At 72.8% G+C, this 55,619-nt stretch carries 54 protein-coding genes and 3 tRNA genes (2 of these 57 cut by a window edge); 40 read left to right on the top strand and 17 right to left on the bottom strand.

From position 1 onward, the window contains the following. From rpmA to ACTVAJ_RS07140, 5 genes are all read left to right on the top strand, one after another. Positions 1–136, top strand: the 3' portion of a protein-coding gene (rpmA, locus tag ACTVAJ_RS07160) for a 50S ribosomal protein L27 (protein ID WP_017597786.1). 125 nt of this gene lie to the left of the window's left edge; only the last 136 of its 261 coding nucleotides appear in the window; the start codon falls outside the window, past its left edge; its stop codon occupies positions 134–136. A gap of 132 nt (positions 137–268) precedes the next feature. Continuing rightward, complete coding sequence (obgE, locus tag ACTVAJ_RS07155; RefSeq protein WP_470387268.1) at positions 269–1,633, top strand: GTPase ObgE; 1,365 nt, start codon at positions 269–271, stop codon at positions 1,631–1,633. A gap of 96 nt (positions 1,634–1,729) precedes the next feature. After that, a complete protein-coding gene (gene proB / locus ACTVAJ_RS07150) occupies positions 1,730–2,887 on the top strand; it encodes a glutamate 5-kinase (protein ID WP_470387267.1) in 1,158 nt (385 codons plus the stop codon). Positions 2,888–3,366: 479 nt separating this feature from the next. Then, entirely contained in the window at positions 3,367–4,236 is an 870-nt protein-coding gene (locus ACTVAJ_RS07145; RefSeq protein ID WP_470387266.1) for an endo alpha-1,4 polygalactosaminidase, read from the top strand. A gap of 25 nt (positions 4,237–4,261) precedes the next feature. Next, a complete protein-coding gene (locus tag ACTVAJ_RS07140) occupies positions 4,262–4,708 on the top strand; it encodes a type II toxin-antitoxin system PemK/MazF family toxin (RefSeq protein WP_470387265.1) in 447 nt (148 codons plus the stop codon). A gap of 97 nt (positions 4,709–4,805) precedes the next feature. Here ACTVAJ_RS07140 and ACTVAJ_RS07135 read toward each other — a convergent pair whose 3' ends face one another. Further along, the gene (locus tag ACTVAJ_RS07135; protein ID WP_470387264.1) at positions 4,806–6,437 is read right to left on the bottom strand and encodes an FAD-dependent monooxygenase; all 1,632 of its coding nucleotides are present in this window, start codon (positions 6,435–6,437) and stop codon (positions 4,806–4,808) included. Positions 6,438–6,793: 356 nt separating this feature from the next. Between ACTVAJ_RS07135 and ACTVAJ_RS07130 the strand changes: the two genes are divergently transcribed. The 6 genes from ACTVAJ_RS07130 (at position 6,794) to ACTVAJ_RS07105 (ending at position 12,789) form a co-directional block, all read left to right on the top strand. Then, positions 6,794–7,873, top strand: coding sequence for a ScbA/BarX family gamma-butyrolactone biosynthesis protein (locus tag ACTVAJ_RS07130; protein ID WP_470387263.1), 1,080 nt, complete (start codon positions 6,794–6,796; stop codon positions 7,871–7,873). Between the two features lie 45 nt (positions 7,874–7,918). Further along, positions 7,919–8,650, top strand: coding sequence for an HAD family hydrolase (locus ACTVAJ_RS07125; RefSeq protein WP_470387262.1), 732 nt, complete (start codon positions 7,919–7,921; stop codon positions 8,648–8,650). 161 nt (positions 8,651–8,811) lie between these two features. Next, entirely contained in the window at positions 8,812–9,870 is a 1,059-nt protein-coding gene (locus ACTVAJ_RS07120) for a cyclase family protein (RefSeq protein ID WP_470387261.1), read from the top strand. A 56-nt stretch (positions 9,871–9,926) separates the two neighbouring features. Beyond that, the gene (locus ACTVAJ_RS07115) at positions 9,927–10,976 is read left to right on the top strand and encodes a 3-oxoacyl-ACP synthase III family protein (protein ID WP_470387260.1); all 1,050 of its coding nucleotides are present in this window, start codon (positions 9,927–9,929) and stop codon (positions 10,974–10,976) included. Then, complete coding sequence (locus ACTVAJ_RS07110) at positions 10,976–12,535, top strand: acyl-CoA carboxylase subunit beta (RefSeq protein ID WP_470387259.1); 1,560 nt, start codon at positions 10,976–10,978, stop codon at positions 12,533–12,535. The genes ACTVAJ_RS07115 and ACTVAJ_RS07110 overlap by 1 nt, the downstream gene beginning before the upstream one ends. Before the next feature lie 17 nt (positions 12,536–12,552). Further along, the gene (locus ACTVAJ_RS07105; protein ID WP_470387258.1) at positions 12,553–12,789 is read left to right on the top strand and encodes a hypothetical protein; all 237 of its coding nucleotides are present in this window, start codon (positions 12,553–12,555) and stop codon (positions 12,787–12,789) included. Between the two features lie 223 nt (positions 12,790–13,012). Here ACTVAJ_RS07105 and ACTVAJ_RS07100 read toward each other — a convergent pair whose 3' ends face one another. The 3 genes from ACTVAJ_RS07100 to ACTVAJ_RS07090 all read right to left on the bottom strand — a co-directional run bounded on the left by ACTVAJ_RS07100 (position 13,013) and on the right by ACTVAJ_RS07090 (position 15,932). Then, complete coding sequence (locus ACTVAJ_RS07100) at positions 13,013–13,477, bottom strand: MarR family winged helix-turn-helix transcriptional regulator (protein ID WP_470387257.1); 465 nt, start codon at positions 13,475–13,477, stop codon at positions 13,013–13,015. A 113-nt stretch (positions 13,478–13,590) separates the two neighbouring features. Next, positions 13,591–14,556, bottom strand: a complete 966-nt coding sequence (locus ACTVAJ_RS07095) for an aldo/keto reductase (protein WP_470387256.1) — start codon at positions 14,554–14,556, stop codon at positions 13,591–13,593. A 107-nt stretch (positions 14,557–14,663) separates the two neighbouring features. Then, positions 14,664–15,932 carry a phenylacetate--CoA ligase family protein gene (locus ACTVAJ_RS07090; RefSeq protein WP_470387255.1) on the bottom strand — a complete coding sequence of 423 codons (1,269 nt, stop codon included), beginning with the start codon at positions 15,930–15,932 and terminating at the stop codon, positions 14,664–14,666. A 592-nt stretch (positions 15,933–16,524) separates the two neighbouring features. Between ACTVAJ_RS07090 and ACTVAJ_RS07085 the strand changes: the two genes are divergently transcribed. From ACTVAJ_RS07085 to ACTVAJ_RS07065, 5 genes are all read left to right on the top strand, one after another. After that, complete coding sequence (locus ACTVAJ_RS07085) at positions 16,525–17,799, top strand: glutamate-5-semialdehyde dehydrogenase (protein WP_470387254.1); 1,275 nt, start codon at positions 16,525–16,527, stop codon at positions 17,797–17,799. A 286-nt stretch (positions 17,800–18,085) separates the two neighbouring features. Next, a complete protein-coding gene (locus ACTVAJ_RS07080; RefSeq protein ID WP_470387253.1) occupies positions 18,086–19,057 on the top strand; it encodes a hypothetical protein in 972 nt (323 codons plus the stop codon). A 309-nt stretch (positions 19,058–19,366) separates the two neighbouring features. Then, positions 19,367–20,131: an SDR family NAD(P)-dependent oxidoreductase gene (locus ACTVAJ_RS07075; RefSeq protein ID WP_470387252.1), complete on the top strand. Its 765-nt coding sequence runs from the start codon at positions 19,367–19,369 to the stop codon at positions 20,129–20,131. Next, positions 20,128–20,955: an enoyl-CoA hydratase family protein gene (locus ACTVAJ_RS07070; RefSeq protein WP_470387251.1), complete on the top strand. Its 828-nt coding sequence runs from the start codon at positions 20,128–20,130 to the stop codon at positions 20,953–20,955. Before ACTVAJ_RS07075 ends, ACTVAJ_RS07070 begins: the two co-directional genes overlap by 4 nt. Beyond that, the gene (locus tag ACTVAJ_RS07065; protein ID WP_470387250.1) at positions 20,955–21,383 is read left to right on the top strand and encodes a RidA family protein; all 429 of its coding nucleotides are present in this window, start codon (positions 20,955–20,957) and stop codon (positions 21,381–21,383) included. Before ACTVAJ_RS07070 ends, ACTVAJ_RS07065 begins: the two co-directional genes overlap by 1 nt. A gap of 36 nt (positions 21,384–21,419) precedes the next feature. Here the strand turns inward: ACTVAJ_RS07065 and ACTVAJ_RS07060 are convergent, their stop codons facing one another. Further along, positions 21,420–22,304, bottom strand: a complete 885-nt coding sequence (locus ACTVAJ_RS07060; protein WP_470387249.1) for a PaaX family transcriptional regulator — start codon at positions 22,302–22,304, stop codon at positions 21,420–21,422. Positions 22,305–22,465: 161 nt separating this feature from the next. Between ACTVAJ_RS07060 and ACTVAJ_RS07055 the strand changes: the two genes are divergently transcribed. Further along, a complete protein-coding gene (locus ACTVAJ_RS07055; RefSeq protein WP_470387248.1) occupies positions 22,466–23,623 on the top strand; it encodes an acyl-CoA dehydrogenase family protein in 1,158 nt (385 codons plus the stop codon). A gap of 21 nt (positions 23,624–23,644) precedes the next feature. Then, positions 23,645–25,261 (top strand): AMP-binding protein, encoded by a 1,617-nt coding sequence (locus ACTVAJ_RS07050; protein ID WP_470387247.1) that lies wholly within the window; start codon positions 23,645–23,647, stop codon positions 25,259–25,261. Here ACTVAJ_RS07050 and ACTVAJ_RS07045 read toward each other — a convergent pair. After that, positions 25,258–25,386 (bottom strand): hypothetical protein, encoded by a 129-nt coding sequence (locus ACTVAJ_RS07045; RefSeq protein WP_470387246.1) that lies wholly within the window; start codon positions 25,384–25,386, stop codon positions 25,258–25,260. The genes ACTVAJ_RS07050 and ACTVAJ_RS07045 overlap by 4 nt on opposite strands. Between ACTVAJ_RS07045 and ACTVAJ_RS07040 the strand changes: the two genes are divergently transcribed. Both ACTVAJ_RS07040 and ACTVAJ_RS07035 read left to right on the top strand, forming a co-directional pair. Next, complete coding sequence (locus ACTVAJ_RS07040; protein WP_470387245.1) at positions 25,385–27,748, top strand: bifunctional salicylyl-CoA 5-hydroxylase/oxidoreductase; 2,364 nt, start codon at positions 25,385–25,387, stop codon at positions 27,746–27,748. The two genes, ACTVAJ_RS07045 and ACTVAJ_RS07040, sit on opposite strands and share 2 nt — an antisense overlap. A 27-nt stretch (positions 27,749–27,775) precedes the next feature. Beyond that, the gene (locus ACTVAJ_RS07035; RefSeq protein WP_470387244.1) at positions 27,776–28,507 is read left to right on the top strand and encodes an alpha/beta hydrolase family protein; all 732 of its coding nucleotides are present in this window, start codon (positions 27,776–27,778) and stop codon (positions 28,505–28,507) included. Here the strand turns inward: ACTVAJ_RS07035 and ACTVAJ_RS07030 are convergent. Then, positions 28,504–29,538 carry a M48 family metallopeptidase gene (locus ACTVAJ_RS07030; protein WP_470387243.1) on the bottom strand — a complete coding sequence of 345 codons (1,035 nt, stop codon included), beginning with the start codon at positions 29,536–29,538 and terminating at the stop codon, positions 28,504–28,506. The genes ACTVAJ_RS07035 and ACTVAJ_RS07030 overlap by 4 nt on opposite strands. A 291-nt stretch (positions 29,539–29,829) precedes the next feature. Here ACTVAJ_RS07030 and nadD point away from each other — a divergent pair, with 291 nt between their 5' ends. From nadD to ACTVAJ_RS07010, 4 genes are all read left to right on the top strand, one after another. Then, complete coding sequence (gene nadD / locus ACTVAJ_RS07025; RefSeq protein WP_470387292.1) at positions 29,830–30,399, top strand: nicotinate-nucleotide adenylyltransferase; 570 nt, start codon at positions 29,830–29,832, stop codon at positions 30,397–30,399. A gap of 17 nt (positions 30,400–30,416) precedes the next feature. Then, the gene (gene rsfS / locus ACTVAJ_RS07020; RefSeq protein ID WP_470387242.1) at positions 30,417–30,815 is read left to right on the top strand and encodes a ribosome silencing factor; all 399 of its coding nucleotides are present in this window, start codon (positions 30,417–30,419) and stop codon (positions 30,813–30,815) included. Positions 30,816–30,841: 26 nt separating this feature from the next. Continuing rightward, on the top strand, positions 30,842–31,468 hold the full coding sequence (locus ACTVAJ_RS07015; RefSeq protein ID WP_470387241.1) for a histidine phosphatase family protein: 627 nt from the start codon (positions 30,842–30,844) through the stop codon (positions 31,466–31,468). Between the two features lie 81 nt (positions 31,469–31,549). Next, a tRNA-Ala gene (locus ACTVAJ_RS07010) sits at positions 31,550–31,622 on the top strand. Positions 31,623–31,760: 138 nt separating this feature from the next. Here the strand turns inward: ACTVAJ_RS07010 and ACTVAJ_RS07005 are convergent. Continuing rightward, positions 31,761–32,990 (bottom strand): MFS transporter, encoded by a 1,230-nt coding sequence (locus ACTVAJ_RS07005; RefSeq protein WP_470387240.1) that lies wholly within the window; start codon positions 32,988–32,990, stop codon positions 31,761–31,763. 95 nt (positions 32,991–33,085) lie between these two features. Between ACTVAJ_RS07005 and ACTVAJ_RS07000 the strand changes: the two genes are divergently transcribed. Then, positions 33,086–33,466, top strand: coding sequence for an ArsR/SmtB family transcription factor (locus ACTVAJ_RS07000; protein ID WP_470387239.1), 381 nt, complete (start codon positions 33,086–33,088; stop codon positions 33,464–33,466). Positions 33,467–33,844: 378 nt separating this feature from the next. Here the strand turns inward: ACTVAJ_RS07000 and ACTVAJ_RS06995 are convergent, their stop codons facing one another. The 3 genes from ACTVAJ_RS06995 to ACTVAJ_RS06985 form a co-directional block, all read right to left on the bottom strand. Further along, on the bottom strand, positions 33,845–34,495 hold the full coding sequence (locus tag ACTVAJ_RS06995) for an ArsR/SmtB family transcription factor (protein WP_470387238.1): 651 nt from the start codon (positions 34,493–34,495) through the stop codon (positions 33,845–33,847). 4 nt (positions 34,496–34,499) lie between these two features. Next, complete coding sequence (locus tag ACTVAJ_RS06990; protein WP_470387237.1) at positions 34,500–35,357, bottom strand: MBL fold metallo-hydrolase; 858 nt, start codon at positions 35,355–35,357, stop codon at positions 34,500–34,502. A 109-nt stretch (positions 35,358–35,466) separates the two neighbouring features. Continuing rightward, on the bottom strand, positions 35,467–37,236 hold the full coding sequence (locus tag ACTVAJ_RS06985; RefSeq protein WP_470387291.1) for an ABC transporter ATP-binding protein: 1,770 nt from the start codon (positions 37,234–37,236) through the stop codon (positions 35,467–35,469). A gap of 163 nt (positions 37,237–37,399) precedes the next feature. On the opposite strand from ACTVAJ_RS06985, the gene ACTVAJ_RS06980 reads away from it, so the two are divergent. Then, complete coding sequence (locus ACTVAJ_RS06980; protein ID WP_470387236.1) at positions 37,400–37,969, top strand: TetR/AcrR family transcriptional regulator; 570 nt, start codon at positions 37,400–37,402, stop codon at positions 37,967–37,969. 48 nt (positions 37,970–38,017) lie between these two features. Here the strand turns inward: ACTVAJ_RS06980 and ACTVAJ_RS06975 are convergent, their stop codons facing one another. Beyond that, positions 38,018–38,311 carry a GroES family chaperonin gene (locus ACTVAJ_RS06975; protein WP_017597826.1) on the bottom strand — a complete coding sequence of 98 codons (294 nt, stop codon included), beginning with the start codon at positions 38,309–38,311 and terminating at the stop codon, positions 38,018–38,020. Between the two features lie 153 nt (positions 38,312–38,464). On the opposite strand from ACTVAJ_RS06975, the gene ACTVAJ_RS06970 reads away from it, so the two are divergent. Beyond that, positions 38,465–38,537, top strand: a tRNA-Ala gene (locus ACTVAJ_RS06970). Positions 38,538–38,655: 118 nt separating this feature from the next. Here the strand turns inward: ACTVAJ_RS06970 and ACTVAJ_RS06965 are convergent. Beyond that, a complete protein-coding gene (locus ACTVAJ_RS06965) occupies positions 38,656–39,690 on the bottom strand; it encodes a LacI family DNA-binding transcriptional regulator (protein ID WP_470387235.1) in 1,035 nt (344 codons plus the stop codon). Positions 39,691–39,844: 154 nt separating this feature from the next. Between ACTVAJ_RS06965 and ACTVAJ_RS06960 the strand changes: the two genes are divergently transcribed. The 6 genes from ACTVAJ_RS06960 to ACTVAJ_RS06935 all read left to right on the top strand — a co-directional run bounded on the left by ACTVAJ_RS06960 (position 39,845) and on the right by ACTVAJ_RS06935 (position 46,064). Further along, positions 39,845–41,476 (top strand): HAD family hydrolase, encoded by a 1,632-nt coding sequence (locus tag ACTVAJ_RS06960; RefSeq protein ID WP_470387234.1) that lies wholly within the window; start codon positions 39,845–39,847, stop codon positions 41,474–41,476. A gap of 10 nt (positions 41,477–41,486) precedes the next feature. After that, positions 41,487–42,419, top strand: coding sequence for a DUF8171 family membrane protein (locus ACTVAJ_RS06955; RefSeq protein ID WP_470387233.1), 933 nt, complete (start codon positions 41,487–41,489; stop codon positions 42,417–42,419). Further along, positions 42,416–44,173, top strand: a complete 1,758-nt coding sequence (locus ACTVAJ_RS06950) for an ABC transporter ATP-binding protein (protein WP_470387232.1) — start codon at positions 42,416–42,418, stop codon at positions 44,171–44,173. The genes ACTVAJ_RS06955 and ACTVAJ_RS06950 overlap by 4 nt, the downstream gene beginning before the upstream one ends. Then, positions 44,166–44,996, top strand: a complete 831-nt coding sequence (locus ACTVAJ_RS06945; protein WP_470387231.1) for an energy-coupling factor transporter transmembrane component T family protein — start codon at positions 44,166–44,168, stop codon at positions 44,994–44,996. The genes ACTVAJ_RS06950 and ACTVAJ_RS06945 overlap by 8 nt, the downstream gene beginning before the upstream one ends. 103 nt (positions 44,997–45,099) lie before the next feature. Beyond that, positions 45,100–45,172: transfer RNA gene (locus tag ACTVAJ_RS06940), tRNA-Ala, on the top strand. A gap of 451 nt (positions 45,173–45,623) precedes the next feature. Further along, positions 45,624–46,064 (top strand): hypothetical protein, encoded by a 441-nt coding sequence (locus ACTVAJ_RS06935; RefSeq protein ID WP_470387230.1) that lies wholly within the window; start codon positions 45,624–45,626, stop codon positions 46,062–46,064. Between the two features lie 24 nt (positions 46,065–46,088). On the opposite strand, the gene ACTVAJ_RS06930 is transcribed toward ACTVAJ_RS06935, so the two are convergent. Further along, on the bottom strand, positions 46,089–46,673 hold the full coding sequence (locus tag ACTVAJ_RS06930; RefSeq protein ID WP_470387229.1) for a TetR/AcrR family transcriptional regulator: 585 nt from the start codon (positions 46,671–46,673) through the stop codon (positions 46,089–46,091). Between the two features lie 73 nt (positions 46,674–46,746). Between ACTVAJ_RS06930 and ACTVAJ_RS06925 the strand changes: the two genes are divergently transcribed. From ACTVAJ_RS06925 to ACTVAJ_RS06905, 5 genes are all read left to right on the top strand, one after another. Then, positions 46,747–47,400 carry a hypothetical protein gene (locus ACTVAJ_RS06925; RefSeq protein ID WP_470387228.1) on the top strand — a complete coding sequence of 218 codons (654 nt, stop codon included), beginning with the start codon at positions 46,747–46,749 and terminating at the stop codon, positions 47,398–47,400. Positions 47,401–47,433: 33 nt separating this feature from the next. Continuing rightward, positions 47,434–48,246: an SGNH/GDSL hydrolase family protein gene (locus ACTVAJ_RS06920; protein WP_470387227.1), complete on the top strand. Its 813-nt coding sequence runs from the start codon at positions 47,434–47,436 to the stop codon at positions 48,244–48,246. Between the two features lie 187 nt (positions 48,247–48,433). Continuing rightward, positions 48,434–48,616 (top strand): SRPBCC domain-containing protein, encoded by a 183-nt coding sequence (locus tag ACTVAJ_RS06915; protein WP_470387226.1) that lies wholly within the window; start codon positions 48,434–48,436, stop codon positions 48,614–48,616. Between the two features lie 13 nt (positions 48,617–48,629). Then, entirely contained in the window at positions 48,630–48,797 is a 168-nt protein-coding gene (locus ACTVAJ_RS06910; protein ID WP_470387225.1) for an SRPBCC family protein, read from the top strand. Positions 48,798–48,884: 87 nt separating this feature from the next. Then, entirely contained in the window at positions 48,885–50,966 is a 2,082-nt protein-coding gene (locus ACTVAJ_RS06905; protein ID WP_470387224.1) for an ATP-dependent DNA helicase, read from the top strand. Between the two features lie 75 nt (positions 50,967–51,041). Here the strand turns inward: ACTVAJ_RS06905 and ACTVAJ_RS06900 are convergent, their stop codons facing one another. Then, positions 51,042–51,566 carry a DUF6315 family protein gene (locus ACTVAJ_RS06900; protein WP_470387223.1) on the bottom strand — a complete coding sequence of 175 codons (525 nt, stop codon included), beginning with the start codon at positions 51,564–51,566 and terminating at the stop codon, positions 51,042–51,044. A 155-nt stretch (positions 51,567–51,721) separates the two neighbouring features. After that, entirely contained in the window at positions 51,722–52,069 is a 348-nt protein-coding gene (locus ACTVAJ_RS06895; protein WP_470387222.1) for a hypothetical protein, read from the bottom strand. Between the two features lie 206 nt (positions 52,070–52,275). Between ACTVAJ_RS06895 and ACTVAJ_RS06890 the strand changes: the two genes are divergently transcribed. Beyond that, positions 52,276–53,811: a hypothetical protein gene (locus ACTVAJ_RS06890; RefSeq protein ID WP_470387290.1), complete on the top strand. Its 1,536-nt coding sequence runs from the start codon at positions 52,276–52,278 to the stop codon at positions 53,809–53,811. Here ACTVAJ_RS06890 and ACTVAJ_RS06885 read toward each other — a convergent pair. Next, a complete protein-coding gene (locus tag ACTVAJ_RS06885; protein ID WP_470387221.1) occupies positions 53,754–54,545 on the bottom strand; it encodes a glutamate racemase in 792 nt (263 codons plus the stop codon). The genes ACTVAJ_RS06890 and ACTVAJ_RS06885 overlap by 58 nt on opposite strands. 278 nt (positions 54,546–54,823) lie before the next feature. Between ACTVAJ_RS06885 and ACTVAJ_RS06880 the strand changes: the two genes are divergently transcribed. Beyond that, positions 54,824–55,619: the 5' portion of an FAD-binding oxidoreductase gene (locus tag ACTVAJ_RS06880; RefSeq protein ID WP_470387220.1), read on the top strand. Its footprint extends 650 nt past the window's final position; only the first 796 of its 1,446 coding nucleotides appear in the window; the start codon lies at positions 54,824–54,826; its stop codon lies beyond the right edge, outside the window.

Here is a 55,619-nt window from a genome sequence, read left to right as displayed (position 1 = left end):
CACCAAGTTCCACCCGGGTGCCAACGTCGGCCGTGGTGGCGACGACACGCTGTTCGCCCTGGTCGGCGGCGAGGTCAAGTTCGCCAACTACCGCGGCCGCAAGGCAGTGAACATCGTTCCCGCCGCCGCCGAGTAGGTCGCGCGCGGACGTTGTGGGTTTCGGGGCGGGCCAGGGAACACTGGCCCGCCCCTCGCGTTGTCACTGGTTGACGCGTGTGGTTCGCGGTCTCCGTCGAAGGACGGGACCGCACGAGTAACGGGGAGAGCTATGCCTGACTTCGTCGACGAGGCGGTCTTGCACGTCAAGGCCGGGAACGGCGGGCATGGCTGTGCCTCCGTGCACCGGGAGAAGTTCAAGCCGCTGGGCGGCCCGGACGGGGGCAACGGCGGGAACGGCGGCGACGTCGTCCTGGAGGTCGACGCCCAGACGGCCACGCTCCTGGACTACCAGCGCCGCCCCCATCGCAGCGCCCAGAACGGCACCCCCGGCCAGGGCGGCCACCGCGCCGGTGCCAACGGCGGCGACCTCGTGCTCACCGTCCCGGACGGCACCGTGGTCACCCGCGCGGACGGTGAGACCGTCGCCGACCTGGTCGGCCACGGGACCCGGCTCGTGCTGGCCAGGGGCGGCTCCGGCGGACTGGGCAACGCGGCACTGGCCTCCAAGAAGCGCAAGGCGCCCGGCTTCGCCCTCAAGGGCGAGGAGGGTGAGGCCTTCGACGTGCGCCTGGAGATGAAGACCATCGCCGACGTCGGCCTGGTGGGCTTTCCCAGCGCGGGCAAGTCGTCGCTCATCGCCGCTCTCTCCGCCGCCCGCCCCAAGATCGCCGACTACCCCTTCACCACCCTCATCCCCAACCTCGGCGTGGTCGAGGCGGGCGCCGTCCAGTACGTGATCGCCGACGTGCCCGGCCTCATCCCGGGTGCCAGTGACGGCAGGGGCCTGGGCCTGGAGTTCCTGCGCCACATCGAGCGCTGTTCCACCCTGTTGCACGTGCTCGACTGCGCGACCTACGAGCCCGGCCGCGACCCGGTCAGCGACCTGGAGGCCCTGGAGGCCGAGCTGACCGCCTACGGTGAGCGCACCGGAGTCGACCTGTCCGACCGCCCGCGCATCGTCGCACTGAACAAGGTGGACGTGCCCGAGGCCCGCGAACTCGCCGAGCTGGTCACCCCGATGCTGGTCGAGCGCGGGTACCGCGTCATGGAGGTCTCCGCCGCCTCCCGCGAGGGCCTGCGCGAGCTGTCCTTCGCCCTGGCGGAGCAGGTGGCCGCCGCACGCGAGGCCGCGCCCGTGGCCGAGCCCACCCGGATCGTGATCCGCCCGAAGATGATCGGCGACACCCCGTTCGAGGTCCTGCCGCTGGGAGGCAACGCCTTCCGCGTGCGCGGTGACAAGCCCGCCCGCTGGGTGCGCCAGACCGACTTCTCCAACGACGAGGCCGTCGGCTACCTCGCCGAGCGCCTCAACCGCCTCGGTATCGAGGAGGAGCTGGCCAAGGCGGGCGCCACCGAGGGTGCCGAGGTGCACATCGGCACCGAGGAGGACTCCGTGGTCTTCGACTGGGACCCGTCGACCGACGCCGAGGCCGTTCCTGCCGGCCCGCGCGGAACCGACGCCCGGCTGGGCTGAACCGCGCGGGGACGCCGCTCCACACCAGCCGGACCCACACTCAGGTACGCGCACGGCGGCCGGAACCGGAGCCGTGCCACGGATGGAAAGCCCCCGGTGGACAGCGTGAGAACCGAACAGATCGACGCACTCGAGGTCGCGGGCCGCAAGGCGGTGGCGACCGCCCGGCGGGTCGTGGTCAAGGTGGGGTCGTCGTCGCTGACGACCCCCGAGGGCCGGATCGACTCCGGTCGTATCCGCGACCTCGTCGAGGTCCTGGCGGCCCGCCGCGACCTCGGCCAGGAGGTCATCCTGGTCTCCTCCGGAGCCGTGGCGGCCGGGATGACCCCCCTGGGGCTGGCCCGGCGCCCGCGGGACCTGGCCTCGCAGCAGGCCGCGGCCAGTGTCGGCCAGGGGCTGCTGCTCGCCTCCTACACCGCCGAGCTGACCCGGCACGGCCTCAACGCCGCCCAGGTCCTGCTCACGGTGGAGGACATGATGCGGCGGGTGCAGCACCGCAACGCGCAGCGCACACTGCGCCGTCTGTTGGACATCGGGGCGGTACCGATCGTCAACGAGAACGACACCGTGGCCACCCACGAGATCCGCTTCGGTGACAACGACCGCCTGGCCGCCCTCGTCGCCCACCTCATGCGCGCCGACGCCCTCGTCCTGCTCTCCGACGTGGACGCCCTGTACGACGGGAACCCCTCCGACCCGTCCACCTCCGTGGTCGACCTCGTGCGCGGCCCGCAGGACCTGGACGGCATCGACATCGGCAGCGCCGGCAAGCGGGGCGTGGGCACCGGCGGCATGGTGACGAAGGTGGAGTCGGCGCGCATCGCCACCGAGGCGGGGGTGCAGACGGTCCTGACCTCGGCCGCCAACGCGCGCGCCGCCCTGGCGGGGGAGCGGGTGGGCACCCTCTTCGCCCCGGCCGAGGGCCGCCGTCCCTCGACCCGCCAGCTGTGGCTGGCCCACGCGACCGCGGGCCGGGGCAGCCTGGTCCTGGACCCGGGAGCGGTGGTCGCGGTCGTGAGTGAGAAGGCCTCGCTGCTGCCCGCGGGCGTGGTCAAGGTGACGGGCGACTTCAGCGCGGGCGACCCCGTGGACCTGCGCGACGAGTGCGGCACCGTGGTCGCCCGGGGACTGGTCAACTACGACGCCTCCGAGGTCCCGGACATGATGGGCCGGTCGACCAGGTGGCTGGCCCGCGAGATGGGTCCGTCCTACGAGCGTGAACTGGTGCACCGCGACGACCTCGTGCTCCTGTGAAAGGGTCCGCCCCGGCGCGCGCCGGGGCGGCTGATGGCGAGCAGACGGGTGCGGCCGCCGACGCCGGGCGGTGGTCGAAGCCCGGGGTGTCCCGCGGCCCCGACGACCTCGCGTTGGGTCAGCCGCCAGGCGGGCGGCTCCACGCCCAAGCCCGGGAGGCGCGCGACGCCCGCGCTGCCGAGGGTGGGCACGGCCGCCTCCCCCCAAGGACCCGGGCGGTCCGTCCGGGGTCCGTCGCGACGCGTGCTCCGCCGGGGACGCGGCCGCTGCGGATCTCCCGGCGCCGGAGGTCCTCCACACCGACCTCGGTGTCGGAGCTGGCGTCGGGCGCGTCGTCGACGTGCCGTACGGCGTCGACGCGGGTGCCCGTGTGCTCGCTCTCGTGCGCGGTTCGACGCGGCTGCGCAAGTATGTGTTCTTGTCTATGAAAGTCACATGAGGGTCATCAGGGATTTGATTATCATCGTGAGGTGGATGGTATGACGAGCGCAGCGGGGTGGCGGGCGGCGGGCCGGCGGAGCGCCGGGCCCGGAGCCCGGGGGTCCGCCGTCCGCACCGCAGCACGTCTGGCCGCCCTGGCCGTGCTGTGCGCCGGGTGCTCGGGTCCCGGGGACGACCCCGTGCGCCTGCCGCCCCCGGGCGTGTTCGACTACCAGCTCGGCGGTGCCTACGACCCCGCCCCGGACGTGGTCGCGGTGGTGCGCGACGCCACGGCCGAGCCCGCGCCCGGGCTGTACTCGGTCTGCTACGTCAACGGCTTCCAGACCCAGCCCCAGGAGCGGGAGCGGTGGGTCGAGGACCATCCGGACCTGCTGTTGCGCGACGCCGACGGCGTCCTCGTGGCCGACCCGGAGTGGCCGGACGAACTCCTGCTGGACATCTCCACCGACGCCCGGCGGGAGGCGGTGGCCGACGTCGTGGCGGTGACCGTCCGGGACTGCGCGGAGAGGGGGTTCGACGCCGTGGAGTTCGACAACCTCGACTCCCACACCCGCTCCGGCGGCGCGTTCACCGACGACGACGCGCTCGCGCTCGCGGCCGACCTGGTCGCCGCCGCCCACGACCTCGGCATGGCCGCCGCCCAGAAGAACGCCGCCGAACTCGCGGAGCGTGCGCGGATGGAGGCCGGGTTCGACATGGCGGTCGCCGAGGAGTGCGTGGCCTACGACGAGTGCGCGGCCTACACGGACGTGTACGGGGACGCCGTCCTCGCCGTCGAGTACCCCGACACCCTCACCGTCCCCTTCGCGGAGGCGTGCGCCGCCCCCGACACCCCCGAGGCCGCGATCCTGCGCGACCGCGACCTGGTCGTCCCCGGCGATCCCGGCCATGTCTTCGACGCCTGCTGACCTCCCGCGCGTCTAGGATGCCCCCGTGAGCGAACAGACGGAGCGCGGAAGCGCCACCCACCCCCAACGCGGCCAGGTCCGCGAGATCCCCACCGAAGGCAACGCGACCCGGATCGTCTACGCCCCCGAACGGGACGGCCTCGCCGACGCGGGCGAGATCGTGTGGACGTGGGTCCCCTACGAGGAGGACCCCTCCCAGGGCAAGGACCGGCCGATGCTCGTCGTGGGGCGCAAGGACGACCGACTGCACGGTCTCATGCTCTCGTCCCAGACCCCCGAGGCGTGGGAGAGCCAGGACTGGCTGCCCATCGGCAGCGGACCGTGGGACCGGGAGGGCCGGGACTCCCACCTTCGGGTGGACCGCCTCTTCGAGTTCGAGGAGGACGGTATCCGCCGGGAGGCGGCCGTCCTGGATGAGGAGAGGTTCTGGCTGGTCGCGGACGTGCTGCGGCACCGGTACGGCTGGAGCTGAACGGCCGGCTCCGCCCGCGGACGGAACCGGCCGCCGCGTGCCCCGGACCGCCGACGGCCGGGTCGGCGGTCCGGGGCCCTGCGCCAGCGGGTGCGGTTCAGTCCGCGGTCGCCTCGGGGTTGGGCGCGCCCAGGTGCGCGGTGAGTTCGGCGCGCAGCCGGACCCGGTCGGCGCCGTGCCCGTGGGCGGCCACGTATCCGTCGGGGCGGACCAGGTGGTAGCCGGGAGCCGGGCACAGCCGGTGCGCGGCGGCCTCGTCCGCCGCCAGGGTCCGCACGGTGACGTCGGGCCGGTCCGCGACGGCCGCGCCCAGGTCGCCCTCCACCCCTGATCCGCCCGGGACGACGGCGACCGTCCACCCGGGCGGGGCGGCGGCCCCGCCCTCGCGCCCGGGGCCGCCGACGCCGAGCCGGACGGCCAGCGCGCGCGGCAGGGCGTGCCCGACCCGGACGGCACCCGACCGCCGCTGGGTGAGGAGGCAGGAGGAGGGCCAGGCCGGTTCCTGCGTGCTGCGGGTGGGGGTGTAGCGGAACCGGTACCCGGCCATCACCGGCAGGTAGTGCCGCTCCATCATCGGCTCCAGGGCGCGGAACGCGGCGTCCCGGGCGGTGGTCTGGAGCGGGTGCTTGAGCATCCACCCCCGGGTCTGGATGTCGGTGTCGCGCACGACCTGGCGCGCCACGTCCTGGCGTTCGTGCTGGTAGGTGTAGAGCAGTGACGGCTCCGCCCGGCCGTCGAGTACGGCCGCCAGTTTCCAGGCCAGGTTCTGCGCGTCCTGCATCCCGGTGTTGAGACCCTGGCCGCCCGCCGGGCTGTGTACGTGGGCGGCGTCCCCGGCGACGAAGACGCGGCCGCGCTGGAACTCGTCGGCGTGCCTGCGGTGGACGCGGAAGACCGACTCCCACACGGGGTCGACCAGGCGCACGCCGCCGGGGCCCTGCTCGTCGGCGATCCGCTGGAGCAGCTCCACGCTCACCTTCTCGCCGGGCGGCAGGCTGCTGAAGAAGCGGAACACCCCGTCGGGCAGGGCGACGATGACGAGCGCGCCCTGCGGCGACTGGTAGTAGAGCGCCTCGTCGGTGGGCAGGTCACCCTCGATACGGCAGTCGACCAGGGCGAACGCCGACTCGTAGGTGCTGCCGCTGAACCCCGTGCCGATCTGGGCGCGGACCGCGCTGCCCGCCCCGTCCGCGCCGATGACGAAGGGCGTGCGGTAGCGCTCCACCGTCCCGTCCCGGTGCTCCAGGACGGCGGTCACCCCGTCGGTGTTGGTGATGTCCCCGGAGAAGTCGAGGCCGTCGAAGGCCAGGAGGCGGACACCGCGCTCGATGTGCCCGCCCAGCTCGTGCAGGCGGTCGGTGAGCACGCGCTCGGTCTCGCTCTGCGGCAGGCACAGCGGGGTGAGGTGCTCGGGGAAGGTGAAGGCGGCCAGCGGTTCCCGCGAGGAGTAGTAGCGGAACGTGTTGATGTCGATTCCGGCCTCCCTGGCGGCGCCGAGGGAGCCCATGTCGTCCAGCATGTCGAGCGTGCGCGGCCACAGCAGGAGGGCCTTGGGGAAGGGGGAGGCCTGTTCCGCCCGGTCGACGAGCCGGACGCTGACCCCCCGCCGGATGAGTTCGCAGGCGGCGGTCAGTCCCACGGGTCCGGCGCCGACCACCAGGACGTCCGCGGGTTCTACCGGGGTCCGGGGGGTGCGGTTCGACGTGGTGTCCTCACTGGTCAACGGCATCTCGACGAGCTCCGATCGATCCGGTGTCGGTGGGGTGCCCGGGGGCCGCGGGTCGCCCGCCGGGGATATCTATAAGATTGACGATGATCATAAGATACCTTATGCTCCTCCGTGGCTAGATGGTTATAAGAATTCGATGCAGAGGTGAGGAACGGTGACGCCGACCACGGAACCGCGGGACACCCGGCGCGGTGCGGCACCCCGGTCAGGCTGAGTGCCCGGGTCGCCGGTCCCCGCTCCCGGTGGCGCGACGCCACACGACCCTGCCCGTCCACTGCTCCGAGCTCCCCAGGAGGTCCCGGCCCCGGCCCTCCCGCCCCACCAGGTCCATGAGCAAGAGGAATGTGAGACACATCATGCAGATGCCAGTGCAGAACCTCCTGGCCGTCGACGAGGCGGGCGAGCGACCGCAGGACCCGCGCCTGGACTACGCGCGGACCCTCGACCGGACGGTCGTCCACCGCGAGGCCCTGGCGGAGGTGTTCGTCACCGACACCCGGTCCCTCGGCGGTGACGCCCACGCGGCCGCGGCGCAGCTGCCCCGATCACACGCCTACTACGGCGACCACGTGCAGCGCCCGCGTCTGCACGACCCCGTTCTGCTGCTGGAGGCCTGCCGTCAGGCGGGGCTGGCCCTCGCGCACACCCACTACGGGGTCCCCTTCGACCACAAGTTCGTCCTCACCGTCCTCAGCGTGCGCATCGACCGCCCGGACCGGATGGTCGTCGGGTCGGCGCCCAGCGCGCTGAAGATGCTGGCCTCGATCGAGGACAAGCGGATCAAGGAGGGGCGCGTGGTCGGCTACGACGCCCGCTTCCGCCTTTTCGTCGACGACGCCGAGGTCGGCACCGCCGTCGTCGGACTGCGCTTCAAGTCTCCGGAGAGCTACCAGCGGCTGCGCTCCAGCAACCGCTCCGGCGCCCCGCTGCCCTCCACACGGGACTTCGTGTTCACCGTCCCCGGCGAGGTGCCCGCGCCCTACCTCGTCGGCCGGAGCAGCCACGACAACGTCGTCCTGGCCGGTCTGCGCACCGACGCCGACGTCACCTCCGCCTCGATGCGGGTCCTCCCCGAGCACGCGAGCATGTTCGACCACGCCCAGGACCACCTCCCCGGCATGGTGCTCGCCGAGGCCGCGCGGCAGATCTCGCTCAACGCCCTCCTGGAGGCCCGGGGGACCTCGGCCGCCAAGGCCTACCCCGCCGAGATCACCGCCACGTTCAGCGCCTTCGGCGAACTGGAGCCGCGCACCGACCTGGTGGCCCGCGTCCTGCCCGCGGGGGAGACCGCCCAGCCCGGCGACGTCTACTACACCCAGGGCGGAACGGTCGAGTACCCCTCGGAGTCCGCCACCACCGCCGTCGAGGTGGACGTACGCCAGGAGGACGCGTCCATCTGCCGCCTGGACATCGGACTCGTCCGCATCCCGTCCTGACCCCGACCCGCCGGGACGCACCCACCCCACAGTCTGGAGAGACCCATGACGGCAACAGGCGACGTGCACGGTACGGGAGCTCGCACACCCGCCATCGCCTTCTTCGACGTGGACGAGACGCTCATCGGTCCCAAGAGCATGTTCTCGTTCCTGGAGTTCCGGTTCTCCGCGGACGGCCACGGCCCCTCGGCCTACGGGCGGGCGGTCGCCGACCTGCGGGCGATGGCCGCGCAGGGGGCGCCCCGCCAGGAGGTCAACCGGGCCTACTACCGGCTCATGGCGGGGGAGGCCACCGAACGCCTACGCTCCCTGGGCCGTGAGTGGTTCCGGACCACCGCCGCCCGGTCCGGGTTCTGGCACCCACCGGTCGTGGAGCGGCTGCGCCGCCACCGCGACCGGGGCGACCTGGTCGTCCTGCTCTCGGGTTCCTTCTTCGCCTGCCTCGGGCCGATCGCCGACGCGGTCGGCGCCCACTGGGCCCTGGGGACACGGCCCGTCGAGCGCGACGGACGGCTCACGGGCGAGGTCGTGATCCCGATGATCGGCGCCACCAAGGGCACGGCGGCACGCGCGGCCGCCGCCGTGCGCGACGTCCCCCTCGCGGACTGCTCCGCCTACGGCGACCACTCCAGCGACCTGTCACTCCTGTCCGCGGTCGGCCACCCGGTCGTCGTGGGGGAGGACGTGGCGCTCGGTGAACACGCCGACCGGCTGGGCTGGGACCGGATCAGGGACGCCTCGGCTCCCGCGACGGCCGTCACGGCGGCCGCGGGCTAGGGCGGGTGTGGTGGGCACCGTCCGTCGCACAGGAGGACAGGTGTCCGCCGCACCCGCCCCAGGGGCCGTCCGCCCGGGCCCGCGGACGCTCCCACCCATCACCGCACACATCCCCCACATTCCCCCGGAGGAGATCCATCGTGTGTTCACCCGCCATGGTCATGGCAGCCATCCAAGGCGAGGGCCAGCACGCCTGCTCGCACCACCACGGATCCACCCCGGCCGACGGCACCGCCCAGGCCGGGGACACGACGACCATCGAGCGGGCCCCCCGGCGGGGGCGCCGCGTCCGTGACACCCAGCGTCCCGAAGGCCCGCGCGGTTCCTCGCGCCCCGGACCGGAGTCCCCCGGCGGGTCCGGCCGGTCCGCCGGACCCACCAGCCGCCGGGGCGCGCTGCGCGCGGCGTTCGCCGGAAGCCTGGGCCTGGCGGGGGCGGGCCTGGTCGCGGCCGAGGCGTCGGCCGGCACCGTTCCCACGGCCTCACCCCACCAGATCCACCGGCTGCCCGAGATGATCGCGCGGGGCCGCGTCCAGTTGAAGGACCTGACCCACGAGCTGCACGAGGGCTTCCCCGTCTTCGCGGCCTTCGTCCGCGCGCCTGAGCAGGTCCAGGTCATGTTCGAGGACGAGGTCGGCTTCAACACCGCGGAGTGGACCTTCAACGAGCACTCGGGGACGCACATCGACGTTCCCGCCCACTGGCAGAACGGTATGCCCACCGTCGACGAGATCCCCCTGGAGGACCTGGTCGCCCCGCTCGCGGTGATCCGCATCGCCGACCGCGCCGCGCAGGACAACCTCACCGGCGTGACCGTCCGCGACATCCGGCACTGGGAGCGGCGCCACGGCCGTCTGCCGCGGCGCGCGTTCGTCGCGATGGACAGCGGCTGGGCCGCCCGCGTCGACAGCGCCGACGACTTCCTCAACATCGATCCGGTCACCGGGGTCGCACGGTTCCCCGGATTCACCCCGGAGGCCGCCGACTTCCTGGTCAACGAGCGCGGCGTCGCCGGGCTGGGCGTGGACACCCCCAGCCTCGACATCGGCGCCGACCCCGACCCGCAGACCCACCGCATCCTCCTGACCTCGGGCCACTACGGCGTGGAGAACATGGCCGCGCTCGACCAGGTGCCCGACTCGGGTGCCACGTTCATGGTCGGCGTGCCCCGCCTGAAGGGCGGTTTCGGCGCTCCGGTGCGCGCCATGGCGCTGGTCTGACCGGGCGCCGCCCCCCACGCGGCGCTCCAGAGTTCAGTACGTAAGGAGACAGCACGATGACGATCGCCATCCTTGGAACGGGCTCCTACCTGCCGGCCGAAGTGGTCGGCAACGACGAGATCGGACGCACGACCGGTGTGACCGACGAGTGGATCCGCCGCAAGACGGGGATCCGAGAGCGCAGGCGCGCCGCTCCCGGCGAGGCCACATCCGACCTCGCCGCCGAGGCGGGCCGCCGGGCACTGGCCCAGGCGGGCGTCCCGGCCGAGCGGCTCAGCTTCATCATCGTCGCCACGTCCACGCCGGACCACCCGCAACCGGCGACGGCCAGCATCACCCAGCACCTGCTCGGCGCCCACCAAGCGGCCGCCTTCGACGTGAACTCCGTGTGCAGCGGGTTCGTCTACGCCCTCTCCGTGGCCGAACACCTGCTGCGCCCCCAGGGCGACGCCTACGCCCTGGTCGTCGGGGGCGACATCTACTCCCGCATCCTGGACTACGGCGACCGCAAGACCGCCACCCTGTTCGGCGACGGCGCGGGTGCCGTCGTGCTGGGCCCCGCGCGTGACCGCGACGGGGTCCTGGGCACCCGGCTGCTCACCGACGGGGACCACCACGGGCTGATCCGCGTCCCGGCGGGCGGGTCCCGCCTGCCCGCCTCCGCGGCCACGCTCGACGGTGGCGACCACTTCTTCCAGATGGAGGGCCGGGGCGTGCGCGAGTACGTCACCCGGCGCCTCCCCGAGGTCATCCACGAGATGCTCGACGGTATGGGCGTGGACGGTGACGAGGTCCGCCACTTCGTCCCGCACCAGGCCAACGGCGCGATGCTCAACGACATCTGGCCGTCCCTGGGCCTGGCCCGGGCCCACCTGCACCTGACCGTGGAGACCCAGGGCAACACCGGATCGGGTTCGATCCCCGTCGCCCTGGACACCGTCCACCGGTCGGGCCTGCTCCAGCGCGACGACCTCGTCCTGCTCGCCGGGTTCGGCGGCGGGATGAGCGTCGGGTTGGCCCTCGTGCGGTGGAGCCCGGTCCCCGCACTCCGCCCGCTGGTCGAGAAGGCCGTCCCGGCCCCGGCACCGGCCCCGGTGACCGTCTGATGGCGGCGACCGAGGACGCGCGTCAGCGCGTGGCCGAACTGCGGGAGCTGCACGAGCGGGTCCGCGAGGGCGATGAGCGCGCCACCCGGCGCCAGCACGACAAGGGCAAGCTCACCGTCCGCGAACGCGTCCGGCTCCTCTTCGACAAGGACACCTTCGTCGAGGTCGAGCCCCTGCGCCGCCACCGGGCCACCGGGTTCGGCCTCGAGGCCAGGCGCCCCCACACCGACGGGGTCGTCACCGGGTGGGGGCGGGTCCACGGACGGCAGGTGTTCGTGTTCGCGCACGACTTCCGGTTGTTCGGCGGCGCCCTCGGAGAGGCCCACGCCCAGAAGATCCACAAGATCCAGGACATGGCCCTCAAGGCGGGGTGCCCGATCGTCGGTCTCAACGACGGGGCGGGCGCCCGTATCCAGGAGGGCGTGGTCGCCCTCGCCGGGTACGGGGGCATCTTCCAGCGCAACGTCCGCTCCTCCGGGGTGATCCCGCAGATCAGCGTCATGCTCGGGCCGTGCGCGGGCGGGGCGGTCTACTCGCCCGCACTCACCGACTTCGTGTTCATGGTGCGCGGGACCTCGCAGATGTTCATCACCGGACCCGACGTCGTCCAGGCCGTCACCGGGGAGAAAATCACCGCGGACGGCCTGGGCGGGGCCGACGTCCACGCCCTGCGCTCGGGTGCGGCGGGCATGGTCCACGACGACGAGGAGTCGTGCCTGGCCGACGTGCGGTTCCTGCTGTCGCTGCTGCCCTCCAACAACCGGGAGGTGGCGCCCGCCTACTACAGCGACGACCCCGTCGACCGGGTGTCGGAGCGGTTGGTGGACATCGTTCCGGCCGACAACCGGCAGTCCTACGACGTGCGGGACGTGGTGAGGGAGGTCGTCGACGACGGCGACTTCTTCGAGACGCACGAGCGATGGGCGCCCAACATCGTGGTCGGGCTCGCCCACATCGGGGGCGGACTCGTGGGCGTGGTCGCCAACCAGCCCTCCGTCCTGGCCGGGGCGATGGACATCGCCGCCTCCGAGAAGGGCGCCCGCTTCGTCCAGATGTGCGACGCCTTCAACATCCCGCTCGTGACCTTCGTCGACGTACCGGGGTTCCTGCCGGGCAGGGACCAGGAGCACGGGGGGATCATCCGGCACGGTGCCAAGCTGCTGTACGCGTACTGCGACGCCACCGTTCCCCGCGTCCAGGTGATCCTGCGCAAGGCCTACGGCGGCGCGTACATCGTCATGGACTCGCTGTCCGTCGGCGCCGACCTGTCCTACGCCTGGCCGACCAACGAGATCGCGGTCATGGGTGCCCAGGGCGCCGCCGACGTCGTCTTCCGCCGTGAGATCGCGGCCTCCGACGACCCGGAGGCGACCCGGGCCGAGCGGGTCCGGCAGTACGAGGAGGAGTTGATGCACCCCCTCTACGCGGCCGAACGGGGCCTGGTGGACGACGTGATCGACCCGGCGCGGACCCGGCACGCGCTGGCACGCGCCCTGGAGGCGCTCAGCGCCAAGCACGCCCTGGGACCCAGCCGCAAACACGGCAACCCGCCCCTGTGATCGGAGGGTGACGCGGCATGAGTGAGACGACCGCACGCGACGACGCGGACCTGGTGGTCGAGAACAGCCTGATCCTGGACGTCCTCAGGGGACGTCCCACACCGGAGGAGGTCCAGGCGCTGTCCGCGGCGCTGCGCACGGCCATCCGGGCGAGCCAGCGGCAGCGGACACGGCTCACCGGGACGGTGCCGGTCCCCCGGCCCGCGGAGCCGGCCGGCTCCTGGCGGGCCGGTCCGGGGCACCCCCGGGCCTGACCGGTGCTTGCTTCGGTCCTCCGCTGCGCCTCGGACCGTGTTCGGACGTCCGAAGAGCCAGGGACGCCTCCTCCTCGGCGGCGCCTGCCGCTCGTTCCCCGCTGGCGGCTCGCCTCGTCGTGCGGCACCCCGGCGGCGCCCGAACGAAACCCCCCTGGGTAGGAGTCCCGGTCGAACCGAGCGAGGAACACGCCCGAACCCCGTGTGCACGCGGGGTTCGGGCTCACTCCTCGTTCAGGTCCATCAGTTCGGTGCGGGCCTCGGCGGAGGCCTCGGCGCACCGGGCCAGGAAGCGGACGAACTCCTCCTCCTCGGCCTTGGTGAAGGCGTGGCTCAACCGCTCCTCGACCCTGACCGCCGCCTCGTCCGCCCGTTTGAGCAGGGCGTGGCCGCTGTCGGACAGACGGGTCTCCAGGATGTGCGAGTGCAGCGGGTGCGGTTTGCGCTCGATGAGCTCCCGCCTGCTCAGCGTGGCGAGGACGGAGGACATCGTCTGGGGGGTCACGAGGCACCGGCGGGCCAGGATCGCGCCCGACAGCCCGGGCTCCTCCGACAGGACGAGGAGAACCGTGTACTGCGGTACGGACAGGTTGAACTGACGCAGCACGGCGTGTTTGGCCGCGATCAGCTCCTGTTCAGCGCGTTTGAGGTGATGACCGATCCGCTGGTCCATGGGAAGCTGGGTCATCTGCGAATCGTATATCAGGGCGATGGTCCCTCCGTGCTCGTCGGCCCCTTCCGGGACCGGCACCAAGGCGGTACCCGGGGCGGGCACGTGTACACCTGCCCCGGGGGAGGGTTTCAGTACCGTTCGCCCGTTGTGGCGGCGGCGATGTGGTCGAGCGCGTCCAGGTCCTCCCGGCTCAGGGTGAGCTCGGCGCCCCGCGCGTTCTCGTCCAGGCGGCCGCGTCGCTTGGTGCCCGGGATGGGAACGACCGGAAGCCCCCAGACCGCGGACTGGGCGTGGACCCAGGCGAGCGCGACCTGGCCGAGGGTGGCGCCATGGGCGTCGGCCACCCGTCGGACGCCGGCGAGCAGTTCCCGGTTGCGCTCGGTGTTCTCCTCGGCGAAACGGGGGTTGCGGCGGCGGAAGTCGTCCTCGGCCAGCCCCTCACGCGAGGTGTAGGCCCCGGTGAGGAAACCCCGGCCCAGGGGTGAGTAGGGGACGAAGCCGACGCCGAGCTCGCGGCAGGCCGCCAGGACGCCCTCGTCCTCGACGTGCCTGGTCCACAGGGAGTACTCGGTCTGCACGGCCGAGATCGGGTGGACGGCCTGGGCGGCGCGGAGTTCCCCCGCGCTCACCTCGGACAGCCCCAGGTGGCGGACCTTGCCCGCGGACACCAGCTCCGCCATCGCCCCGACGGTCTCCTCGATCGGGACGGAGGGGTCGCGCCGGTGCATGTAGTAGAGGTCGATCGTGTCGATGCCGAGGCGGGCGAGGCTGGCCTCGCAGGCGGAGCGGACGTACTCGGGGTCGCCGCGGTGTGTGCGCTCCCCGGTCGCGCGGTCGCGGACGATGGCGAACTTGGTGGCCAGGACGATCTCGTCACGACGCTCCCGGACCACCTTGCCCACGAGTTCCTCGTTGGCGCCGTGGCCGTACATGTCGGCCGTGTCCAGGAACGTGACACCGATGTCGAGGGCGTGGTGCAGGGTCGCGAGGGACTCAGCGTCGTCACCGGGTCCGTAGAACTCACTCATGCCCATACATCCGAGTCCCTGGAGGGAGACGGTGGGGCCGTCGGAGGTGAGCGGGACGGTCCGCATTACGCACTCCTGTGGTCGAGGGTCTGACGACACGACTCAGGAGACCGCGGTGTGGCCCGAGGGGCACGGCGGGCGGGGCGGACGGCCCAGGGTCCACCCTCCTGAATCTACGTGATCAACCTACCATAAGAAGACTGATTAAAAGCAGACGTCGATGGGGTTACATATCTCTGTCCCTCCTCGCACGACCCGGTGGGAGCGTCGGCGTCCGAGCAGTCGCACAGCAGTCTCCGCCCCTTCCGGACCACGGCGGTGGGGGCGCTGCCGTCAGGGCGTGTGCACAACAGCCGCTGGGTGAGCACGACCTCGAAGGCGCCGGGGGCCTCGTCGGTGACCTCCGACAGGGCCAGGCAGCCGGACACCACGTGGTGACGGATCCACTCGCTGGTGTACAGGTCGGGCTCGACCCCCGGCATCAGCCGGATCCGCAGGCGCAGCCGTTCGTCCTCCGTGTGCGGGTCCACCACCACGACCTGCGCGTCCTCCACCGAGTCCAGTTGGCGCGCCAGTGCCACCAGGTCCAGCGGCGACACCAGGCGTGTCAGCGGACCCAGGGGCGCGTCGATGCGGCTGTGGGTCCGGATCGCCGGGCCCGGGAGGCCGCACGCGCAGTGCGCCCACTCCGCCGAGATGCCCGTGTCGTACCGGAGCAGGGGGATGACCGCCTTCTCGTGGGTGACCGTCACGAGCATCCTGCCGTCGGCGATCTCCGTGTACTGGTGGGGCAGCAGGTGGAGGGTGTCGTCGGAGCAGGAGGGGCCGCTGTGCCCGATGATCCAGGTCTCGGCCGACCCGAAGAGCGCCCAGGTGCGCAGGTGGGGGAACTGGGCGCGGATCAGTGAGCGCGTGTCGGAGTCCAGGGCGGGGCCGCTCCAGACCACCTTTGTCAGGAAGTCCAGGTCGCGCCCCTCGGCGGCGCAGTAGCGGAGCAGGCGGCGGACCATGTCCAGGGTCGTGGCCAGCGCCGTCACGCCCTGCTGCTCGAACAGGTCGAGGTAGGGGCCCATCATCGTGTCGGTCGGGGCGTCCATGGACAGTGTCGGGACCCCGGCCCGCGTGGCCAGCGCGGTGTGCAGGTCGTGCGACGCGCGCATGTGGAACGGCGTGCTCAGGCTCGCGAGCAGGTCGCCGGGCTCGAACGGGTTGACGTGGGGGGCGATCTCGTCCAGGTACAGGTCGGCCGGCAGCGCTCCCAGCCGCATGGTCGAGGTCGTGCCGCCCATGATGTGCAGTGCGGCGCGGTTCAGGGCGGTCGGAGTGTCCCGCATCAGGGCGTCGGTCGCCTCGCCGAGTTCGTCCCGGGTCAGCGTGGGCAGTTCCGCCAGGCGGGGCAGGCGGTCATGGCTCGCGTAGCGGCTGTACTTGTCACGGACCACCGGGATTCTGGAGAGCCTGGTCAAGGCATTGGACAGAGACCGGGTCTCATAACGTGATTCCTCTGCCCCGGAAGTTATTGTCATTCTCGTGCTCGCATTCCTGGCTATTTCCAGGTGACCGACGCGGTCAGCTGGACTGGTTGCGGTGCCGTTAATGAACTAGAACCACCGGGAATACTCCCGGAAGCTTCCTTCGGTGGCCGACGGGGATGGAGTCGGTGTCACTCGCACAGTAAAGCAGGTTCGTGTGACAGGCGGCCAGAGTGAAGTTTCTTTCTTTGTGACCGAATGAATGCGTATGGTTATCCGATCTTGTCGGAGGCGGTGCCGGGGAGGGTTCAAGATCATTGTTGGGGCTGTGAGCTTAGTCACATGAACTTTCAATACTATGTGGTAACACAACAGAAATGGAATGCGTCCGGGGCGACAGTTCAGAACTGAACAGGTCGGAGGGGGTGGCGCGTGTGTCGGGGTGACGGTCGGGGGTGACCGGCGGCATATACCCTGGAAGCCGACGCCCCGGTACGGGGTCGCGTGCGTGTGGCGCGGCCGGTATGGCGGGGTCGCCTCCCGACCACAAGAGAGAACACCCATGAGTGACATCGAGCGCGAGGTCCACGCGGTGGCCGAACGCGCCAGGGACGCGGCGGTCGACCTCGCCCCGCTCAGCCGGGCCGTGAAGGACGCCGCCCTCCTCGCCGTCGCCGACGCCCTCGTCAAGAGGAGCGACGAGATCGCCGCCGCCAACGCCGAGGACGTGGAGCGCGCGCGGAGCGAGGGCACCACACCCGCCTTCGTCGACCGCCTCACCCTCACGCCCCAGCGGATCGAGGCCGTCGCCGACGCCGTGCGCGAGATCGTCGAGCTGCCCGACCCGGTCGGGGAGTCGGTGCGCGGAGGTGTGCTGCCCAACGGCCTGGACCTGCGGCAGATCCGGGTGCCGCTCGGTGTCATCGGCATCATCTACGAGGGGCGGCCCAACGTCACGGTCGACGCCGCCGTGCTGTGCCTCAAGAGCGGGAACGCCGCCCTGCTGCGCGGATCCTCCTCCGCCTACTCCTCCAACACCGCCCTCGTCGCCGTCATGCGCGAGGCACTGGAGGGGACCGGCGTCCCGGTCGACGCCGTGCAGATGGTGCCCGGCCGCACCCGCGAGTCCTCCACCGCGCTCATGCGGGCGCGCGGGCTGGTCGACGTCCTCATCCCGCGCGGGGGCAACTCACTGATCCAGGCGGTCGTGCGCGACTCCACGGTCCCGGTGATCGAGACGGGCGAGGGCCTGTGCCACGTGTACGTGGACGAGGCCGCCGACCTCGACAGGGCGGTCGCGATCGCCACCAACGCCAAGGCGCAGCGCTGCTCGGTGTGCAACGCGGCCGAGACGCTGCTCGTGCACGAGGCGGTGGCGGACGCCTTCCTTCCCCGTGTGCTGGACTCCCTCGCCGAGGCCGGTGTCACCGTGCACGGCGACACCCGCGTGCTGGCCGCGGCCGAGGCCGCCGGTACTCCGGCGACCGTGGTCGAGGCCACCGAGGAGGACTGGGCCACCGAGTACCTGTCCATGGACCTGGCCGTGCGCGTGGTCCCGACCGTCGACGACGCACTCGCCCACATCCGGCGGTACTCCACCCGGCACACGGAGGCCATCGTCACCGACTCGCTCGCGACGTCCCGGTATTTCGTGTCCCGGGTCGACTCGGCCGCGGTCATGGTGAACGCCTCCACGCGTTTCACCGACGGCGGTGAGTTCGGATTCGGTGCGGAGATCGGTATCTCCACTCAGAAACTGCACGCCAGGGGGCCGATGGGTCTCACGGAGATGACCTCGACCAAGTACGTGGTGACGGGTGAGGGACATCTGAAGTAGGAAGTCGTAGGACCTTTCCATGCGGGGGCCGCCGGGTATACCGGGCGGCCCCCGACGTGTGTGACGGGCATGGAACGACGCAAACGCACCATGTGCCGCGAGGATCACGAATCCTTGATGTATGTGCAGTTTCCCTGGTCGCAACCTAGACAAACGAGATTATTCGCCTCAGAAGTATTCCCAAATCGCCTACGTATCGGTACGTTCCTGGGTGTGTCCCGGCGCTCCGCCCGCACCGATCTCCGGAGCGCCGCCCCACGGTCACAACGAAAGGAACACCCCCGAAATGAAGCTTCCGAGCAAGGCCGCGGCACTCGCCACGGCCTCCCTCGCCGTCGGCGGGGCCGCCCTCGTCGCCACCCCCGCGCAGGCCGACCTCGTCACCCTGTGCTCGGGCCACGGCGGCGCGGTCACCCTCCCGACCGACCTCGCGGTCCCCGAGGGCGAGAGCTGCTACCTGGACGGCACGGTCATCCAGGGCGACGTCACCGTTCGCGCGGACGCCAACCTCCACATCATCGGTGGTGAGATCGAGGGCGAGGTGACCGTCCAGGGCAACGGCTACTTCGACGCCTCCGACACCACCCTGGGCGACAGCGTCGTCAACAACGGCTCCTTCGGAACCCACCTGGAGGAGAGCACCAGCGGCGCCGGCGTGAGCGCGGTTCCCGTCGAGGGCGGCAGCACCGAGGGCTTCGTCTTCGTCGTGGACTCCTCGGTCGAGGGCCTCAGCTCCGAGGTGGGCGAGGTCTACGTCAGCGGCTCCCGGGTCGGCGGCGACGTCAGCACCGACGGTGCCGCGTACGTCGACGTGTACGACACCGCGGTCCGCGGCGACCTGTCCGTCACCGGCTCCACCAGCGGCGGCATCCTGTGCGACAGCGAGGTGCTGGGTTCGGCCACCTACTCCGGTGGCGGCGGCCCGGTCGCGGTCGGCGCAGGTGAGCAGGAGGGCTTCTGCGAGTCCATGAACTACGTCGACGGAAACCTCACCGTCAGCGGGGTCTCCGGCGGCGTGTACGTGGACAACAACATCGTCGGCGGTGACCTGTCCACCTCCGACAACCAGCCGGTCGCCCAGGTCGGGGACAACAACCGCGTCCGCGGTGACGTCCTGACCGAGGAGATCGCGCTGCGCTCCTTCGCCGCCGCGGTGACGGCGGAGTTCGAGGCCCACGAGGAGGGGCTGGCCGAACAGGTCGAGGAGGCCCGCTCCGAGACGATCGACGAGGCCATGGCCGCGGGTCCCGCCTTCTAGGGACTGTGCCCGCCTTGGTCCTCCGCTTGGCTTCGGACCGTGTTCGGGCGCCCGAACGGCCGGGGACGCCGCATCCTCGACTGCGCCTGACGCTCGTTCCTCGCTAGCGGTTTGCCTCGTCTTGCAGCACCCTGGCGGCGCCCGAACGGCAGACCCCCCGGGTGCGCTCCCGGCGGCGTCGACGGTTCGCCCGTCGGCGCCGCTGCGTGTGTGCAGGGGTCCGCGTGCCCGAGGCCGGGGGAATCTCCCGGGACGTAGGCATATGTCGTCCTACTGACGACGGTCAAAGTTGAGTGATACAGTCCACCCATGGCTGACTCCGTGCGGCGTGTCGTGGTCACCGGTGGATCGGGCGGTATCGGACGGGCGGTCGTGTGCGTGCTCGCCGCCGAGGGGTGCGCGGTGGTCGCTCTCGGCCGGGACTCCGGGCGGCTCGCGGCGCTCGAACGCGAGAGCCGCGCACACGGGCTCGACGTCACCACACGGGTCTGCGACGTGACCGACGAGGCGGCCGTCGCCGCGACCGCCGCCGCCCTCGGCCCCGTCGACGTCCTGGTCAACAACGCGGGAACGGCCGCGACCGCGCCACTGCGCCGCACCGGCCTCGACCTGTGGGAGGACCACCTGCGGGCCAACGCCACCTCGGCCTTCCTCGTGACCCGTGCGCTGCTGCCCGGCATGCTCGAACGCGACCACGGCCGCATCGTGTTCGTCGCCTCCACCGCGGCCCTGGTCGGAACCCGCTACACGGCCGCCTACACCGCGTCCAAACACGCCATGGTCGGGCTGGCCCGGGCGGTGGCCGCCGAGGTGGCCGGGACCGGGGTCACCAGCAACGCGGTGTGCCCCACGTTCGTCCGCGGTCCCATGACCGACCGCTCGGTCGCGCGGATCGTCGAGCGGACCGGCCGGGACCGGGAGCACGCCGAGGCCGCCCTGGCCTCGGCCTCACCCCTGGGCCGGCTCCTGGAACCCGAGGAGGTGGCCGCCGCCGTGTCCTACTTCGTCAGTCCCCTGGCGCGCGCGGTCAACGGCCAGGCCCTGACCATCGACGGAGGAGGAACCCACACGTGAGTCCGTTCCGCGCGTCCGCCCCCCTGACCGAGGAGTGGGACCACTTCGACGTCCACCGGGCCGACGGCGTCACCACCGTGACCCTGGACCGTCCCGACCGGCTCAACGCCCTCACCTTCGAGGCCTACGCCGACCTGCGCGACCTCCTGACCGAACTGCCCCACCGGGACGACACCCGGGCCCTCGTGCTGCGCGGCAGGGGCCGGGGGTTCTGCTCGGGAGGGGACGTCCACGAGATCATCGGGCGCACCCTGGAGATGGACCCCGACGACCTGCTCTCCTTCACCCGGATGACGGGTGAGGTGGTCAAGGCGATGCGCGAGTGCCCGGTGCCGGTCATCGCCGGAGTCCACGGCACGGCCGCGGGAGCCGGTGCGGTCCTGGCACTGGCCGCCGACTTCCGGGTGGTGGCGCGGTCGGCCCGGTTCGCGTTCCTGTTCACCAGGGTCGGTCTGGCCGGGGCGGACATGGGCGCCGCCTACCTGCTGCCGCGCGTCGTCGGCCTCGGCCACGCCACCAGGCTCCTCATGCTCGGCGACGCCGTCGGCGCGGCGGAGGCGGACCGCTGCGGCCTGGTCAGCGAACTCGTCGACGACGACGGACTGGACGAGGCGGTGTCGGCGCTGGCCGCCCGACTGGCGGAGGGGCCCGCGTTCGCCCAGGCGCAGACCAAGGCGCTGCTCTCGCGCGAGCTGGACATGAACCTGTCGGGTTCGGTCGAGCTGGAGGCGATGACCCAGGCGCTGCTGATGAGGAGTGCCGACTACGCCGAGTTCCACGCGGCGTTCACCGGTCGGCGCGCACCCGAGTGGAAGGGCCGCTGATGGCGGACGCGCACGTTCCCCCGACACCCCACACCCTGGTCGATCCGCCGGAGCTGGGGGCGGGCTCCGGCTTCTCCCACGCCGTGGTCCCGGCCCCGGGCAGGACCGTGTACCTGGCCGGGCAGATCGCCACGGGCCCCGACGCGAGGGTGGCCGCCGAGGGGCTGGTCGCCCAGTTCGACCTCGCCCTGGCCAATCTCCTGACCGCGCTGCGTGCCGCGGGCGGTTCCCCCGAGCACCTGGTCAACCTGACCGTCTACACCACGGACGTTGCGGGTTACCGCACCGCCGCCCGGGAGATCGGCCTGGCCTACCGGGGCCGGTTGGGCCGCCACTACCCGGCCATGGCCCTGTTCGGCGTGACCGGGCTGTTCGACCCCGACGCCCTGGTGGAGCTGGTCGGGGTGGGGGTCGTTCCGGAACACTAGGGTTCGCCTCCCGGGGCCGCCCCCGGCCAGCACCGCCTAACCCCTGAGGGTGGCGCGGACGTGCTCCAGCGCCGGGCCGCGCAGCAGGGCGTGCAGGTCGAAGAAGACCTGTGCCGCCCTGCTGCCCGCCCAGGGGGCCGGCAGCAGCTCCGGCGGCAGTCCGGGATCGAGGTAGGGCATCCGGCGCCAGGCGTCCACCGCGCGCAGGTGGTCGGCGAACGCCGCGGCTCCCGCTTCGGGCGCCTCCGCGCGCCCGCCGCGGCGCCGCCAGGTCTCCAGGGCCGGTTCGTGTCCGTCCAGGAAGCTCCGGTACATCTCCTGGAGCGCCGGCAGGTCCCACCAGCGTGCCACGGCCTCGGCCGGGTCGCCGAAGCCGCGGTGGTCGGCGCGGAAGAGCTCCACGTACCCCTCCATGCCGAGGTCGCCCAGGACACGGCGGGCCTGTTCGGTCAGGTGCGCCGGGGCGATCCACACCCCGGCAGTGGCGGTGCCGAAACCGAGCCGGGTGAGTGCCGTGCGCAGGGCGTGGCGGCGGCCGCGTTCGGACTCGGGTACGGAGAAGACCACGAGGACCCACCCGTCGTCGGTCCGGGCGACCCGGTGGCCGAAGATGCGCTGGTCGCCCTCGGCCAGGACCCGGTGCCCCTCCTCGGACAGGCGGTATCCGGCAGCTCCGCCGATCCGTTCGGAGACCAGCAGGCCGCGCCGTTTGAGGCGGGAGACCGCCGAGCGCACGGAGGGCGCGTCGACGCCGAGGTCGGCCATGAGCGCGATGAGGTCGGCCACACCGATCCATCCGCCGAGGTCGCGGGCGTAGGTGCCGAAGAACGACACGATGAGTGAGCGCGGCCGTCGGTTGACCCGTCCGTCGTCGTCCCCGCCTTCGGGAGAGGTGTATGCCTGTTCGTTGTTCTCCGTCACGTTCACACGATAGTGCGTTTCCCGAGATTCCTCCCATCACCCGCTCTCAAAGAGCGAAAGGTGCGGGGGAAATGATCAACACATATCGATCTCTTGACGGTCGTCCATACTCCTGTACATTCGGAGCGTGGGTTGGATCACTATCCGAGTCGAGGTCGCCCATGGGGTTCGCCCTGAACGACGCTGACCGCGTGTTCGCCGACTGGGTCGGGGAGCGCGCCGAGGAGCTCGGTGCCGCCCCTCCCGGGGAACCGGGGGGCCGCGTCGACCGTTCGCTGCTGCGCCGCCTCGCCGACCTGGGGCTGCTCCGCGCCCTGTTCCCCGGCGCCGGTGACGGCGGCCCCCTCCGCGAGGCCCCCGCCATCCGCCTGTGCCTGCTCCGGGAGCGCCTGGCGCGCGTGGACACCCACGCCGAGACCGCCCTCGCCCTCCAGGGCCTGGGCACCTACCCGGTCCTCCAGTCGGGCACCGACACCCAGCGCCGCCGCTGGGTCCCCGCCGTCGCCGCGGGCGGGGCCGTGGCCGCCTTCGCCCTCACCGAGCCGGACGCGGGCTCCGACGCGGCCGCCCTCGCGCTGCGCGCGGAACCGGACGGCGGAGGCTGGCGCCTGTACGGCGAGAAGACCTGGATCTCCAACGCCCCCGACGCCGACTTCTACACGCTCTTCGCCCGTACCACCCCCGGCACCCGCGCCCGGGGCGTCACCGCCTTCCTCGTCCCGGCCGACCGACCCGGACTCACCGGCTCCCCGTTGGAGATGCTCTCCGAACACGCTCTGGGCCACCTGGTCCTGGACGGTGTCCCCGTCGGCGCCGACGACGTGGTGGGCCGCCCCGACGAGGGGTTCTCCGTCGCCATGCGCACCCTGGACCTCTTCCGGCCCAGCGTCGGCGCGTTCGCGGTCGGGATGGCCGACGCCGCCCTGGCCGCCGCCCGAGCGCACACGCGGTCCCGCCACGCCTTCGGGGCTCCGCTCGACCGCCTCCAGACCGTCTCCCACACCCTCGCCGAGATGGCGACCCGCGTCGAGGCCGCACGCCTGCTGGTCTACGCGGCGGCCGAGGAGTACGACACGGGCGGGGACGCGGTCACCCTCAGGGCCGCCATGGCCAAGCTGCTGGCCACCGAGACCGCCCAGTACGTGGTGGACGCCGCCGTGCAGCTGCACGGGGCGCGCGCACTGCGCCGCGGCCACCTCCTGGAACGCCTGTACCGCGACGTCCGGGCGCCGCGCGTCTACGAGGGCGCCTCCGAGGTACAGCGTCAGATCATCGCCCGCCACCTGCCCCCGGTCCCGGGCGCCCCGTCCACCTCGTAGGTCTCGACCGCGGAGGTCCCCATGCCGCCGACCCTGTCACCCACCGGCCACGTCGACACCTTCACCCGCGACCACCTCCCACCGCCCGACCAGTGGCCCGAGCTCGTCCTCGATCCGCCCGCGCCGCGCTACCCCGACCGGCTCAACTGCGCGGAGGAGCTCCTGGACGGCACCATCGCCGCCCACGGGGCCGACCGCCCCTGCCTCGTCGGCGAGGAGGAGACCCTCACCTACGGCGCACTGCGCGACCGGGCCGACCGGATCGCGCGCGTCCTGGCCGAGGAGACCGGGCTGGTTCCGGGCCAGCGGGTCCTGCTGCGCGGCCCCAACTCCCCCTGGCTGGCCGCCTGCTGGTTGGGGGTCCTGCGGGCCGGGGGAGTGGTCGTCACCGTCCTGCCGGTCCTGCGCGCCGACGAGCTCGCCGCGGTCATGCGCTCCGCCCGCGTGACCCACGCCCTGTGCGACTCCCGCTTCCTCGACGACCTGGCCGCCGCGGCCGCCGGGATGGAGTCCACACCGCGGGTGGTCGCCTACGGCGGAGCGGGCCCCGACGACCTGACCGCCCTCGCCGCCGCCCGGCCGGCCGGGTTCGCCCCGGTGCGCGTGGCCGCCGACGACGCGTGCATGATCGCCTACACCTCCGGGACCACCGGCACGCCCAAGGGGTGCGTCCACTTCCACCGCGACGTCCTCGCCATCGCCGACACCTACTCCGCGCACGTGCTCCGGCCCACCCCGGACGACGTGTTCACCGGCAGCCCGCCGTTCGGGTTCACCTTCGGCCTCGGCGGCCTGCTGGTCTTCCCCCTGCGCGCGGGCGCCTCCTCGGTTCTGCTGGAGCGGCCCCGGCCCGAGGCCCTGCTCTCCGCCGCCGCCGAGCACGGTGTGAGCGTCCTGTTCACCGCCCCCACCGCCTACCGCGCCATGCTCGGGCGGCTCGACGGCCACGACCTGTCGCGCCTGCGGCGCTGTGTCTCGGCCGGAGAGCACCTGCCCGCCGCCACCTGGCACGCCTGGCACGAGGCCACCGGCCTGCGGATGCTCGACGGGATCGGTGCCACCGAGATGCTGCACATCTTCGTCTCCTCCACCGACGAGCACATGCGCCCCGGCTCCACCGGGAGGCCGGTTCCCGGGTTCGAGGCGGCCGTGCTCGACGACGACGGCCGACCCGTGCCCGACGGGCGGCCCGGACACCTGGCCGTGCGCGGCCCGGTCGGCTGCCGCTACCTCGACGACGACCGCCAGCGCGACTACGTCCGAGACGGCTGGAACCTCACCGGCGACACCTACGTGCGCGACGCGGACGGCTACCTGTGGTACCGGGCGCGCAGCGACGACATGATCGTCACCGCCGGATACAACGTGGCCCCGGCCGAGGTCGAGGAGGCCCTGCTGACCTCTCCGGACGTGGAGGAGACGGCGGTCGTGGGCGTGCCGGACCCCGAACGGGGCCAGGTCGTGCGGGCCTACGTCGTGCTGCGCGACGGCCTCACCCCCGACGGGGCCCGGGCCGAACGGCTCCGGGAGCACGTGCGCTCGCGCATCTCCCCGTACAAGGCCCCGCGCTCGGTGGAGTTCCTCCCGGTGCTGCCCCGGACCGCCACCGGCAAGCTCCAGCGGTTCCGGCTCCGCTAGGCGGTCTTCCCCGGGTCCTCCGCCGTGCCTCCGACGACCGTTCCGGAGGACAGGGCCTGGCAGGCACCCGCCCCAGCCGCCCCGGACAGGGCGAACGTGACCACCGACAGGAAGGCGGACCACATGCGCGTCGCGTGTGTCGGGGCGGGCCCCGGCGGACTCTACTTCGCGGCACTGGTCAAGCGGCTCGACGGCGGCCACGAGGTCACCGTGTACGAACGCGACCCGGCCGACGCCACCTACGGCTTCGGGGTGGTGCTCTCCGACGAGACCCTCGGCGGGATCGAACACGCCGACCCCGAGGTGTACGCGGCCCTGACCGCCGAGTCCGCCCGCTGGGACGACATCGACGTCCACCACCGGGGCACCGTCGTCACCTCGGGCGGCCACGGGTTCTCCGCGATCGGGCGCCAAGCCCTCCTGCGGATCCTGCGCGCACGCTGCGCCGAGCTCGGCGTGCGCGTGCTGACCGGAACCCACGCCCCGCCCGCCGACGAGCTGGCCGCCACCCACGACCTGGTGGTGGCCGCGGACGGGGCGCACAGCCGCACCCGCGCCGCCCGTGCCGAGGCCTTCGGTACCACCCTGGAACACGGCCGCAACCGGTTCATGTGGCTGGGCACCGACCGGGTCTTCGACGCCTTCCGGTTCCACGTCCTGGAGACGCCCCACGGCGTCATGCAGCTGCACTGCTACCCCTACTCCGCCGACGCCAGCACGTTCCTGGTGGAGACGCACGAGGACGTGTGGCGGGCGGCCGGCTTCGCCGACACCGCCCAACGCTGCGCCCCCCGGCCGGGGCACAGCGACACCGAGAGCATCGCCCGCTGCTCGGCACTCTTCGCCGACGTCCTGGACGGCCACCGCCTCCTGCCCAACAACTCCCGCTGGCAGCGGTTCACTACCGTGCGCAACCGCACCTGGCACGACGGCAACGTCGTCCTCCTCGGCGACGCCGCGCACACCGCGCACTTCTCCATCGGGTCGGGCACCAAGCTCGCCATGGAGGACGCCCTGGCCCTGGCCGCCTGCCTGCACGAGAACCCCACCGTCCCGGCCGCCCTGGCCGCCTACGAGGCCGAGCGCCGGCCCGTCGTGGCCAGCGTCCAGCGTGCGGCCCAGGCCAGCATGGAGTGGTTCGAGGGCATCGGCCGCCACGTCGGGCAGGAGCCCGTCCAGTTCGCGTTCGACCTGCTCACCCGTAGCCGCCGCGTCACCTACGACAACCTGCGCCTGCGCGACCCCGAGTTCGTCGCCGGAGTGGACGCGTGGTTCGCCGAACGCGTCGGCGCCGACCCCGGGCGGCCCCGCCCGCCCATGTTCCACCCCTTCCGCCTGGGCGGACTGGAGCTGCCCAACCGGGTCGTGGTCTCGGCGATGGACATGTACTCGGCGGTGGACGGCACCCCGCAGGACTTCCACCTGGTCCACCTCGGCGGCAAGGCCCTCGGCGGGGCCGGGCTGGTCATGACGGAGATGGTGTGCGTGTCCGCCGAGGGGCGCATCACCCCCGGCTGCACCGGGCTGTACCGGCCCGAACACGAGACCGCCTGGCGCCGCGTCACCGACTTCGTGCACGCCCGCACGGGGGCGCGCATCGGCGTCCAGCTCGGTCACTCCGGACGCAAGGGCTCCACCCGCCCCATGTGGGAGGGGATGGACGAACCGCTCGCGGAGGGCAACTGGCCGGTCGTCGCTCCGTCCCCGATCCCCTACCGGGAGGGCGTCAACCAGGTCCCGCGCGAACTCGACCACGCCGCCATGGCCGCGATCCGCGACGAGTTCGCCGCGGCCGCGCGCGCCGCCGACCGGGCCGGGTTCGACCTGCTGGAGCTGCACTGCGCCCACGGATACCTGCTGTCCGGCTTCCTGTCCCCGGTCACCAACCGACGCGCCGACGGCTACGGCGGCGATCTGACCGCCCGCCTGCGCTACCCCCTGGAGGTGCTCACCGCGGTCCGGGCCGCGTGGCCCGACCACAAACCCCTCACCGTGCGGATCTCCGCCACCGACTGGGTGGAGGGCGGCACCACCGCCGCCGACGCGGTGGAGGTCGCCCGCGCGCTGACCGCCGCCGGAGCCGACGCCATCGACGTCTCCACCGGCCAGGTCACCCCCGACGAGCGGCCCGCGCACGGCCGCAGCTACCAGGTGCCCTTCGCCGAACGGATCCGTCGCGAGACCGGAGTCCCGGTCATCGCGGTGGGGGCGATCTCCTCCCACGACGACGTCAACTCCACCCTGCTGGCCGGTCGCGCCGACCTGTGCGCGCTGGGGCGGCCCCACCTGTACGACCCGCACTGGACGCTGCACGCGGCGGCCGACCAGGGGTACGAGGGCCCCGGCGCGACCTGGCCGGCCCCCTTCCGCGCGGGCAGCCGGAAACCGCCCACGGGCCGTACCGACGGTCCCCGGCCCCGGCTCGAACTGCTACGTTCCCCGGGAGCCGACGCCACCCGCCACCGGCGCTGGCGCCCCGACCGATGACACCCGCCCGAGACGAGGGAGAGGCCCGTGCCGACGCCCCTGAACTACGGTGACCACCCCAGCCAGACCGTCCACCGGTGGGCGCCCGCGGCCGGGGCCGGGCGGCCCGCGCCCGTCGCGGTGCTGCTGCACGGCGGGTGGTGGCGCGACCGGCACGACGCCGGTCTGATGGACCCGCTGGCCGAGGACCTGAGCGCCGCCGGGTGGGACGTGTGGAACGTGGAGTACCGGCGCACCGGAGCCGACGGGGGAGGGTGGCCGCACACCCGGGACGACGTCGCCCGCGCGCTGGACCTGCTCGCGGAGACCGCGGACCGGGAGGGCGGCGCGGTGGACGCCTCCCGCGTGGTGATGGTGGGCCACTCGGCGGGCGGACACCTGGCCCTGCTCACCGCCGCCGGGTCGTTCGTCACCTCGGTGGTGGCGCTCGCCCCGATCACCGACCTGGGGCGCTGCGCGGACGCCGGGCTGGGCGAGGGCGCGGTCGCACCGTTCCTGGGGCCCGACCCCGGTCCGGAGCTGTACGCGGCCGCCTCGCCCCGCCACCGGGTCCCGGCCGGGGTGCCCCACCTGGTCGTGCACGGTGACGCGGACGACCGCGTGCCGGTGCAGCACAGCCGCGACTACGTGGCGGCGGCCCGCGCGGCCGGGGACGCGGTGGACTACCGGGAGGTGGCCGGCGCCGACCACTTCGCGGTCATCGACCCCGCGCACCCGGCCTGGGGCGCGGTCCGCGAGTGGATCGCCCGGGACCGCTAGGACTTCTGCGCGGACCCGCCCCGCCAGCGGTCGGCGACGGTGTCGAAGATCTTCCCGCCCGCGCTGGCCGCGCTTCCGGCGACGTCGCGCAGGGTGCCCAGGAGCGGGTCCTCCGAGCGCTCCCACGACTCCTTGTAGTGGTTGGCGGCGTTGCGCGCCTCCTGACCGACGCTGGCGTCGCGGTCCGAGGCCCGGCGCGGGTAGTCGCCGCCCAGGATGCGCTGGTAGGAGCCGCCCTCCAGCCAACGGTGCAGTTCGGCCATGCGGACCACCGCGAACGGGTGGGTCTGGCCGCTGAGGCTGAGCAGCTTGAGGAGGCTGTCGCGCGCGTCGCCGCCGCGCTCGTACTCGCGGGCCTGCTCCAGGAAGGCGTCGGGGTTCATCTCCACCAGGGTGGAGCCGCCCGCCAGCTTCATCAGGGCGCGCTTGCCCGCCTCGGGGTCCTGGCAGGCCAGGACGCCCGCGCGGTCGCAGGACAGCTCGGACTTGCGGTACCACTCCTCCAGGGCGGCCACGATGGCGCGCAGGCCGATGTAGCCCAGCGGGATCCAGGCCACGCGGGCGGCGAGCTGGATCAGGGCCAGCAGCATGGTGCGGTAGACGGCGTGGCCGCTGAGGATGTGGCCGACCTCGTGGCCGATGACGAACCGCTGCTCCTCGGCGTCGAGCAGGTCGAACAGGCCCGTGGTCATGACGATGAACGGCTTCTGGCTGCCGATCGCCATCGCGTTGGGCTTGGGGTTCATCTGGACGTAGAGCTCGGGGACCTCGTCCAGGTCCAGGACGTAGGCGGCGTCGCGCACGTAGTCGTACAGGTGGGGGAACTGGGTGGGGCCCACGCGCACCGCGCTGGACAGGAACATCAGGCGCAGCGCCCGCTCGTTGAAGAGCCCGGACATACGCTTGAACACCTCGTCGAACCCGCGCAGCGAGCGCAGCGCGACCAGGGCGCCCCGGTCGGCCGGGTGCTCGTAGGCACGGGGTGAGATCTCGGAGAGCCGGACACGTACGCGGTCTGGTGAGTTCGCCATACCGGCATGCTATGCGTCGCGATGGCGGTTGGCCACGGTTTCGGGCAATCGAGATATGACGTGATTCGCCGATCCTTCGGGAACGGTGGGGAAGGAACCCGCTCCGCCGCTCGTTGACCCAGTTCCAGGGACATATCGGGAGCAAGCGCCGTCGGTGGTACGCACGGTCGGCTAATCTCGGTTGGCCGATCCCGGCAACGACACGACCACGGCGAAACGGAGCGCACAGTGGCCAACGAAGCGACCGGCGCGACCACCCGGGCCGGAGCCACCCCGACCAAGGTCGGCATCATGGGCGGCACCTTCGATCCCATCCACCACGGGCACCTCGTCGCCGCCAGTGAGGTGGCCCACCTCTTCGATCTCGACGAGGTCGTGTTCGTCCCCACGGGCCAGCCCTGGCAGAAGGACCCCGAGACCGTCACCCCCTCCGAGGACCGCTACCTCATGACGGTGATCGCCACCGCGGAGAACCCGCAGTTCCGGGTCGACCGCATCGAGATCGACCGCTCCGGGCCCACCTACACCCTGGACACCCTGCGCGAGATGCGGGCCTCCTACGGCCCCGACGTCGAGCTCTACTTCATCACGGGAGCCGACGCGCTCGGGGCCATTCTGAGCTGGCACAACGTCGACGAACTCTTCGAGCTCGCGCATTTCGTAGGCTGTAACCGTCCCGGACACCACCTCAGTGACTCCGGGCTGCCCGAGGGCAAGGTCTCGCTGGTGGAGGTCCCCGCGTTGGCCATCTCCTCGACCGAGTGCCGGGAGCGGGTCCGCAAGGGCGAACCCATCTGGTACCTGGTCCCCGACGGCATCGTCCGCTACATCAACAAGACCGGGCTCTACCGAGAGAGCTGAAAGGCAGCAAGCACAACGTGACAGCCACCGACAGGGCGCTGGAGCTGGTCAGGGTCGCCGCAGAGGCCGCCTCCGACAAGCTCGCGCAGGAGATCATCGCCTACGACGTCAGCGACCAGCTCGCCATCACCGACGCCTTCGTGCTGTGCTCGGCGCCCAACGACCGCCAGGTCCGCGCGATCGTCGACGAGGTCGAGGACCAGCTCCGCCTCAAGGCCGGGGCCAAGCCGGTGCGGCGCGAGGGCGAGCGGGACGGCCGTTGGGTGCTGCTGGACTACGCGGACATCGTCGTGCACATCCAGCACGAGGAGGAGCGCGGGTACTACGGCCTCGAACGCCTGTGGAAGGACTGCCCCGAGATCAGCCTTCCCGAGAACGCGCGCGGAGCCGGGCGCACCCCGCTGGACGAGCAGTAGCCGCCGAACGAGGAAGACGCGACCACGTGAGCGACCCCACCCCCCGTGTCCTGTTCTGGCGGCACGGGCGCACGGCCTGGAACGTCGAGAACCGCTTCCAGGGACAGACCGACATCGAACTCGACCGGCTCGGACACGCCCAGGCCGAACGGGCCGGCCGCCTGCTCGCCACGCTGGAGCCCGACGTCATCGTCGCCTCCGACCTGCGGCGGGCGGCCGACACCGCCGGGTACCTCAGCCGTGCGTCCGGGGTCGCGGTCGAGTACGACAAGGGGCTGCGCGAGCGCTTCGGCGGTTCCTGGGAGGGGCTGACCGGAGCGGAGCTGTCCGCGCGCTGGCCCGCCCAGCACGCCGTGATGGACATCCCCGACGGCGAGGACATCGCCGACGTCGGGGACCGGATGACGGCGGCGGTGGACCGCGCGCTGGAACGGACGCCGCCCGGGGGGCTGCTGGTCGTGGTCAGCCACGGCGCCGCCGTTCGGGCGGGGATCTCCAGGATGCTGGGGATCCCCGACGAACAGCGGGAGGTGCTCGGCCCGCTCAGCAACTGCTGCTGGTCGGTTCTCCGGCGCAGGCGGGACCGATGGCGGCTCATGGAGCACAACGCCGCGAGCCTTCCTGAGCCCGTCGTGCTCAGCGACGACGCCTGACCGGGAATCCGTTTCGACGTTCGCGTCGGATTCCGCTAGAGTTCTGGGAGTCGGCGGGACACAACCGCCCGACTCCCACCAGGGGCTATGGCGCAGTTGGTAGCGCGCCTCCATGGCATGGAGGAGGTCTGGGGTTCGAATCCCCATAGCTCCACCCGACTCCGGGACGACCCGGCGAGCGCGGTCACGCGCCCGCCGGGTCGTCCCGTCGTTTTCTCCCGCGGTCCGTTCCCGGGTCCGCGGTGCGCCGTTCGGCCCGCGGCAGCCGCGCCTCGCGGTGTGCTCCCCGCTTTCAGCGCATGCCCGTCCTGTCAGGCGACCTTCGGCTGTCGAGCGCCGGAGCGGGGCGGGTGGCGCGGCGGACGGCGGCCAGTGCGGTCAGGGCGACCACCGCCAGGACGGCGGCGAAGGTCAGACCCCCGACCTCCAGCCCGGTGGCGTCGACGAGGAATCCGGTTCCCACGGGCAGGACCGCGGCTGGCACGTAGCCCGCGATGCTGAGCGCGGCGTTGGCCTCCGCCCGGCGCGGTACGGGGACGTTGGTGGCGATGAGGGTGAGCCCGGCGAGTTGGCCGAGTCCCTGGGCGGCCCCGGCGAGGAGCGCGGCGGCGCCGAACAGGACGGGGGAGCGCCAGCCCAGGCCCACCGCGAGCACGGCCATCGAGGCGACGGCGGCGACCGAACTCAGGGCCAGGTGCGTCCGGGTGCTCAGGGCGGCGAGGGCGAACTGGACCCCGGTCGAGGTGAAGAACATCGCACACGCCGTCGCGCCGGCCACCAGCGCGCCGCCCCGACCCAGGCCGTCGGCCAGGACCACGGGGCCGAGGGAGAGGAAGAACGAGCCCGCCGTGATGCCGGGTGCGAACGTGGCGATCCCCAGGGCGAGGTCGCGGCGGTTCTCCGTCGGCACGGACGGCCACGACCAGAGCCGCGACGGCGCACGGCCATGGGAGGGCCGTCGGAGCGGAAGGAGCGAGGCGACCGCCAGGGCCGCCAGTTCGAGCGCGAGGACGGCACCGAACACGTGTGTCTCCGGCGTGTGGCTCGCCTGGGCGAGCGCACCGGAGAACAGCACCCCGAGGCCGACGCCGAGGACCACGGAGGTCGAGGCGAGCAGCGACCCCGTGCGGCGGCGGTGCCCGGGAGCCAGGTCCACCGTCGCCGCCATCCCCGCGGTGATCGCGGCACCGGAGGAGACGCCGGTCAGCAGGCGCGCGGCCAGCAGCCAGTAGACGTTGTCCGCGGACAGGAACAGGACGCACGCGACGGCGGCGACGGCCACTCCGGGGACGAGCACGGCCCTGCGGCCGTAGCGGTCCGCGAGCCTGCCCCCGGTCACGAGCGCGCCGACCAGCCCGGCCATGTAGGCGGCGAACACCACCGTCATCGTGCCCGAGCCCAAGCCCCACTCGGCCTGCCACCGCACGTACAGCGGTGTCGGCGCGTTGGACAGCACGAACACCGCCGCCACCGAGCTCGCCGCCGCCAGCGACCACCCCATCCGCTTCGGATCGTCGGTCATGGACACCATCCTTGTTCGATATTTGTCGAAGTTGTTCGACTATACTCGAACTTAGAGCAAGTTCGACATTTCTCGTACTGGGATAGGGTGGTGGCATGCTCGACATCGCGCCCACGTACAGTTCGCCGACCGCGGGGCCCGAGGCGCTCCCGGGGCCGCTCCCGGAGCCCGCGGCCGACGACATCAGGCTGGAGCGGGTGATGGCGGCCCTCTCCGACCCCCTGCGGCTGTCCATCGTGCGGCGGTTGCTGCTCGACTCGGACTCCTACGACATGCCCTGCGGCTGGTTCGGTATCGACCGGCCCAAGTCCACCGTCAGCCACCACTTCAAGACGCTGCGCGAGGCGGGTGTCCTCCGCCAGCGCCAGTACGGCCTCCAGCGCCGCAACCGCGTTCGCTACGAGGAGCTCAACGAGCGCTTCCCCGGTCTGCTCGGTCTCGTCCTCGACTGGTCCCCGAAGGAGGAGGCCGGCTGACGGCGGCCCGGAGCCGGCGGGGCGCGGGGGCGTCCATCCGTGTGGGAACCGGGGGAGGGGCCGCACGGGCGAGTCGGCTCCTGCCCCGGCCCTCCCGGGGCCGAGGGAGTGGTCCGCCCGTCTTCGGGTATGACCACCGTCACGCCGCGGAGGACGTGGCGGGAAGGGAAGTGGGGCCATGGAGCCCGCGAAGGACGACCCCCGAGACGATCCTCTCCAGAACGGTTCCGACCCCGCCAGCAGCGGGGAGGCGGAGCAGCAGATGGCCGACTGGGACGACGAGTAACCTCCGATCCGCGCCTGTGGGCAGGCGCGCGCCCGCCCCCGGCGACACGGGGGTTCCCTGTGCCGCCTGTGGGCGGGCGGCCCCGTCCGGCGTCACCCCGTTCCGCGCTCGCGCTTCCAGCGCACGTACCCGCCGCGCAGACTGCGGGCTCGGCGGCCGGTGGCGTTGACGGCGCGGACGGCGCGGGGCGAGACCACGCAGTACGGTCCCTGGCAGTAGGCCACGACCGTGGTGTCCCAGGGCAGCTCGGCCATGCGGGCCTCCAGTTCCCGGGACGGGATCGAGACCGCGCCCGGCAGGTGCCCCTGCGCGTACTCCCGCACCGACCGCAGGTCCACCACGAGCGCCTCCCCGCGCTCGACCATCTCCGCCAGTTCCCCGGCGGTGACGGCGCCCGAGCCGCCCTCCTCGCCCAGGTACCGCTCGACCTCCGCCCGGAGGTCCCCCATCCGCTGTTCGGCGAAGTCCTGGAAGCGCCCCAGGAACCCGGAGACGTCGGGGTCCCGGAGCGAGTAGTGCACCCGGGTCCCCTCCCTCCGGCTCGTGACCAGGCCCGCGGCGCGTAGCTGCTGGAGGTGGGCCGACGTGTTCTTCAGGGGCAGCCCGCCCCGCTGTGCCAGCTCCTCGACGGTGCACTCGCCCTGGTCCAGCAGGTCGAGCAGCCGCAGGCGGACCGGGGAGGACAACGCCTTGCCCACGCGGGCGAGGTGCTCGTAGACGGGGGCCTCGGGAAACTCGGTCATACCCCTAGTCATACTCGGGCAGGTCGCCCCGAAGGTAGGAGACGTACCGGTCGGCGTCGCGCAGGAGGACCTCCCTGGCGTTCCCCCCTACGCTCAGGTCCCACCAGCCGCCGTGGATGGTGTCGAACTCCAGGTCGCGCACGGCGTCGACGACGCGGCGCACGAGCCGCTCGGGCAGCGGGAGACGGTTCGGCGCGCTGTAGAGGAAGGTCACGTGGTCGCGGCCGGGGGTGACCATGACGGTGTCCCCCGTGAAGAGCGTCCCTCCGCCGCCGGCCAGGTGCAGGACCGCGCTGCCGGGGAAGTGTCCGCCGGTCTGGACGACGGTCACGCCGGGCAGCGGGCTCAGCGACCCGCTCCACCGCCTCACCCGACCGCTCGGCCACTGGAGCCACGGCTCGTCCGCCTCGGGAAGGGCGATCTCGGCGTCGAACAGCCGGGCCCACTCCACGGCCGCGCCGTACATGTGCGGATGGCTGGAGGCCACGACGGCGATCCCGCCCAGTCGCGCCACCTCGGCCACGGCCTCCTCGTCGAGGAAGACCGGCGGGTCCCACAGCAGGTTCCCCGCGTCGGTACCCACGAGGACGCTCCGGTGTCCCACACCGATGCCCGGTTCGACCCCCAGGCCGGTGACGCGTTCCTGGATCGGGCGCGTCACGACCCGGTACCCCTCGGCGGCCAGTTCGGCGCGGGTGGCGAACCGGTGGCCGGTCGGTGGAACGTACTGGCGGTCGTCCTCGCAGATCGGGCAGGTGCTCGGTGCCTCGGGCGAGGGGGCGAAGGCCGCCCCGCACGTGCGGCAGGTCCAGTAGTCCGCGGGGGTGCCTGGCACGACGTGCGGCGTGTGCTGGTCGGACACGGTGACTCCTTAATCTCATATTCTATTGATCAATAGAATATGAGGACGGCCGCCCCGGGCACAAGGGCGCAAGCTCCCCCGGGTGCGCCGGAGCGGGCCGTCCGGGGGCTCACATGGGCACCGTCGGCCTTGGCGCGTCCGCGGCGGCGCCGTTCCCGCGAGCATCGGCGATGTGCAGCGCCGCCACCAGCTCCCGGTACAGCGAGTCCCGATCCAGCAGGTCCCGGTGGGTGCCCTGCGCGCGCACCCGGCCCCCCTCCAGGACGATGATGCGGTCGGCGCCGATCACCGTGGACAGGCGGTGCGCGATGGTCACCACCGCGGCCCGCTCGGCGTGGCGGCGCACGGTCTCGGTGACGGCGGCCTCGGTGATCGCGTCCACCTGGGATGTCGCCTCGTCGAGCAGCAGCACGTCCGCCGAGCACAGGAGGGCGCGGGCGAGCGCGACCCGCTGGCGCTCGCCCCCGGAGAACGAGGTCGCCTCGAGCGGGGTGTCCAGTCCCTTCCCGAGCGCGTCCACCCGGTCCGTGAGCCGCACCTCACGCAGGACCCGGCGGATGTCCTCCTCGTCCGCGTCGGGGCGGCCGAACACCAGGTTCTCGCGCAGGGTTCCGGGCACCGCCGGCGTGTCCTGCTCCACGTACGCGAAGCGCTCGCGGACCCGGGCCGGGGTCAGGTCCCGGTAGGGGAGGCCGTCCAGCAGGATCCGGCCGTCCTCCGGTTCCAGGAAGCGCAGGAGCAGCGAGAACACGGTGGTCTTGCCCGCCCCCGAGGGGCCGACGATCGCGGTGTGCCCGCGCCTGGGCACGGTGAGGTCCACCGAGTCGAGGGCCGCGCCCGTTCCGGGCGCGTACCGCGCGGTGACCCCGCGCAGCTCCAGCAGGGCCTCTCCGGAGCCCGGGGAGGGGGCGTCCGCCACCGTGCCCGCCCCACCGGGGTCCGCCTCCGGTTCGAGCGGGATCCTCGCCACCTCGCGGATCCGTCGTGCGGCGGCGATCCCCGACTGGAGGTCCGTCACGCTCTGGGAGAGCTCCGAGACCGGGCCCATCAGGGTGAACGCGTAGAGCAGGAAGGCGACCAGGGTGGAGACCTCGATCGCCCCGGTGGCGGAGCGCACGGCGCCCAGCCCGAGGATGGCGATGATGGCGAGCTGCACGCCGCTGAAGGCGATCGTCATGGCGACGGCCCGGTGTCGCACGGCGCGGACGCTGTGCTCCGCCGACTCCCGGGCGTCGCGCAGGACCCGGCCGCCGAGCCGTTCCTCCGCCCGGCTGACCTTGACCGTGCGCATGGCGCGCAGGGCGCCCTCCAGGACACCGCCCATGGACCCGAGCGAGGCCTGCGCGCGCTCCTCGTACCGGGCGATCGCGGGCATCAGGGTCGTGAAGAGCGCCGCCACGACGACCACCGCGACGACCGCGGTACCCAGCAGGACCAGGTCGAGCAGCGCCATCATGACGAGCGTGCCGACCAGCAGGACCGTGCCGTTGACCAGGCTGACCACGCTGTGCCCGACCGCCTTGTTGAGGAGCACGGTGTCGGAGGTGACACGGGTGACCAGCTCGCCGAGCGGCCGCCTGTTCAGCGACTGGATCGCGGCGCGGAAGTAGCGCCGGACGATCGAGGTCCGGGCGTCCAGGACGATCCGCTCGGCCATCGTGCCCAGCAGGATCCAGTGCCACAGCCCCAGGGTCGCCCCCACCGCGAACAGCCCGAGCAGGAGGACGACGGGCGCGACGAGCCCGCCCCCCTCCGTGGCGGTGTCCAGGACCAGCTTGATCACCATCGGGTTGGCCAGTTCCAGGGCCGAACCGAGGAGCGCCAGGACCAGGCCGAGGAGAAGGCGGCCCCGGTGCGGACGCAGGAACGACCACAGCACGCGTAACTGGGCGAACCGAGGTTCGCTCTCGGGTGGGGATGAACGGGCACAGGTGTCCGATGATTGATCAGTCATGCCCTGAATTAGGTCACACGTGACCCATTATCGTCAACTGATGACCTGTCGGTCTAGGATGGAGGGCATGGCGAACCGGGCTTCTGCGATGGATGAGACGAGGACACGCGCGCGCACCCGCCGGGCGATCCTCAAAGCGGCGGTCGAGGTCCTGGAGGAGAACTCCGCGGCACCGCTGTCGGAGGTGGCCGGAACGGCCGGGGTGGCGCGGAGCACGCTGCAGCGCTACTTCCCCGAGCGCTCGGACCTTGTCTGCGCCCTGGGGGAGTATGTGGAGGAGCTCGTGAACGAGGCCACCGAACGGGCGCGTACCACCGAGGGCACCGCCATCGAGGCCTTCTCCCGCCTGGTCGCCGAGTACTTCGGGGTGCGCAAGGCCGTCATGGCCGCCTTCGGGGACCAGGACGCCGCGCAGCGGAACCCGGAGGAGGAGTGCGACGGGCCCGCGGACCTGGCCCTCTACGCACTCGTCGAACGGGGGCACGAGGACGGCACCATCGACCCCAGGATCACGCCGCTGTGGGCGCAGCAGTTGCTGTGGTCGGGTCTGTACGCCGGGGAGACCTACGTCCGGGTCGCCAGGGTCCCCGCCTTCGAGGCGCTCAACATGTGCCTGCTGTCCCTGGTGAAGGCGGTGTCCGCGCAGCGGCGGACGTGAGAGGGGCGACGGCGTCCGCCGCGCGGGAGGGCGCGGCGGGACGACCGATCAGAGATAGAGGCCGGTTCCCCGCTCGGGGGACTCGTTGGCGACGGCGTGGACGTCGCGTTCGCGCAGGATGACGTAGCGCTCGCCGTTCAGTTCGACCTCGCCCTGGTCCTCGGGGTCGAACAGCACGCGATCGCCGGTCTTGACGTGGCGGGCGCCCGTTCCGGCGCCGCAGACCTCGCCCCAGGCGAGCCTCGTCGCCAGCTTCACCGTGTCCGGGATGACCAGACCGGCGCTGCTACGCCGCTCGCTCTTGTCCGGGACCGCCCTCACCAGCAGGCGGTCGTGGAGCATCTGGATTTCAAGCTTTGATTCGGGCACCATTCCAGGGTATTCGGCCCCGACCGCGGGTCCCTCCGGCCCTCGGTGGAGCGCGATGGCACGACCCACTCCCGGGCTCCGGTAGAGTGTTGTCAACGCCGAGCGGGGAAACCGCCCGGCACACCAGGGGCTATGGCGCAGTTGGTAGCGCGCCTCCATGGCATGGAGGAGGTCTGGGGTTCGAATCCCCATAGCTCCACCCGAATCCGAGACGACCCTGCTCGCGCGTGACCGCGCTGGCCGGGTCGTTTCGTCGTTCCCGCCCGGGGGGGCGAACCCCGGACCCCCGATGCGGTGCTTCGCCCCGCGGGTTCGGGTCAGGATCCGCGGACAGGAGCGGTCGAGGCGCGGACCACGAGGCTCGGGGACAGGACCTCGTGACGGTCCTCACCCCGCCCGGACAGGCGCTCCGCCACCATCTCCACCGCCAGTCCCCCCATCACCAGGCGCGGCTGGTCCACGCTGGTCAGGCGGGGACGCACGGTCTCGGCGAGGGCGGTGTTGTCGTACCCCACGACCGACAGCTCCTCCGGGACGGCGATCCCCTCCGCGTGGGCCCGGTCCAGGATCGCGAGTGCCGCCGGGTCGTTGACGGCGAACACCCCCGTCGGGCGGGAGGACAGCAGCGCCTCCGCCGCGCGTTCCCGCCCGCTCGGGTCGTCGCCGATCTCCTGGACGGCCACGTGACTCTCCGCTCCGAGGGAGAGCATGGCCTCCCGGTATCCCGTCCTGCGGGCGCGTGAGGCCGGGCGACGGGAGCCCGACAGATGGGCGATCCGCTCGTGTCCGAGTTCGGCCAGGTGCCGGACGGCCGCCCGGGCCCCCGCGCGGTCGTCGTTGGCGACGGTGTCCACACCCGGGGTGAAACGGTCCGGGCGCCCCACCATCACGACCGGGGCGCGGCGCGCTGCGGCGGCCAGCGCGTTCGGCTCGACCCAGGAGCTCACCACGACCACACCGTCCACGTTCAGCTGCAACAGGGCGTCGAGCTGGTGCGTCAGCCGTGCCCGGTCGCGCCGTCCGTGCGCCAGCAGGACGGTGAGGCCCCTGGCCTCGGCGGCCTCCTCCACCCCGGCCACGACCTCGGTGTGGTACGGGTTCGCCAGGTCGGTGAGGAGCACCCCGAGGATCATCGTGCGTCCCTGCACCAGTCCCCGGGCGAGGGCGTTGGACCGGTACCCGAGCCGTTCCGCGGTCGCCAGGATGCGGGCGCCGGTCGCGGCGCTCACCCCGGGGTCCCCGCGCAGTGCCAGGGACACCAGTGACTTGGACACCCCCGCGGCCGCGGCGACGTCCACGATCGTGGGGCGTCCTCCGCGCCGGGGCCGCCCGTCTCCGTCTGTGGTCGTCACCCCGCCATTGTGTCGTGTCCCGGGCGGAACTCCCACTCGGATCTGGAACGTTCCAGGGTCGTTTCCCGCAGAGTCATCCACAGGATCCGCGGTGTCGGTGGCGCGTACCTACGGTTGCCGGTGAACACGGCCCCGACCCCCACAGGAGACGCTCGTGGACCACCCTCCCCCGCCCCTGCGCCGACGCCCGGACGCGCTCCTCCTCGACTTCGGCGGTGTGGTCTTCCAGACCCGCAAGCGGCCCGACGGCCGCGCCGACGTCGCCCGCCACCTGCACGGTGTCCTGACCCGCGCCGGACACGACGTGGCGGTCGGGCGGCTGCGCGACTCCCTGGACGCCGGGCTCGCCGCGCTCAGGGACTGGAAGAACGCCGCCGGACGGCGTCGCACCCCCGCCGAACTCGACCACCGCACGATCTGGACCGACTTCCTCGCCTCCGACCTGGACGCACGGGCACGGGAGGTTCTGGCGGGCGACGCCGCGGGGCTCCTGGCCGCCATGTCCCCGCTGATGTCCGAACACCGGGTGCGGCCGGGCGTGCGGGACCTCCTCACCGTCGCCCGCGACCTCGGAGTGCGCGTCGGCATGGTCTCCAACGCCCACTCCGGCCGCTCCCACCGGGGCCTCGTGCGCGAGGCCGGGCTCGAGGAGTACTTCGGCGTGCAGGTCTACTCCGACGAGGTCGGCATCCGCAAACCCCATCCGGAGATGATCGGCCTCGCCGCCCGGGCGCTCGGCACGGTCCCCGAGCGCTGCTGGTACGTCGGCGACACACAGGACCGGGACGTGGTCGCCGGGCGGCGCGCGGGCACGGGCGCGGTGGTCCTCACCCGGCACCACCACACCGACACACCGCCCTACCCCGTCCGGGACCGGGCCGACGCCGTCCTGGACACCCCCGAGGGCCTGGTGTCCCCCCTCCGGAACAGTCGTCCGGCGTCCGGCGGCCCCTCTCCGGAGCCCGCCCGCGGGCCTTCCTCCGAGGGGTGTGCCCCCGGCGCCCTCCTGCTCGACCAGGGCGGCGTCGTCGTCCTGTCCACACCGGCCCCGGGCGCCTGGCGCTCCTTCACCGAGAGCGTCGCCGAGCGGCTCGACCGGGCCGGGTACGCCACCACCCCCGACGCCGTCGACACCCTCGTCCGCGAGGGCCGTGACCGCTACCGCACCTGGAAGGCCGGGCACCCGGACGCGGGGCCGATCCCCGAGATCACCCCGCGGGAGTTCTGGCACGACCTGGTCGGGCGGGACCTGCCCGAGCACGCCCGGTCCCTGCTCCTGGCCGAGTCGGCCCAGCTCACCCTGGAGTACGCGCGGTCCAAGAGCCACGCGGTCCCGCGCCGAGGCGTCCGCGAGGTCCTGGAGTTCTGCGCCGACCGCGCGATCCCGGTCGCGATCGTCTCCAACACCGTGTGCGGCCGGGCCGCGCGTGAGGAGCTCGACCGCTTCGGGTTCACCCACCTCGTCGGCGCCCACGTCTACTCCGACGAACTCGGCCGCCGCAAACCCGACCCCGCGACCGTCCGCGCCGCCGCCACCGCCCTCGGAGCGGACCCGGCCGACTGCTGGTTCGTCGGGGACAAGCCCTGGCGCGACACCGCGGCGGCGCACGCGGCCGGGGTCGGCACGGCGGTGGTCGTGCGCGGCGGGTCGGCCGACGACGACCGGATCGACGCCGCGCTCACCGGCCCGCCCGAGCGGCGGCCCGCCCACGTCATCGACCAGATGCACGACCTCCTCGGCCTGTGGACCGACGGATCCCTCCCCCGCACCCCCTCCAGCACCTGAAAGGCGTGTCATGACCGACTCCCCCCGCAGCGCGGTGATCCCCGACCCACGGAACCGCTCCGGCCCGCCGGAACCCAACTCCGGGCAGCGGCTCATGGTCTTCGTGCTCTCGATGACCCTGTTCGGGCTGGCGAACATCGTCACGGAGGTCCTCCCCGAGATCCGGGTCGGCCCCGTCGAACTCGGTGTGTCCTACCTGGCCTTCGTCCCGGTGCTCATGGTCGCCCTCTTCCACCCGCTGTACGCGGCCCTGGGCGCCCCCCTCGGCGAGATCGTCTTCGCCGACCTGCTCATGGGCGACTTCTCCGGGATCGGGGAACTGGAGGGCTACCTCCAGATGTTCCTGGCCCTCTACGTCGCCGGCTGTCTGGTGCGCGACCCGGGCCGCAGGTGGCAGCTCGCCCTGGCGAGCGTGGTCACGGTCGCCGTGGACAAGATGCTGTCCGCCACCGTGGACGTCGCCAAGGTGTGGGTGGGCGTCGAGGAGGCCGACTCCGTTCCCGGCCTGCCCGAGTCGGTCCTCGTCCTGGAGGGTGTCGACTTCGCCGTCGCCCTCGTCGTCAGCGGCGTCCTGTTCGGTGCCCTGCCCGCGATGGTGCTGGGACCCCGGCTGCACGGAAGGATCGAGCCGCTGCTCGGTATGGCCCCGCGCGACCCCCGGCACCGGATCCGGCTCGCCGAGCGCGGTACGGGGGCCTTCCTCCTGCTCGCCGTCCTCCTGTCGTTCGTGGCGATGATCGCGGCGTTCACCAGCGAGATCGTGGACAACTTCGGGGTCTGGGAACCGGACTTCGTCGAGCTCCACGGTGCCCGTTTCCTGTGGGTCGGTGCGTCCGCGGCGCTCATCGTGCTGGTCGGGCTGGTCGTCTCGGTCCGGTTCGTCCTGCGGTCGCGCGCACGGCGCGCCGCCCAGGACCACGGGGCGGGGGAGGGGCGGTCATGACCTCCGCCGAGGGGGTCGCGCCGCCGGGTGCCGCCGACGCGTCCGCGCCCGCGATCGAGGTGTCGGGCCTCACCTTCCGCTACCCGGGTGCCGACCGCGACAGTCTGTGCGGAGTGGACCTGCGGATCGAGCGCGGCGACTTCACCGCGGTGGTCGGCGGCAACGGGTCCGGCAAGACCACCCTGTGCAAGACGTTCAACGGGCTGGTCCCGCACTACTGGTCGGGAACCTTCGAGGGCCGGGTCGGGGTCCTGGGACGGGACACCCGCGAGGTGTCCGTCGCCGCGCTGTCCCACCTCGTCGGCTACGTCTACCAGGACTTCGGCAACCAGCTGGTGCGGCCCACCGTGCGCGACGAGGTCGCCTTCGCCCCCGTCAACTTCGGCCTGCCCGACCACCGCGAACGCACCGACGAGGCCATGGGCCTGCTCGGTGTCGCCCACCTCGCGGACCGCTTCACCTGGCAGCTCTCCGGCGGCCAGCAGCACCTGGTCGCGCTGGCCAGCGTGATGGCGCTGCGCCCGGGCGTGGTCGTGGTGGACGAACCGGTGGCCGAACTCGACCCGGCCCGGGCGACCCGGATCTACGAGGTGCTCGAAGACCTCAACCGGCGCCTCGGCACCACCGTGGTGGTCATCGAGCACCACGCCGAGTACGTGGCCAGGTACGCCCGTTCCGTGGTGCTCATGGCCGACGGCGCGCCCGTCTGGCACCTGCCGACCCGCGCTGCGATGGGCCGGGCCGAGGAACTGGAGCGCCACGGGATACCCGCGCCCCAGGTGGTACGGGTGGCGCACGGACTCGAACCGGCGTCGCCGCCCCCGCTGACCGTGGCGGAGGCCGCCGACCGCTTGCGGGGGCGGACCGCGCCCCCGGCGGTCCACCGCACCGAACGGGAGGCGGATCCGGAGCCGGCCGGAGGGGCGGTCGCGGAACTGGTCGGGGTCCGGCACGGCCACCGCGATGTCGGCGGGAACCTGTCGGTCGTCCTGGACGGCCTCGACCTCACCCTGCACGACGGGGAACGCGTCGCCCTCGTGGGCGGCAACGGCGCGGGCAAGTCCACCCTGCTCCGCCTGCTCACCGGGTTGAAGGTGCCCAGGGAGGGGACCGTGCGGATCGGCGGCACCGACACCCGGACGGTGGGGCCGAACGCCCTCGCCGACCGGGTCTGCCACCTGTACCAGCGTCCCGAGCAGATGTTCCTCAGGGACAGCGTGTACGAGGACGTGGCCATGTTCCCGAGGGGGCGCGGCCGGGCCGACACCGACTCCCTGGTCGCCACCGTCCTGGACCGCGTCGGCCTGTCCGGTCTCGCCGAACGCGACGGCCGCCTGCTCTCCGGCGGTCAGCAGCGCAGGGCGACGCTGGCCATCGGGCTGGCCACGCACCCGGCCCTGCTCCTGCTGGACGAACCCACGTCCAGTCTGGACACCGCCAGCCGCGACGCGGTCATCGCCATGCTGGACGCCCTCGCCGACACGATCCGGTGCACCGTCGTGGCCACCCACGACATGCACCTGGTCGCCGAGTGGGCGGGCAGGGTCCTCGTGCTCGACGGCGGGCGAATCGCGGCCGACACCGACCCGGCCGGGCTGTTCGCGGACACCGCGCTCATGGAGTCGGTCGGACTGGAGCCGCCCCAGGTCACACGGCTGGGGGCTGAGTTGGGGATGACACCGCCGCCGTTGTCGGTGCCGGAACTGCTGACCCGGCTGGGCGGGGGACGGGCGGAGGTGGGGGATCGTGCGTAGGGAACGGGAACGGCTCTCGGTGGAGTGGGTCAAGCTCGAACTGCTCCGGACCGCCTACGCCACCCGCGGCGGACTGCTGGCCGGAAGGGACCCCCGGGCCGTGGTCGGCTGGTACCTGGTCCTGGCCGTGGTGCCGTGGCTCACGCACAACGTCACGGTGCTCGCCGGGCTGTTCGCCGTGTGCGCCGCCGCCGTCGTGCTCAGCAGGGTCGGGCCCCTGGTCCTGGGGCTGTTCGTGATCGGGTTCGCCCTGGAGAGCCTCTACGTCCTGGCCGCCGCGTGGCTGTTCGGCGGTGACACGAGTACCGTCCTGGCACTGGCGGAGTTCACCCTGAAGCTGGCGACCGTGAGTCTGGCCAGCATGGCGGCGTTCGTCTCGCTCGACCCGGAGAAGCTCTCCGACGCCCTGTTGAGTCTGCACGCGCCCGCGATGGTCAGCTTCGGGGTCAGCTACGGGTACCGGATGCTGCCCGTCCTCATGGAGGAGTTCCACACCGTGGTCGACGGCCACCGGCTGCGCGCCGCGCCGCTCGCGGCGAAGGGGTTCCTGGGGTGGCGGGTGGCGGCCCGGACGGCCACGACGCTCGTGTCCGCGTTCTACCCGCTCATGCTCAACACCGCGAAGCGGACACGGACCACGGTGGAGGCCCTGGAGACCCGCGGGTTCACCTACGCGGCCGAGCACCCCGACGGCAGGAGGATCCGCCTCGCGGCCCTGCGGGCGGACCGCTGGGACGCGGTGTTCCTGGGGGTCACGCTGGTCCTCGTGGCCGTCTGCTTCGCCGTCGGCCGCGCCTTCCCCCTCCCGGGAGCCGCCGCCTGACCGCGGGCGCGCGCGGCGGGCGCTCCGGGAACCCGGAGCGCCCGCCGCTGACCGGTCGCTCCACTCCCCGTCGTCCGGTAGACTCTTCTCCGTTGCTTCACACGGGGCTATGGCGCAGTTGGTAGCGCGCCTCCATGGCATGGAGGAGGTCTGGGGTTCGAATCCCCATAGCTCCACTCGACTCCGAGACGACCCTGCTCGCGCGTGAGCGCGCTCGCCGGGTCGTCTCGTCGTTTCTTCCGGGGGGCGACCCCCAGGCCCCCGGTGCGGGGCTTCGCCCCGCGGGTCCGCGTGGCTCCGGAACGACCCTGAATCCGAGACGACCCTGCTCGCGCGTGAGCGCGCTCGCCGGGTCGTCTCGTCGTTTCTTCCGGGGGGCGACCCCCAGGCCCCCGGTGCGGGGCTTCGCCCCGCGGGTCCGCGTGGCTCCGGAACGACCCTGCCCGTGCGTGAGCGCGCTGGCCGGGTCGTTTCGTCGTTCCCGCCCGCGGGGGCGACCCCCAGACCCCGGTGTTCCGCCCGGCCCGCGCCCGTTTCCGGCGGGAAGCCTCGTGTGCGGGGGAACCGGTTCGCCGCTGTCCGCGTCCAATCGGGCAGATCCCCAGAACCGACACACACGGGGGTGCAATGCGCAGTCTGTGGACCCGGATCTCCCTTCCCGCCTTCCTTCGCCGCGCCGAACCGTCGCCGCCGGCCCCCTGCCGGAACTGTGAGTCCCCGCCCGTCGTCCCCGCCCCGTCTCCCGCCGACGGCGGGTCCGGCGCGGAACCGTTCACCACGGCCGAATGGGACCGTGTGGTCCGTGCCGCCGCGGTCGACAAGCTCGAGCAGGTGCTGGGCGACAGCTACACCCTCCTCGCCGAGCACGCCCTCCGCGCGCCCGCCGACTCTCCGGACCTGTGGCGGGTCCGCCGGATCCGCGCGGCCCTGACCGCGCTCTCCGAGGACCTGGGCCCGCGCTCACGCCGCGCGCGACGCGGGGAACGCGCCTGGATCGAGTCCGACCTGCTGCCGACCGTGTTGCGTGCCGAGGCCGAGATCGGTCGTCTGTGCGCGGGGCTGCGCTGACGCCCCACCGGTCCTCCCGCGGGGTCACGCGCGCAGGACGGCCAGCGCCGCCGCGGTGATGACCCCGACCACCTCCTCCGCGTTCCGGTCCGCCGTGGCCAGCGCGTCGTAGGTCTCGAAACCGGTCAGCTGCCAGACGACGTCCGCCGCGTCCGCCCCCGCGTCCCGGCCGAACCGTTCGAGGACCGCGCGCAGGGCCGACCGTCGCATCCCGTCCCTCTCCCGCAGGAGCGTCGCCAGTTCCGGGTCGAGTGCGGCCATCCCGCGCAGCCGTCGGATCACCACCCTGTCGGTCTCCCAGAAGCCGGCGAAGGTCCGCGTGAAGGCCGCCATCGCCGCCGCCTCGTCCGCGGCGGCGAACGCGGTGTCCAGCCCCATTCCGGCCTGCTCGGCGAGGTGGTCGAACAGGGCTTCCAGAAGTCCGGCCTTCGAACCGAACGTGTTGTACACGGTCTGCCGGGACACGTCCGCGGACCTGGCGATCTCGGGCACGGAGATCTTCGTGGCGGCCGACTCCGCGAGCAGGCCGCGGGCCGCCCCCAGGACGCGCAGGCGCGTCTCCCCGGAGGCCTCGTCGCGTTTGGGTGACCGGTACTCGCGCGGACTCATCGGTCTTGACCGCCTCTCGTTTTGGATTTACAGTCTGTCCAACTAATTCTATCATCCACACTTGGGAGCTCCCATGCTCGGCTCGACCGACCAGACCTCCGCTCCGCCCGTCGGCCGATGGCCCCTCGCGGGGCTCTCCTTCGCCGGGCTCTTCATCGGCGGCCTCGTCCTGGCCGCCGTCCTCGGGACGGGAACCTACCCCTCCCCGTTCGGGTCCGCCGACGCCACGGCCGCCTACTTCGCCGACAACACCACCGCCGTGCGCGGTCAGTCCCTCCTGCACACCCTCGCGGTGATCCCGCTCCTGGTCTTCGTCGGTGCCCTGGCCGAGCAGGTCCCCGACCCCCGTCCCCGCCGGCTCGTCACGTCCTCCGGCTCCGTCGCCGCCGCCCTGCTGCTGTTCAGCGCGCTGTGCGGTGTGGCGCTGGTCTTCCCCGGGATACCCGGTGAGTCCCTCACGGTCCTGCACGTCCTCGCCTTCCTCACCGGCGGTGTGGGGCACGTGGTCCTCCTCGGCGTCCTCGTCGGGGCCGCCACGGCGGCGACGGCCCGCGCGGTGCCGCTCTGGCTGACCGGGCTCGGGTTCCTGTCCGCGGCCCTGTGCGTGGCCTCCCTGTCATCGGTCGTCCTGGAGGCCGCCACGGTGCTGCTCCCCCTCGGCCGGTTCACCGCCATCGTTTGGATCATCGCCACCGCGCTGCGCCTCGTCCTGCGCCGCGCCGCCTGAGCCGTGCCCGTCACATGGAAAGGAGGGTCCGGGATGACCGGCCCCGCCATCGACAAGATGCTCCGCTTCACCCACCCCGAGCGGCAGTTCGGCTACCTGCCGGGAATGGCCGACGCCCTGCCCGCGCTCTACGGCCTCACCCCCGAGGAGTACTCCGCCGCGCGGGCCCGCATGTCCGATGCCGCCAGGTCGGCCGCCCGGGCGCTGCTGGAGGCTTCGGATTTCGCGGCGCGCGTGGACGCGCTTCCGTTCTCCCCCGGGCAGACGGTCCTCGCCCTCGGCGACAGCGCCACCGGCGATCTCCTCTCCTGGGTCGAGGTCCTGCGCCACCTGCTGGCCCTGCGGTCGAAGGAGGGGGTGACCGTGGTCAACGCGGGCGTCACCGGCCAGACCAGCGCGATGGCCCTGCGCGGTTGGCCCTCGGTCCTGTCCGTCCACGCTCCCGACTGGGTCGTCTGCATGCTGGGCGGCAACGACGCCGTCCGTGTCGGGCCGACCGCGGCCAAGCCCCTGGTCCGGCCCTCCGAGACCGTCGGCAACCTCACCGAGGTCCGACGGATCGCGGCCGCCCGCACCCGCGCCCGCTGGGTGTGGATCACGCCGACCCCCGTCGACGAGGAGCGCGTCCGCGCCTTCCCGCCCTTCGGAGCCGCCGGACTGTCCTGGGCCAACGCCGACGTCGAGGCGATCGCCGGCGCTGTCGCGGGCTTCGCCGATCCCGTCGTCGACGCGTCGGAGGCGGTCACGGGCACCGAACCGTTCGAACCCGACGGCGTGCACCTGTCGCCCGACGCGCAGGCGCGGTTGGCCCGCCTGGTCGTCGAACGGCTCGTGCGCGGTCGCTGAGCCCGGTTCCCGACCCCCCACACCGCGTCCCCTTGCCTCCGGGGCGCCCGTTCCGACTGGAGGCCGCTCCCCCCGGAGCGGGCGTCCGAGTGGATCGGGCGCTACCGCGAACGGTGGGAGGACCGCTTCGACCGCCTCGGCCGGGAACTCCGCGGGATCACGGACACCACACAAGGAGGGAACGACCGTGAGTGACCTCGCAGTGACCGTCGAACCCGGGCGACAGGACGTCCTCGTCAGGCGCGGCTTCGACGCCCCGCGCGAGGTCGTCTTCCGGGCCGTGACCGAGCCCGAGCACATCGCCCGGTGGTGGGGGTTCGGGGACACCGAGACCCGAGCGGGTCGTCCAGACCTTCGAGTACGAGGGTGAGCCCGGCCACGTCATGCTGGAGACGTGCCGTCTGGAGAGCGACGGCGACCGGACGGTGTACACGGCCTGCCCCGTCCTCCCGTCGGTCGGGGACCGCGACGGCATGGTCAGATCCGGGATGGAGAAGGGCCGCACCGAGCCGATGGACGCGCTGGCGGAGGTCGTCGCCTCGCCCGTGTGAACCGGTCGGCCGGGTCAGCGGCGGGCCCGGCCGACCGGCCCTGTGGACAACGCACCGGCTGTCGCCCGCGGCGGGTACTGTCGATCCGTGGCAGATCTCCCCGACGTTCCCACCCTGCTCGACGCCGCCGTGAACGCCCTCGGCGGCAGCCGTCGCGAGGGTCAGACGACCATGGCCGACGCCGTCGCCGAGGCGGTCGACCGGCGCGAACACCTGGTGGTCCAGGCCGGGACCGGCACCGGCAAGTCCCTGGCCTACCTCGTACCCGCCGTCAGACACGCGATGGCGAAGGAGACCACCGTCGTGATCTCGACGGCCACCATCGCGCTCCAGAACCAGCTCATCGACCGTGATCTGCCACGCCTGGCCGCCGCGCTCGCCCCGCTGCTCCCGCGCGAGCCCACCTTCGCCGTGTTGAAGGGGCGGCGCAACTACCTGTGCCGCAACCGCCTGCAGACGGCCGACGAGGAGGCCGAGGACACCGAGCTCTTCGACCCCCGTCAGCTCTCCTCTCTGGGCCGCCAGGTCGCGCGGCTGCACGAGTGGGCCGAGGACACCGTCACCGGTGACCGCGACGAACTCGCGCCCGGGGTCAGCGACCTCGCCTGGCGCCAGGTCTCCGTGGGCGGCAACGAGTGCGTGGGCGCGCGGGCCTGCGCCTTCGGTCAGGAGTGCTTCGCCGAGTTCGCCCGCGAGGCCGCCCAGGGCGTGGACATCGTGGTCACCAACCACGCGATGCTGGCCATCGACATGACCCAGGGCCACCACATCCTGCCCGAGCACGACACGATCATGATCGACGAGGCGCACGAACTCGTCGACCGCGCCACCTCCGTGGCGACGGAGAGCCTCACCGAGCGCGCCGTGGGCACCGCCGCCAAGCGCGCCGGACGTCTCGTCGAGCCGGGGGTCGCCGAGCGCCTGACCGAGTGCGCCGACGGGCTCGGTCTGATGCTCGCCGACGCCCCCGACGGCCGACTCGACCACATCGACGACGGCCTGGCCGGCGCCGTCGCCGCCGTACGCGACGCCGCGGCCGCCTGCGTCAGCGCCATCGGCCCCTCCTCGGGGGAGTTCGACCCCGACACCGCCTCCGACCGGCGCCTGGCCCTGGCCGCCCTGGGGGAGGTCCACGACGCCGCGGTCAGTGTCCTGGAGTCCTACGAATCGCCCCTGCGCGAGCGCACCGAGGTCGTCTGGCTGACCAGGAGTCCGTCCCGCCCACCCTCCCTCCACGTGGCCCCGCTCGGTGTGGGCGGACTGCTGAGGGAGAAGCTCTTCGGTGACCGCACGGTCGTGCTCACCTCCGCCACGCTCACCCTCGGCGGCTCCTTCACCTCCCTCGCCCGCCAGTGGGGGTTGGGCCGCGAGGTGACCGAGGAGGCCGCCCAACGCGCCGCCTCGGGTAGCACCGACCCCGCCCCCGACCAGGCGCCCGACCCTGACGACGACGGGCCGCACCGTGCGGCGGGGGAGCCCCGCTGGCGCGGTCTCGACGTGGGTTCCCCCTTCGACCACGGGCGCAGCGGCATCCTCTACGTGGCCACCCATCTCCCACCGCCCGGCCGGGACGGTCTGGCCGACGCCTACCTGGACGAGATCGCCGAACTCATCGAGGCCGCCGACGGCCGCGCCCTGGGCCTCTTCTCCTCCATGCGCGCCGCCCAGCAGGCCACCGAGGCGCTGCGCGACCGGCTGGACCAGCCGATCCTGTGCCAGGGCGACGACTCCACCGGCCAGCTCGTCCGCCGGTTCGCCGAGGAGGAGCGGTCCTGCCTGTTCGGAACCCTGTCGCTGTGGCAGGGGGTGGACGTGCCCGGCCCGTCGCTGCAACTGGTGATCGTCGACCGGATCCCGTTCCCCCGTCCCGACGATCCGCTGGCCTCGGCCCGCCAGCGCGCGGTCGCCGCCCACGGCGGCAACGGCTTCCTGTCGGTGGCCGCCACCCACGCCGCCCTGCTGCTCGCCCAGGGCACGGGGCGGCTGCTGCGCTCCACCGACGACCGGGGGGTCATCGCGGTGCTCGACCCGCGACTGGCCACCGCGCGCTACGGGGGGTTTCTGCGGGCGTCGCTGCCGCCCTACTGGGGGACCACGGATCCTACGGTCGCCCGGTCGGCGCTGCGCCGTCTGTCGGAGCAGTCCGCGCCCGCGGCGGCGTCGGGCTGACCGGAAGTCCGGTGGACACCGTCGGTCCGTCCGCCGCGTGCGGCGACGGCCGGACCGGCGGCATCCATCGGAGGGTCAGCGGCGGTCCCGGAAGCCGAAGAGCCGGATGGCGTATCCGGGGGAGTCGTCCTCGGGCTCCTGGATGTACCAGCGGTCGTCGTGTTCGCCGACCAGGAGTTCGTTCCACATCATGTCGATGAGTTTGAGCCGGGACACCACCGAGGCCTCCGGGTCCAGCACGATCGAGTAGGCCTGGTCGGTCAGCCGCTGCGTGACCATTCCGACGGACTGGCCGTCCCAGATCGCGGGAACGGGGGCGTGGCCGACCTCCACCCCGCACAGCCGCAGCTGTTCGACCTCCTCCTCCAGCGCCTCGGCGGCCAGGGCGCCGTCCAGGCGCAGCGCGTCCTCCAACTCGTCGCGGTCCCCGTCAGCGCGCAGGTAGGCGTGGTAGGTGCGGTAACCGCACGTCCGGCACTTGCGCCAGACGACGCAGCGGGCCACGCCGTAGGCCGACTGCGCCTCGCCCACGCTCTGGTAGTCGCTCACTTCGCGGATCATGCCGCACTCGCAACACAAGGCAGTGAGATCCTGCTTCATCAGAGTCCCCCCTCCCAGGCGAGTATGCGATGGAAGATGCCCGTTAGGGAACCCGTTCGGCGAGGAAGTCGCGGCAAGGTGTCGTCATCAATGCCCAAAATGACCCGCTCGCGGGTTTCGCCCCGACCCGGGCAGGTAGGTCGGCGTGTCCGCCCTCAGTCGTCCATCGAGAGCCCGCGCCTGTTGCGGGCGCTCCAGTCGCGCATCCGCTGCGGGTATCCGACGATCTGGACGTCGTAGGCGGGCGTCGCCAGGCGGTTCGCCACCTTGCGGATCACGTCGGGGGAGCCGCAGCGGCGTCGGATCCACTCACCGTCGGTGGCCACCGCCACGGCGGTGGTCCGGGTGGCGAAGGTCTCGGGTTCGACGAAGAACTCCACTCCCACGCGGCTCTTGGCGAACTCGATCAGGGCCTTGATGTCGTCGTCCTCGGAGGCCCGGTCGAAGCGAGCCTTGCCCTTGCGGTTGGCCTTGCGGAGTCCGAAGCGGTCTCGCCATCCCATGGGAGTTCACATCTTCCGTCTGGAGCGGGTGGTCGGCCGACGTCCCTCGCCGTCGGGGATGCGGCTGGTCCCGATTCTAGGGGGGACGACCGTCCGTCGGACGGTCGCCGATGGCCCGGAGAACACCGGTTTCACGCGTTTTCCGGACAGCTCTGTCACCACGCTGCTACGTTCTGTTCTCACGTGGCACGACAGGGGGAGTGATGATGCCGATGTGGACATGGGCGGGGGAGACCTCGCACCGCCTGCGGGCGGCCGGCCAGGTCGACCTCGCCGAGGCGGTCATGAGCCTGCCGCAGCTGTGCGAGGCGGGGGAGGCGGCCCGGGTCGAGGCAGCCGCCCGCTCGGCCCTGCGCACGGCCCGTCGGCTGGTGGCCGAGGCCGGCGGTGAGCGGGCCGAGGTGCCGGGGGTCTTCGGCCCGCCCACCCTGCTCTACCTCGCGCACTGGCCCCTGGCCGTGCGGGTGGGCGCCCTGGCCGAGGGGCGGCGCGCCCTGGACCAGGCGGTCGCCGCCGCCGAGGGCGTGCCCGACCCGCGCGCGCACGGATCGCTGCCGGTCTCCGCACTGGAGACGCTCGTGCGCTGCCACGCCAACATCGACGCGGGCGGAAGCACGGCCGAGCGCGCCGAACTGCTCTCGTCACGACGGCTGGCCGGATGGGAGCAGACCCCGGCCTGGCCCTCGTTCTGTCTGGCCCGGGCCCACCTGCTCATCGACGAAGGACGGCCGGACCGCGCCGAGGCCGACCTGCGGCGCTTCGAGCACACCGCCACCGGCCCCGCGTTCCTCGGTTCGGAGGGTGTGTTCACCATGGTCCGCGCCCTGCGCCACCAGGACAGGCACACCGACGCCCTGGAGGCGCTGGACCGGCTCGAAGCCGAGGTCGCGCTGGGGGCGGGCACCCACGGCAGCCGTCACGTCGCCCTGCGCCGCCTGATCCGCTTCGAACGCGCACGGCTGCTGTCCTGGCTGGCGCGCCTGGGCCTGTACCCGTCCCGCGACGCCATCGTCCCCCTGCCCACCGTGGAGGAGGCCGAGGCCCACCCGAGCCTGCGCCCCGCCTGGGTGGAGGCCGTGGAGAACCTCGTGTGCCAGGGCGCGGTCCGCAACGACTGGCGGCTGGGTGTGCGGGTCACCACGTGGTCGCGCTACTTCGAACGGGTCGGGGCGCCCCGGCGCGGCGCGGAACTGGCCCTGGCCGCCGCCCGCCTGGCCGCGGGCCGCGGCGCGCACTGGGTGGCCACGTGCTCGGCCCGGCGCGCCCAACGGCTCATCGGGGAGCTGGGCCGTACGGAGGAGATCGTCGGAGACCTCGACGAGGTGCGCGCCATGGTCGCGGCCATGGCGCCGGTCCAACCGCTGGCCCCCGCCGACCGGATCCTGGACCACCTGCGCGCCCAGCCCGCGGAGGAGGTCAACCCCGAGGAGCAGGCGGAGCAGGTCAGCGCGGCGCTGGCGGTCATCCCGCACGACACGTCGCTGCTCACCGCCCTCGGACAGGTCGGCCGCACGCTCATGCTCTCCGACGCGGCCACCGAACCGCAGTGGCGCCACGTCCGTGAGCGGCCGGGGGACCAGCGTGCGGCGCTGTCACTGCTGGAGACGCTGATGCACGACAACGACACCGCCGGGGTGCGCGACCTGGTCCGCACGCTCGCCGCGGGCGCGCCGCACGATGTCGACTACCGGGTCGCCCCGGAGGCCGGGGCCGCCGTGGCCAGCGCCCGCCCCGCCGGATAGGCCAACGCGGCGGCGGGCAGCCGGGAGGGGCGCCCGCTGGCCAGTACGGACACCCGACCGGTGCGGTCACCGGGGGGAACGTCGCCGATCCGGCGCAGGGTCTGGGCGGCCACCGCGTCGGCCGCGGTGAAGGTGCGCACCCGCGGGCCCAGCGCCGCGGTGATGTGCTCGTCCACCAGGTCGTAGTGCGTGCACCCCAGGACCACGCCGCGCACGTTCGGCGGGGTCCGTTCGGCCGCGTAGGCCACGGCCTCGTCGATCAGCCGCGGGTCGGCCGACTCCACGGCCTCGGCCAGGCCGACACAGGCCACCTGGGTGACCTCCACCCCGGCGGCGAAGGTCTCGACGAGCCGGCGCTGGTAGGCGCTGCGGGTGGTCGCGGTCGTCGCCCACACGGCGACCGGTCCTCCGGCCGCCGCGGCGGGCTTGATCGCCGGAACCGTCCCGACGACCGGCACGCGCGGCTCGAACTCGGCGCGCAGGTCGGCGAGCACGTGCACGGAGGCCGTGTTGCACGGGACGACCACCGCCTCCGGGCCGTCTCCGCCGAGGGTCGCACACGCCGCGCGCGCCCCGGCCAGGGCGCGACCGATCACCTGTTCCGGGGTGCGGGGGCCCCAGGGCATGTGGTCGGGGTCCATGGACAGCACCAGGTCGGCGTCCGGTCTGGCCGCGTGCAGGGCGGCTGCCGTGGACAGCATCCCGATACCGGAGTCTACGAGAACGATGTGCACGGCTGCTGATTCTAGTCGGGCCGTTCCACGGCACCGCCCCGCCCGCCTCCGGTCGGCGTGGTGGTGCTCCTTCCCGGGTGTCCCGGACCACATCCGAGGTTGTGCGAGAAACGCCCAGGTGAACGGACTCCGACGGCGACACGATCACAAATGGGGTGGCACGAGACCGTTACCCGTAGGTAGAACAGAGGGGCATCGGCCCGTTCCCGCGACCCCTCCGGCGGGCCCCGGGTCGAACAACGCCGTGCGTCACGTGTACCGAGACCGGAAGCGGGAAGATGGCAACTCCACAGCAGGATACGGGCAGCGTCACCGGGGAGCGGCCGGGACTGGCCACGCACATCGCGGCGGTCCAGCGGCTGCGCCGGGAGTACCGGGCACTGCCCCAGGACGCCCCCGTGCGACTGGCCAAGTCCACCTCGAACCTCTTCCGCTTCCGCGAGCCGACCACCGCGCCGCCGCTGGACGTGTCCGCCTTCTCCGGCGTCATCTCCATCGACCCGGTGGAGCGCCTGGCCGACGTGGGCGGGATGACCACCTACGAGGAGCTCGTCGCCGCGACCCTCCCGCACGGCCTCATGCCGCTCGTCGTCCCCCAGCTGCGGACCATCACCCTCGGCGGAGCGGTCACGGGGCTCGGGATCGAGTCCTCCTCCTTCCGCAACGGCCTGCCCCACGAGTCCGTCCAGGAGATGGAGGTCCTGACCGGCGGCGGTGACGTCGTCACGGCCACCCGGGACAACGAGCACGCCGACCTCTTCCACGGTTTCCCCAACTCCTACGGAACGCTCGGCTACAGCCTGCGCCTGCGGATCGAGCTCGAACCGGTCTCGCCCTACGTGCACCTGCGCCACCTGCGGTTCCGCGACGCGGCCGAGGCCATGGACGCCCTCGCGCGGATCTGCGCCGCCGCCGAGCACGACGGACAGCCGGTCGACTTCGTGGACGGGGTGGCCTTCGGCCCCGACGAGCTCTACCTCAGCCTGGCCCGCTTCACCGACCAGGCGCCCTGGGCCAGCGACTACACCGGCACGGACGTCTACTACCACTCCATCCGGCGCCACGCGGGCAACG

The organism is Nocardiopsis sp. KDC1DS13DA1, from assembly GCF_055632325.1.
Note: the sequence above shows the minus strand (reverse complement) of the source record. Positions and strands in the feature narration are given on the sequence as shown.

Bases quoted from the DNA above. Each gene is read 5' to 3' on its own strand.
- ACTVAJ_RS06890 (WP_470387290.1), top strand. From the start codon at position 52,276: ATGCCGATGTGGACATGGGCGGGGGAGACCTCGCACCGCCTGCGGGCG.
- ACTVAJ_RS07000 (WP_470387239.1), top strand. From the start codon at position 33,086: ATGCTCGACATCGCGCCCACGTACAGTTCGCCGACCGCGGGGCCCGAG.
- ACTVAJ_RS07130 (WP_470387263.1), top strand. From the start codon at position 6,794: ATGCAGATGCCAGTGCAGAACCTCCTGGCCGTCGACGAGGCGGGCGAG.
- ACTVAJ_RS07045 (WP_470387246.1), bottom strand. From the start codon at position 25,386: ATGTGGTCCGCCTTCCTGTCGGTGGTCACGTTCGCCCTGTCCGGGGCG.
- ACTVAJ_RS07095 (WP_470387256.1), bottom strand. From the start codon at position 14,556: ATGCGGACCGTCCCGCTCACCTCCGACGGCCCCACCGTCTCCCTCCAG.
- ACTVAJ_RS06930 (WP_470387229.1), bottom strand. From the start codon at position 46,673: ATGAGTCCGCGCGAGTACCGGTCACCCAAACGCGACGAGGCCTCCGGG.
- ACTVAJ_RS07100 (WP_470387257.1), bottom strand. From the start codon at position 13,477: ATGACCCAGCTTCCCATGGACCAGCGGATCGGTCATCACCTCAAACGC.
- ACTVAJ_RS06935 (WP_470387230.1), top strand. From the start codon at position 45,624: ATGCGCAGTCTGTGGACCCGGATCTCCCTTCCCGCCTTCCTTCGCCGC.
- ACTVAJ_RS07120 (WP_470387261.1), top strand. From the start codon at position 8,812: ATGGCAGCCATCCAAGGCGAGGGCCAGCACGCCTGCTCGCACCACCAC.
- ACTVAJ_RS07135 (WP_470387264.1), bottom strand. From the start codon at position 6,437: ATGCCGTTGACCAGTGAGGACACCACGTCGAACCGCACCCCCCGGACC.
- ACTVAJ_RS07085 (WP_470387254.1), top strand. From the start codon at position 16,525: ATGAGTGACATCGAGCGCGAGGTCCACGCGGTGGCCGAACGCGCCAGG.
- ACTVAJ_RS07115 (WP_470387260.1), top strand. From the start codon at position 9,927: ATGACGATCGCCATCCTTGGAACGGGCTCCTACCTGCCGGCCGAAGTG.
- obgE (WP_470387268.1), top strand. From the start codon at position 269: ATGCCTGACTTCGTCGACGAGGCGGTCTTGCACGTCAAGGCCGGGAAC.
- ACTVAJ_RS06910 (WP_470387225.1), top strand. From the start codon at position 48,630: ATGCTGGAGACGTGCCGTCTGGAGAGCGACGGCGACCGGACGGTGTAC.
- ACTVAJ_RS07065 (WP_470387250.1), top strand. From the start codon at position 20,955: ATGGCGGACGCGCACGTTCCCCCGACACCCCACACCCTGGTCGATCCG.
- ACTVAJ_RS07105 (WP_470387258.1), top strand. From the start codon at position 12,553: ATGAGTGAGACGACCGCACGCGACGACGCGGACCTGGTGGTCGAGAAC.
- ACTVAJ_RS07030 (WP_470387243.1), bottom strand. From the start codon at position 29,538: ATGGCGAACTCACCAGACCGCGTACGTGTCCGGCTCTCCGAGATCTCA.
- ACTVAJ_RS07080 (WP_470387253.1), top strand. From the start codon at position 18,086: ATGAAGCTTCCGAGCAAGGCCGCGGCACTCGCCACGGCCTCCCTCGCC.
- ACTVAJ_RS07075 (WP_470387252.1), top strand. From the start codon at position 19,367: ATGGCTGACTCCGTGCGGCGTGTCGTGGTCACCGGTGGATCGGGCGGT.
- ACTVAJ_RS07005 (WP_470387240.1), bottom strand. From the start codon at position 32,990: ATGACCGACGATCCGAAGCGGATGGGGTGGTCGCTGGCGGCGGCGAGC.
- ACTVAJ_RS07040 (WP_470387245.1), top strand. From the start codon at position 25,385: ATGCGCGTCGCGTGTGTCGGGGCGGGCCCCGGCGGACTCTACTTCGCG.
- nadD (WP_470387292.1), top strand. From the start codon at position 29,830: ATGGGCGGCACCTTCGATCCCATCCACCACGGGCACCTCGTCGCCGCC.
- ACTVAJ_RS06975 (WP_017597826.1), bottom strand. From the start codon at position 38,311: ATGCTCCACGACCGCCTGCTGGTGAGGGCGGTCCCGGACAAGAGCGAG.
- ACTVAJ_RS06925 (WP_470387228.1), top strand. From the start codon at position 46,747: ATGCTCGGCTCGACCGACCAGACCTCCGCTCCGCCCGTCGGCCGATGG.
- ACTVAJ_RS06980 (WP_470387236.1), top strand. From the start codon at position 37,400: ATGGATGAGACGAGGACACGCGCGCGCACCCGCCGGGCGATCCTCAAA.
- ACTVAJ_RS07055 (WP_470387248.1), top strand. From the start codon at position 22,466: ATGGGGTTCGCCCTGAACGACGCTGACCGCGTGTTCGCCGACTGGGTC.
- ACTVAJ_RS07145 (WP_470387266.1), top strand. From the start codon at position 3,367: ATGACGAGCGCAGCGGGGTGGCGGGCGGCGGGCCGGCGGAGCGCCGGG.
- ACTVAJ_RS07110 (WP_470387259.1), top strand. From the start codon at position 10,976: ATGGCGGCGACCGAGGACGCGCGTCAGCGCGTGGCCGAACTGCGGGAG.
- ACTVAJ_RS06955 (WP_470387233.1), top strand. From the start codon at position 41,487: ATGACCGACTCCCCCCGCAGCGCGGTGATCCCCGACCCACGGAACCGC.
- ACTVAJ_RS06900 (WP_470387223.1), bottom strand. From the start codon at position 51,566: ATGAAGCAGGATCTCACTGCCTTGTGTTGCGAGTGCGGCATGATCCGC.
- ACTVAJ_RS07050 (WP_470387247.1), top strand. From the start codon at position 23,645: ATGCCGCCGACCCTGTCACCCACCGGCCACGTCGACACCTTCACCCGC.
- ACTVAJ_RS06950 (WP_470387232.1), top strand. From the start codon at position 42,416: ATGACCTCCGCCGAGGGGGTCGCGCCGCCGGGTGCCGCCGACGCGTCC.
- ACTVAJ_RS06895 (WP_470387222.1), bottom strand. From the start codon at position 52,069: ATGGGATGGCGAGACCGCTTCGGACTCCGCAAGGCCAACCGCAAGGGC.
- ACTVAJ_RS06920 (WP_470387227.1), top strand. From the start codon at position 47,434: ATGACCGGCCCCGCCATCGACAAGATGCTCCGCTTCACCCACCCCGAG.
- ACTVAJ_RS06995 (WP_470387238.1), bottom strand. From the start codon at position 34,495: ATGACCGAGTTTCCCGAGGCCCCCGTCTACGAGCACCTCGCCCGCGTG.
- ACTVAJ_RS07125 (WP_470387262.1), top strand. From the start codon at position 7,919: ATGACGGCAACAGGCGACGTGCACGGTACGGGAGCTCGCACACCCGCC.